Origin of the sequence: Enterobacter sp. PL1, assembly GCF_945957325.1 — a bacterium.
GTDB lineage: Bacteria > Pseudomonadota > Gammaproteobacteria > Enterobacterales > Enterobacteriaceae > Enterobacter > Enterobacter roggenkampii.
Map to the genome: position 1 here is coordinate 1 of NZ_CAMFKT010000010.1, position 56,990 is coordinate 56,990.

Below are 56,990 nucleotides of genomic sequence, written 5' to 3' on the forward strand. Positions count from 1 at the left end.
GCCGTTCCCAACAAAATAGCAGTCGTCTTTTTCATAACCTTTTTCCTTGAGATTAATCAGCAACTACGAAAAACCTCACGCATGATGGTGAGGTTTTATGAGCATGGTAGAGAATCTCAGGAAATGCCATATATTCTGGAAAATTCTTTTATAACAGTCCATTGCATGAAATTATTAATGAATATTAAGAATAGTCGAATACACGCGCGGTGCCAGCAATATCAATGCGAACCGCCGTGCCCGGGTTCCATCCTGGCTGGCTGACGGTCTTGAGGGTGACGGGCTGCGGCTGTCCGGTAAGCCCAAGGGTGAGCGTCGACAGGTGACCGGTAAAATCCACATCAAGAATGGAGATCGGGCTTTCATGTGAGGCGCATGCCACCACGCTCAGCTGCTCCGGGCGCAGCATCACTCTGCCCTGCCCTGTCGCCAGCGGGTTGTCTGTGGGCACCTTACCCAGGGCGCAGAGGGCGTAGCCCGCGGTGAGCTGCGCAGGCAGGATCAGCGCATCACCAAGAAACAGCGCCGTCTCTTCGTCAACGGGACGGGTGTAAACCTCATAAGGCGTCCCGACCTGCGTGAAGCGTCCGGAACGCATGACGGCAACCTGCGTGGCAAAGGAGAGCGCTTCGTTCTGATCGTGGGTAACCAGAATCGAGGCCACGCCCGCTTCGGCCAGCAGATCGGCCGTGGCCTTTCGCGTCATGGCGCGCAGGCCAGTATCCAGCGCCGAGAACGGTTCATCCAGCAGCATCAGTGAAGGACGCTGGGCCAGCGCACGGGCAAGGGCCACGCGCTGCTGCTGTCCGCCGGAAATCTCGTGAGGCCAGTGCGTGGCGAGCTGCCTGTCCAGCGAAACCATCTCCATCAGCGCCTCAACGCGCTGGCGTTTTTCGTGGCGGGTCCCGTCCAGCCCCCAGGCAATGTTGTCTGCCACGTTGAGGTGCGGGAACAGCGCGCCCTCCTGCGGCACAAAACCGATCCCGCGCTGGTGGGCAGGGACAAAACGGTTTTCATCAAACAGGGTTCTCCCCTGCATAACAATACGACCGGTGTCGGGCGTCTCAAACCCGGCAAGAATACGCAGCAGCGTGGTTTTACCTGACCCCGACGGCCCGACAATGGCCGTTCTGCTCCCCGGCGCAACGCTCAGGTTTAAGCTGTCGAGCACCTGCACATCAGCAAATGATTTAGAAATGGCGGTTAATTCAAGCATGTCATAGCCCTGCAATTTTCTTCGACTGCATATAGAGAATGGCGGTCAGCGGGAGGGAAATCAGGATCATCAGCATCGCGTAAGGCGCGGCGGCGACATAGTCAATTTCGCTGGTCAGCGCCCAGAACCCGGTAGAGAGCGTGCGCGTGCCCAGGGGAGAGAGTAACAGCGTGGCGGTCAACTCGTTGCTGACGCCGAGGAACACCAGCGCGGCCCCCGCCGCCGCACCCGGCGCGGCCAGCCGCATCGTGACGCTCCAGAGCGCCTTCGCGGGCGTGCTGCCAAGGCTGCGCGCCACGTTTTCCAGCTCAACCGGCGCCTGCGCAATTCCCGCCCGCAGGTTGATGAGCGCACGGGGCATAAACATCAGCAGGTAGGCAAGGAACAGGGTAATTTCCGTCTGGTAAATGGGACGGGCGTAATGAATGGTGACGGTGACCAGCGCCAGCGCCGTGACAATGCCCGGCAGCGAACTGGTGATATAGATGCACCCTTCCAGCATCCGGAAGATACGGTGCGGGTAGCGGATACCGAGCCACGCAATGGGGATCACGCACGTCGTCGTCAGCAGCGCGCCGCCCACGCCGAGCATCAGCGTCTGGCGCAGCGAGTGCCAGAGATCGGCGCTCATCCAGTTTTCCACCCCGCCGAGCCAAATCCAGCGACACAGAACAGCTAACGGCACGCCCAGCGCCAGGACGATCAGCACCATGAAAAACAGCTGCCCCAGCGCGGCAGCCGCAGGCTTCAGCGGCCAGCGTTTCTGCTCGCGCGCAGCCCCGGCGCCAATGCGCGCGTAGCGTGCTTTTCCACGCGTCACGCCTTCCAGCACCAGGATAGCGAGGCAGCACAAAGCCAGCACGCCCGCCAGCATGTTTGCTGCCGGGCCGCTGAAGGTAGACTGAAACTGGTCATAAATGGCCGTGGTGAAGGTATCAAAGCGGATCATCACGTACAGACCATATTCCGCCAGCAGGTGCAGCGCCACCAGCAGCGCGCCGCCGCAGATAGCCAGCTTGAGCTGGGGTAGCACCACGCGGAAAAAGACCTTCCACGGCGGGGTGCCGAGCGACGCGGCGACATCTTCGAGCGTCGGGTCAAGGCGGCGGAGCACCGCCGCAACCGGCATGTAAATAAAGGGATAGTAGGCAAGCACGGAGAGAAACACGCCCGCGGAGAGCCCGTGCATCGACGGAACCACGCTCACCCAGGCATAGCTTTGCACAAACGCGGGAATGGCCAGCGGGGCGACCGCCAGCGCGGACCAGATGCCCCGTCCGGCAAGCTGGGTGCGCTCTGTGAGCCAGGCAATCGCCACGCCCGTCACGATACACAGCGGAACCGCCAGGGCCGTCAGCCACAGCGTGTTGCTGAGCAACTCAGCCACACGCGGGCGAAACACCAGCGCCTTAATGGTTTCCCAGCCCGTCTCAATGCCAATGGCAATGATAAAACCCAAAGGCAGAAGCGCCAGTAATGAAAACAAGACAGCTAACGCAACCATCGGCAGTGCAGGACGCCTGCGGGCAGGCTCCTGCACTCTGTTTTTTCCGATGTCGAGACTCAGACCAGACATAAGACCTTCACTTCACTCTCAGGATCACAGCAGGCCGGCTTGCGTCATCAGCTCGATAACTTTTTTACTGTTGAGCGTTGAAGGTTCTACTTTCGGTGCATCAAGATCTTTCAGCGGGACCAGTTTCGGGTTTGAGGCCGCGTTCACGCCCACGGCGTATTCAAAGGCGTTGTTGGTACGCAGGCTTTCCTGACCTTCTTTGCCGGTAATGTATTTGATGAAGGCCTGCGCCTGCGCTTTGTGCTTGCTGGACGCCAGCACGCCACCGCCGGAGAGGCTCACAAACGCGCCCGGGTCCTGGTGCTTGAAGTAGTAGAGCTGGGTATTTTTGCTGTTTTCACCGGTTTTGGACTGATCGACAAAGCGGTAGTAGTGGTAAATCACCCCGCCATCAATCTGACCCGCATTGACCGCTTTCATCACGGTGCTGTTGCCTTTATAGGCCACGAAGTTGGCTTTCATCGCCTTGAGCCATTCCAGGGTGGCCTTCTCGCCCTTCAGGGCCAGCATCGCGCTCACGATAGCCTGGAAATCCGCGCCTGACGGTGATGCCGCCCAGCGGCCTTTCCACTCGGGTTTCGCCAGATCCATCAGCGACTTAGGCAGCTGCTGCTCGCTCAGCTTCGCCGGGTTATAGACGAACACCGTGCTGCGGGCAGCAATGCCGATCCAGCGGCCATGCGCCGGACGATACTCTGCCGGTACCTGCTTCAGGGTGTCTGAATCCAGCGGGGCAAACAGGTTGGCGTTATCCACCAGCACCATGGACGGCGAGTTTTCCGTCAGGAACACGTCTGCCGGCGATGCGCTGCCTTCCTGCACCAGCTGGTTACCCAGCTCGCTGTCATCACCATTACGCAAAGTGACTTTAATCCCGGTTTCTTTGGTAAAACCGTCAACCCACGACTTCACCAGGTTTTCATGCTGCGCGTTATAAACAACGATACCTTCGTTGTTATCGGCGGCAACCGACTGTGTGGAAAGGAAAAGGGATGAGGACAACAAGGCAAGCGAGAAGCAGGACAGCAGGCGAGAATTCATGAACATATCCTTAATAGGGCAACGTGATTAACGATAAATAGCACTGCGGGAAAGGATTAAACCATACAAAAACGCTAATGATAATTAGTATCAATCGAGTTTAGTCGTAAAAGTGTAAAATTTCTTATTAACAGATTTTGTAATGATAAAAACCCAAATTTAAATGCGAGATAATTTTTAGATTAAGAAAACCTTAAGCCTGCCAACAACAAAATTCATTAGCCTTCTATTTATTATGGCGCGAAGGTAAATCTGTTATTCGCGCGCCCGGCAGAAATAAAAAAGCCCCGATAGTGCGGGGGCTTTTTATGCTTATCCGGAGGTAGCTAAATTTATAAGGCTACTCATTTAAAAAGCCTCACATAGCCGCATGAGGGGCATATACAGGATAGGTGAAGAACAATAAATGCACGCAGTTCAGCCCAAAATGGAATAACGTTGCAACCCAGAGCCTGCCGCTCCACATCCACGCCAGGCCGTAAATAATGCCGGAGAGGCTGGCAAAAATAATCAGCAGTAAACCGCCGCTATAATGCATCAGCCCAAAGAGGACTGAGGCAATCAACAACGCGACAACAGGATGAACGATCCGGGACAAGCGCTGCTGCAGGTAGCCTCTGAACAGGGCTTCCTCGGCCAAAGAGACGAAGAAAATATTCGCAAGGGCAAATTGCGCGAACCATTCTGGCGCATGTGGCTCAATTCTCAGCCCGCCCAACGCCACAGCCAGAAGTAACAGCGCGGGTACCGCAAGTACCAATATTACCCAGCCGAGCTTGCCCATTTTATAGAGGGGTTTTGCTACGAATAGCGTTGGCATGCACGTAATTAAAAAGAACGGCACCACCGCCTTGTCCATATTAAAGTACATACTGAACGGTATGCTTTGCGGACCAACGACGACAGCATCCAGCACTTTGGGATTATGGAAGCCCGGGAGTACATGCATAACCAGGGTAACGGCGATGATCACACACAGGCCTTCAATCAGATAAGTATATTTATGAACCTTATTACGTAGCCATTCAACAGCAGACCAGCCAATAACGATTGACGCAATAACCAGCAGCGCCGGGGCGTCAAGAATGCTCTGTTTCCAGCCGAGAAATGCCGTTAATCCCAGCAGCAGGTAAGCCAGGCTTTTATTAAGGGAAAGTGCGGCAAGCGAAATTGCGAGTAGATACCACATAAATGTCCTTCATGACCGATAAATTTTAGGGTCGATGTCCCAAATATGTCCCACAACGGAAATCAGGAGGATGTGAGTGAGGCGTAACTCTATGAAATGAAATGGCACGCCCTGTAGGATTCGAACCTACGACCTACGGCTTAGAAGGCCGTTGCTCTATCCAACTGAGCTAAGGGCGCACTGAGAAGCGTGTACTTCGCGGTGGTGAAACGCGAAGAATTATACGGTCAATGGCAGGTGAGTCAATGCCTTTTCCGTTTTCAGGGCCAATTACCGCTAGCCGATTGTAAATACGGCTATTTTCTCAACATTCCTCCCTGTTTTACCGTAAAATTTAGCGCTGCGAAAAGGCTTAGTTGCATTTAAGTAACGCCTGCTGTTTTCCTGAACGTCAGCTCGTCACACTAGAGCCAGGTATCCCGGCCGCCTGGAGGCTGACAGACAACAGGACAATGGAGTGACAGCGCAAAACCTGATCGATACGCCCCCCCGGTTACAGTACCTCTCTCAGGACATCGTCGGCATTAAGCTTGAGCCTATCGTCGCCCTCGCCTCTTTGCGTCAGGTTGGCGTCGAGGTCCTTAGCGTCCTGGCCGATACGCGGCACAGTGAGGATTTTTTTTGCGATCGGTCCGCTGGCTGGTCGCTAACGCTGCTTGAGGCGCAGCTTGCTGCGTTAAAAAATACGCCGCACGGTCATAACCTTTTTATTAATCTGCCGATAACCGTCCTGACAGAGCCTGCGTCCTTCCAGCGGCTCATCAGACTCCCCTGCGTGCCGCTCAATATTGAGCTTGTCGACCTTGCGGCTTTTTTGGCGCTGTCCGTCGCGCAGAAGCAGCGCGTGGTTCAGAATCTGCAGCAGCTGAGCAGACAGGGGCACGCTATCTGGCTGGATGACATTGATGATGTCTTAGTGCAGTCGTTTTTATCCTGTCGACTTCCGTTAAGCGGCATAAAAATAGATAAGGAAGCATTCTGGCGTTTACGCGACACCCCTGCGCTGAGGCAACTGGTTTCCCTTTGCTTTCAGCTTGCCGGGAAAGTGCTTATCGAAGGTATTGAGACTGAACGCGATCGTACCTGGGCACTGCAGGCAGGCGCAGACTTCGGCCAGGGATATTACTGGCCGTCCTGGACATGGCCGGAGGATTAAAACGCCATTTCCAGGAGGGAGACCATGCGAATGACAGTGCGCCGTTACCGGCGGCGGCGTACAGGAAGTGATGCACTGGGATTTACGCGCTCACCTTTTGCTCCCCCCTTTTTCGACCGGCTCGAATTTTTGAGCCAGTCCATCAGCCAGCCCCGCAAAACAGACGCCCCGTTTATTCTCCTGGTGACGGAGGATCATTTCCTGCGCACCGGTTTTCTCAACGGGCAGTTTCCCCTGAGCAGCTGCTGCGATTACGCCACGCTGGACGACGCCCTTGTCGCACAGACGCAATGGCCCTCCGCCCGTCTGGTCGTGGATATTGAAAGCCGGTCAACGGGGCTTCTGGAGAAACTGGATCAGTTGAGAAGGCATAGCCTGTTTCCTCCGTTCCTGACGCCCTGGCTGTTAGTCCGGGCCGATAATTACGACACCCGCCTTTTCTGCAAAGCGGCAGGTCCCTTTCATGTGCTCGAGCGCCAGCTGAACGCCGCGGCACTCCAGCACAGCCTGCTGGATGCCCGCCCGCCACAGGGCTCCGACAAAGACTGGTTCAACCGCAATGAATGGCCGATCCTGCAGGAACTCTCCCGGGGCAAGACGTTACGTCAGATTGCCCTTATGCAGAATCGTCCCTATAGCCGCATTATCTATCGTCTTAGCTGCATCCTGGTGAAGCTGGGGCTGAGTCATCGACAGGAATTGTTGCATCTTCTTAATAACCTCTCAGACTGCACGTTTTCACTCACGTCCTAACCTCTTATTTCCTAAAGCGCTTTAAGAATTTACTTACCATTCGCGTTTCAAAAATGTTAATTTTTAACAATAAAGTCGAAATTATAACTATTCCTAATTTATGGGCGAGAACCTTGTGATATGCCACAAATTGAACGAACGGCAGCACTTTCCTCCATCCGTTAAGTGAATGCAGACAGCGTTAACAAGATGATAATGATGTAAAAACAAGCAGCTTAGCGACTGCGCCCTGGAGGGAAAAGCGAAGCAGATAGCATGTTCTCCTGTGCAGGAGTTGCGGAGCTGAAGGTCAACCTTCACGCTTTCAGATGAAGGTCTGACGGCCTGCGAGGGCAATTGTTCACCTCATCAGACCGGGCGAGTCCCCCAAAATGATGCGTATTTTTGTTAACAATTGATCAACATACAGAGATATCTGTTATTTTTTGTTATTACATAAAGATGAAAATATGCGGTAAATGGGATAACAGGATATTTCCGCTAAATTTAAAAAAATAGCGATTCAGATCCAGAAGATAATACAAACCAATATCCTGTGATTAATTTACAGGGTTTTCGGAAAAAACTTACCCTGTATAATAAGAAGCGTACCAAATCTGAATAAGAAAAACCTTTTTGCCAACACCAGCCAAATGAGATGACCGCGCTGAGGCATAGTTCTTTTCATTACGTAAACAAGGATGCTTTCGCTCTTTCCAGGGAAATACTACGGTATAGGGATCTGCACATTATATCCTTCCGGCATTTCGAGAGTTTTACCAAACTCTGCATAACGCTTTTAACAATCTGAGGCATTAAAAATGAAACCGGCATCCGTTATCATTATGGACGAACATCCTATCGTCAGAATGTCGATAGAAGTCCTGCTACAGAAAAATAAGAATATCACAGTCAAGCTCAAGTCTGGCGATAGCCATGAAGTCCTTGACTGTATCCGTAATCACCCTATCGATCTGGTGATCCTTGACATTGAACTCACGGGCACGGATGCTTTCGCTTTACTTAAGAGAATCAGAAACTTAAACAAAGACATTAAGATTCTGTTCCTCTCATCTAAATCAGAGTTATTTTACGCGGGTCGCGCCATTCGCGCCGGGGCAAATGGCTTCGTCAGTAAACGTAAAGATTTGGGTGAGATCTACAACGCCGTAGAAATGATCCTGATGGGCTATTCCTTTTTCCCATCGGAAACGCTGAACTTTATAAATCATTTGGGTTCAGGGAAAGGGATGGCAGTCGATATGCCATTATCAAATCGCGAGGTCACGGTATTACGCTATCTGGCGAATGGATTATCCAATAAGGAAATTGCTGAACAGCTACTATTAAGCAACAAAACCATTAGCGCGCATAAATCCAATATTTATTCCAAGCTGGGCGTGCAAAGCATCGTGGAATTAATTGATTACGCCAAAGCGCACGAGCTGCTTTAACCTGAATTCACTCCCTGCAGCTTATCTGAGCTGCAGGGAGTGCGGTCAGTGCTAATTATAGTTAATCATAAAGGTGGCATCCGCATCGGCTCGTCCGGGCTGAGGGTTATCTGCAGTGGCAATATAATTGGCATAAAACGACAATGTTGCATTCCCCTGCGCATCAACCGAGACCGGCTGGCTGGCCTGCTGGAGAGCCAGACGCGTTTTATCCGCATCCCTGATCTCTACCGCGACACGGCTCGCTGTACTGGCGTCGTTCAGCGCCAGCAAACCGTTATTGCTCCCGTCGGCTTTACCCGAAAACGTTATCGACGCGGCGCCCGGCGGACAGCCGGTCAGCTTCAGCGTAAACGGCATGGGCTGCGTGCGGCTCCCGGTGGTGCTGAGCTGTTTCGTGGGCCAGGTGCCCAGCGTGACGGTCTTGTCGCTGTCGCTGCCTTCCGCGACGCAGGTAAAATCGACAATATTGCCGTAGAGCCGAATGTTAATTTCGCCCAACGCGGTGTCCGCCTGAGCCTGTGTGCAAAGCGCAAAGAGCGCCACGGTGAGAAAACGGATCCCGTTTCGCATATCGGCTCCTTAGTCGTAATCCACGCGCAAATACCCGCGCGAGGTGAAACGCCCTTCCGCTGGCTTGTTGCCCGTCACGCTCACCGGCCAGACGCGGATCCCCACCTTTGCCTGCGCGCTGTCGTCGAGGCGGAACGGAATTTTGCTTGTCAGGTTGTTAGGCGTTAGCGGCGCACCGCTCTCGTTGGCAATGATGAACCCGACGTCCGGGTTATCCGACACCAGCACATTATCAGAGACTTTCTCCGCCTCTACGCGCATCGTCAGCATGGCGTTTGCCTCCACGTTGGTGCATTTGATCGCAATGGTTTTGCTTTGCGATGAGACGCCCTCCGGTTTGTTACCTACGCCCGCCTTGCTGAACAGGGAGGCGCCAATGTCGCCGAAATCAAACTCCACCACGTTCCCGGCGTTGATAGCGCAGCTTTGCGGCACCTGAATGGTACCGCTGTAGCTGATGGTATAGACCGGCGTGGTGAGCGGATCCGAGGAGGTGGTGGTGACGTAAACGCGGAACATGGTGGCGCGCGGGATCACGACCATATTAATAAAACGTCGGGTTACCTTAAGGCGGAAGACAAGGCTGGAGTCCTGAACGCCAAACGGCCTGTTTTTGGAGACGTTAGGATGGCTCCCCATCTGGATATAGTTTTTTGGCGGATAAAACACGCCAGCATAGCTGTCCGTGATTTTCATGGCCCCGTCCAGATAGTCGTTCAGCTTCAGATACTGATAGCCATCGCTCGTTCCCGTTACCTGATAATCGGTCACATAGCTACGCTTGGTGGTATTCCCGACCGTGCCCTTCGGGCAGACGGCATTGACCCCTACCCACTGCGACTTCTCGCTGAGCGTCACGACCTGTCCAATCTGGTTATTCGAGCTATTGAATTTGTCCGTCAGGTCGTAATGCACTTCCGTCGGCACGCCTTTTTCATTGACGCACACGGTGGCGAATGCGTTTGCCGCAGGCAGTAGCGCCAGAAGCGACAAGCCTAAGATGTGGGTTTTATTCACAGCGAATCCCCTTCATTGTGATTGCCTGTTGCAGGCTCTTTTCAGGCAAGCTGTAAGGCGCGCGACACTGGGACTGCGCCCCTTCGCCCCACTGGATCAGCAGTTCGCCCTCCAGCGGCAGCCCGCTCAGGTAAATCTGCCCGTCATCCCCTACCATGCTGGTGACACCGCTCCGGGTCTCACGGACCACCGCGCCGAACGGCACGGGCTGGTTGCCGCGCGCTACCGTCAGCAGGGCGCGCACGCCAATGCGGGTATCAAAGCTGGCGCGCACCAGCGCGCCTTTGGTCGGCACCACGCTGCTCACGTTGTTTTCGATGTCGGTGTTGTTGCTCATGGTGTTGGTATCCAGCGCCACGCGGTTGTAGCGGTAGACGGTGGCATACGGCATCACCGCATAGCCTCGCCAGTCGGTTCTCACGCCGGTCTGGTTTTCCACGCTGACGCCGGATGCCCCCGGCGCTTTGATCAGCACGTTGGTGTCGCCCAGCGGCTGGCTGAAGGTCACGCCGTCGGCATGACCGACGACCCCGCCGGAGAGCTGCCAGTTGAGATCGTGCTGATCGTCGCTGTAGTTGTAACCCACGCCCAACGTGCCGTAGGTCGCCTGCCAGTTGGCGCTGGCGCTTCCGCTTGACCCGTTGGTGCTGGTGTGTCCCTGAGTCACGCTGTAGTTCAGGTTGCGGTCCTCCAGCAGCGTGCCGCTGACGCCGGTTTGCCAGCTTGTGTCGCCATCGCTGTTCCGGCTGGCGGATGCCGTGGCGTAGGCACGGTCAATCGCGCTGTCCCGGCGATAGCCCTGACGGGTAAAGATACTGAACGGCACGGAGACGTTAAACGACGCGATCCGGTCGGTGCCGTCGATCCCGACGGATTTGTTCCACGACCACGAAACGGAGTAGTTGATCCCCTTCATGCCCCCCGCATACCCCAGCTGGTACCAGAGGTTCGACTCGTCGGTACCCCAGTAGGTCTGCTCGCTGCCGGAGATATAGACCGAGCCGTAATCCCCCAGCGACTGAGAAACGTTAAGCTGGAAGCGGCCTTTTTTATTCCACGTCAGGTTGTGATAGCTCTGCACGTCCGGCACATCGTTATCGTCCTGGCTGTCGGCATACTGATAGCCTTCCATTGAGCGCCATGCCACATCGTCCAGGGTGTAAAACCCTTTTGTGGAGTAGCGGTAGCCCAGCAGCTGGAAGTTGGTGCCGAAACCGTTAAGGGATTTCGCATAGAGGAAGCGCAGGGACTGTCCTTCATGCTTGCTGTCGTCCGCGAGCTGGCTGCGGGCGTGGGTGATATCGAGCGAAACCGCGCCCCAGTCGCCCAGGTTTTTTCCGGCCCCGACGGCGACCGCGGTATAGCGTGACGCCAGCTGCGTCCCGCCGTAGAGCGTAAAGCCGTTGGCAAGTCCGGTAATCAGGGTGCCCTGGGTGAAGAACGGCGTATCCTGATCGCTGTTACCGCTGCGGTAATCCCCCGCGACGAGGTCATACTTCCAGCGCCCTTCACGCTGCAGAAGCGGCACGGTAGAGTACGGCACGGTATAGCGCTGCTGGGTACCGTCTTTCTCTTCTACCGTCACTTCCAGGTCACCGCTTGAGGAGGTGGGGTTGAGATCGGTAATCGCAAATGCGCCCGGCTGCACATAGCTTTGATAGATCACGTAGCCATTCTGACGCACCACCACTTTGGCGGGCGTCCGGGCGATCCCGCGTACGGTGGGCGCGTAGCCCTGCAGGCTGTCCGGGTACATGCTGTCAGACGAGAAGAGCCGTCCGCCGCGGAACCCCATGCTGTCGAAGACGTCATTACCGGTATTGCTGTCGCCCAGGACCAGTTCGCTTTTCAGCGGGATCACGGTGCGCTGCGCCCAGGTGCCAATATTCTGCCACTCGCTGTGCCGCTGCCCGTTGGTCTGCGTGTATCGCCATGCGCCGTTGTTGCGCAGGCGCCAGGCGCCGTAGTTCAGCCCGCTCTGCAGGTTGAGGTAATAGCTGTCGTCTTCGCTGCCCCGGTTGCCCGTAAAGCTGTAGTTCAGCAGCGCGGCGGGGATGCCTTCATCCCACTGTTCCGGCGGAATGTAGCCCCGGGCGCTGTTCTGCAATGCCACCTGCGGCAGGCTGACGTTCAGGCGCTGTGAGGCAAAGTTGAATACCGTTTCGCTGCCGGGAATGGCCGTGGTCAACGGGACGCAGGCCTCACCCTGAACCTGAGCCAGCTCGGGAAACGCCGCAACGTTGACGCCAAAGCGGTCCAGCATCGCGCGCGTAATACACGGCGATAGCCCGCCCGCCACCGGCGGCGTGTTCTCCGCCTGCTCAAAACGCACGTCCTGAGTCCCGATAAATTCATCGTTACGCCAGATATCCACGCGATAAACGCCGGGTGCCTGCTGGTGTCCTTGTTCAAAACGCGACAAATCCGCCACGCTGGCGGTGTCGTCGGACAGGAAGGCCGGGTTGAAATAGCTTTCGCTCCAGCCAGCCTGCGGCCAGAGCGCAGCCATCAGCGCCAGTGCAACCGGGCAGTAACGTCCCTGATGGTTTTTCATCGCCCTGACTCTGCTCACAGGTTGACGCTACGCGCCGGCGTGATGGCACCGTAGTCATTCACGCTCTGCCAGGAGAGCGTGCCGCCGGCACCGGCTGGCAGCACCTGCTGTGCCGCGCTTTTCGGCGCTACCATCAGGTTATCCAGCGTCTTCCCGCCCAGCTTCAGATTGACGAGGGTGATGTAATACGGAGACGCGTTGCTGACTTTGAGATGGTTACCCGCGCGCTCAAACCGCAGCTGGGAAAGCGCCTCTTCCGGCTGCATTGCCAGGTTGTTCGGGCGCACAAACAGCTTGATGCGCGAGAGAATAGCCAGCTGCAGCACGTTATTGTTTTCCGTTTTGGCTTTGTTCACTGACGGGATCGCTTTCACGTTCATGTAAAACAGCGATTCGCGGTCGGCAGGCAGCGCAGGCCCGGCGTAAATAATGCGCAGCGTGTTTTCACTGTCCGGCTCGCTAACAAACAGGGGCGGCGTGACGGCAAACGTTTTTTCTTTTTGCCCGTTCGCATTTTCGATCCACGCGTTAATTAAATAGCGCTCCTGTTTATTGCTGTTGGTGATCGCCAGCGACGTTTGCTTCGCGTCGGCCGGGTAAATAACGCGGGTGGCTCCCAGCGCAATACCGCCGGATGCATTCGCGCAGGCAGAAACCATCATTAAAATAAACGATAAAAAAAGTCCTGGTCTAATTAGGGTATTCATCACAACCGTACCTTTAATAATGTGTTCGCAGGTGTTAGGGATAAATCAACGTAAACCAGACATCCGACTGAATTTTGCCTGGCTCGAGGTGTTCGGAAATAGCCCGATAGCGGGCGCTAAAATGGAACGCCAGCTCGCGGGTATCGATCGGCAGCCAGCTGATGGCCGTGGCATTTGGGATAATCTGACGCTGCTGCTCGTCAAAGAGCGCCAGCCCAACGCCGCTGCTGACGGGCGTTTCACCTGGTCGCGATGTCGCCAGAAAGACCTGAGGATCTTCTGCGGGTGTGGCCCCCTGAAACTGGATCCCCACGGTGCGCGAAACATCAACGCTGCAGTCCAGCAGCCGTACGGTGAAAGGCACATTCACCGTGGAAAAACTGCCCACGCCGGAAAATGAATTGGTTCGGTACTGCCCCATATCGATGCGCATATTCTGGCTGTCGGGCGCCACGGCGCAGCCGCCGTTCACCAGTTCACCTCTGAGATGAACCTTGCCGCCTTCGATCACCACGGTATGCGCCGATGCCGGGCAAGCCATCGCAAGGGTTAACAGCAGTAGTGTTCCTGTCCTTGTCATCCTTTGTTCCTGGCAATAGCGTATGACGGGCCTCGTCCCTGAGGCCTGAACATCCCTGTGCGGAGGAATTATTCGTATTTCATTACGAAGGTGGCGTCAGCGTTCGCCTGGCCTGGCTCGGTAGTCGCAGCCGTGGATTTATAACGCGCGGTGAACTTCAGGGTGTTGGTCCCTTCGATCAGCGTCTGCGCAGCAGAGAAGGTCGCACCGTCTGGCGTCAGAACGCTGGATTTGCTGTCGAGGATCTCGATACCCACGCCTTTCGCGGTATTGTCGTTGCTGCCGGAGGTGACGGCCAGCAGGGTTTTGTCGGTTGGGTCGATCTGACCGGTGAACGCAACAGCGGCAGTTTTGGCCACCAGCGGATCGCAATCGTTCAGTTCAATGTTGAACGGAATATTAGAGGTGGTGTCGCCCACTTTGGTGAATTTCGCGGTACGATACTGACCCAGATTAACGGTCTGCTCGGAAGAATCAGTATTTACTGAACAAGCCGCATTAACCAGCTCACCTTTAAAATGTACGGTACCGCCATTTACGGAAACCGGCGCAGCAGGATCCGCTGCATTTGCGGCACCCGCAACCAGGGCCAAAGTTGCAATAACAGTAGAAGCAATGTTGCTGAGTTTCATGTCTATTCCTTTAAAATGTAAATAACCCTTCCCGCGAAAAATCGGGAATAAGAAATACGTTCAATTGAGTAATTGAAAGCTTATTTCGGAGGAGACAAAGTAGCTCAGTAGGTGATTTTTAAATATGTCAAAACGCTGCCATTTTACCAGGTCACATCCTAATCCCGCCTAAGAAATTGACCATCCCTTAAGAAGGGTTTTTGCGTCTTGCGGATAAAAACGCGCAAAGGGTGACTGACAGCGGGGCTCGCTTCTGACAAAATACACGCATCCCCCCTTTCGAACGTTACAGACGGAATCTTCTCTCTGATGGCAGCAAAGATTATTGACGGTAAAACGATTGCGCAGCAGGTGCGCTCTGAGGTCGCGGAAAAAGTGAAGGCGCGTAAAGCGGCCGGAAAACGCGCCCCCGGGCTGGCCGTTGTGCTGGTTGGCAGTAACCCGGCATCGCAGATTTATGTCGGCAGCAAGCGCAAAGCGTGTGAAGAGGTGGGGTTCGTCTCCCGCTCTTACGATTTGCCGGAAACCACCAGCGAAGCAGAACTGCTGGAACTTATTGACACTCTGAATGCCGATAAAGAGATCGACGGTATTCTGGTTCAGCTGCCGCTGCCCGCCGGTATCGACAACGTGAAGGTGCTGGAGCGTATTGCACCGGATAAAGACGTGGACGGCTTCCATCCTTACAACGTTGGCCGCCTGTGCCAGCGCGCGCCGCGCCTGCGTCCGTGCACGCCGCGCGGTATCGTGACGCTGCTGGAGCGTTATAACATCGATACTTACGGCCTGAACGCCGTGGTCATCGGCGCGTCCAACATCGTGGGCCGCCCGATGAGCATGGAGCTGCTGCTGGCTGGCTGCACCACCACCGTTACCCACCGCTTCACCAAAAACCTGCGTCACCACGTTGAGAACGCCGATCTGCTGATCGTCGCGGTCGGTAAGCCGGGCTTTATTCCAGGTGAATGGATTAAAGAGGGCGCAATTGTCGTGGACGTCGGGATTAACCGTCTGGAAAACGGCAAAGTGGTCGGCGACGTGGTGTATGAAGATGCCGCCGCGCGCGCCTCTTACATTACCCCCGTACCGGGCGGCGTAGGCCCGATGACCGTCGCAACGCTGATTCAGAATACCCTGCAGGCGTGCGAAGAATATCACGACGTAGAGGACGCGTAAGATGGCCACATTTTCATTAGGCAAACACCCGCACGTTGAGCTGTGCGATCTGCTCAAGCTGGAAGGCTGGAGCGAAAGCGGCGCGCAGGCGAAAATTGCCATTGCCGACGGGCTTGTCAAAGTGGACGGTGCGGTGGAAACCCGCAAGCGCTGCAAGATTGTCGCGGGCCAGACCGTGAGCTTTGAAGGCCAGAGCGTGACCGTGACGGCGTAAGCCGTTTGATGCCCGGTGGCGCTGCGCTTACCGGGCCTACGTACTGTCTCCGTTTGTAGGCCGGGTAAGGCGAAGCCGCCACCCGGCAATTTCTATCTCTATCCCCTCACACCCATCACGGTTATTTATCGATCCACTTCAAATAATCAGTATTTCGTCTGTTGAAAAGTGAAAATTCAGTTGCGCGTTTTTCACGCTTTGCCCACGATAAGTAGAACGTTCTACTAAAACGTTCTACTTACAATAACAGCGCCAAAAAAGCGCTACTCGGGGGAAATCAGCATGAGTCTGATATCAGGGTTTGTTAAATCGCTGTCTAAGTTATCGATGATTGGTCGCGCCTTAATGCTGCCAATTTCACTGCTTCCCGCTGCGGGCCTGCTGCTGGCCTTCGGCGATAAGTTCCATCTGCCGCTGATGATGAACGCGGGCGGGGTTATCTTTGATAACCTGCCGATGCTGTTTGCCATTGGCTCTGCCGTGGGCCTGGCGTCAGAATCCGGCATTGCGGCGCTGTCCGCGGCGGTGTCGGTGTTTGTCACCAATATCACCATCAGCACCGTGCTGAGCATCACGCCGGAAATGGCCTCTCAGGGCGGGAAATACGCCATGGTGGTGGGCATTCCGACGCTGCAGATGGGCGTCTTCGGCGGCCTGATCTGCGGTATTCTCGCGGCCTGGTGCTATAACCGCTTCCACACCATGCAGCTTCCGGAATTCCTGGGCTTCTTCTCCGGCAAGCGCTTCGTGGCGATTGCAACGGCGTTCCTCTCGTTCCTGATGGGGCTGCTGCTGCCGTACGTGTGGCAGCATATCCAGGCCGGTATCGACGCCCTCTCCGTGGTCGTTAACGGCGACAACCAGGCGGCCTCGACCTTTATCTTCGGTCTGGTGGAGCGCGCGCTGATCCCGCTCGGTCTGCACCATATCTGGTATCCGTCGTTCTGGTATTCGTTTGGGGATTACACCACCCAGGCAGGCCAGGTGATCCACGGCGACCAGACCATCTGGTTCAAGATGCTGGAAGAAGGGGTGAAATCCTTCAGCAGCGACACCTACCAGAACGCCGGTAAGTTCATGCAGGGTGAATTCCCGCTGATGCTGTTCGCGCTGCCTGCGGCGTGCCTGGCGATGTATCACGAAGCCCATACGAAGAATAAGAAAATCGCGGCCGGTATTCTGTTCTCCGCGGCGCTGACCTGCTTCCTGACGGGGATCACCGAACCGGTCGAATTTACCTTTATCTTCGTGGCGCCGATTCTGTACGTCTTTAACGCCATCATGGCGGGTCTGGCCTACATGACCATGTACCTGCTGCATGCGCACATCGCCAAGTCGTTCTCTGCGGGCTTTATCGACTATCTGTCATTCGGGATCCTGCCGTCGTTTAACGGCTACCAGACCCACTTCCTGAGCGCCATTATCATCGGCATTCCAATGGGCCTGATTTATTACTTCACGTTCCGCTTTGTGATCCGTCGTTTCGACGTGAAAACGCCGGGCCGCACCGAAGTAACCGCCAATGCGGATGAAAAATCGGATTCTGAACTCGCGACCGAGATCATCACCCTGCTGGGCGGCGCGCATAACATTGACTCCGTCGGCGCCTGTATCACCCGCCTGCGTCTGGAAGTGGCAAAAAGCGACGCGGTAGATAAAGACGGTCTTAACGGACTCGGCGCGCGCGGCGTGGTGTTTGTCGGCGACAACGGTATTCAGGTGATTTTCGGTGCCAGAGCACAGTTTATCGCCCAGACCATGTCCACCATGATCGGCAAATAATAAGATGCCTGAACGACACGTCTCCTGTACGCTGGGAGGCGTGTTTTATCTGGCTGATAATCGGTAAATTTCAGGGAGCGGTTTTGAAGAAAGTCAGCATTATTGATGTTGCAAAGCACGCGGGCGTGTCGGTTTCCACCGTCTCGCTGGTGCTGCGCCAGAAAGGGAAAATCTCAGAGGCAACGATCGAGAAGGTCAACGCTGCCATCAATACCCTGGGCTATGTTCATAACGTTGCCGCTGCCAACCTCCGCGCCAATACCTCCAACCTGATTGGCCTGATCCTTCGCGACTTTAGCGACAGCTTCTCCATCAAGGTGATGGCGAGCATTGTTCAGGATCTTGAAAAACAGGGGTATATGGTTTTTCTCGGTCAGCCCCAGAACGACCATGACCAGCTTGAGCGCTGCCTGCTGTCGTTTAAGCAGCAGGGCGTCGCCGGGGTGATCTATCTGGCCTCGGATACCCGCACCTCTACCCTGCCGGAAAAGATTCGCCACTGCCCGCTGCCGCTGGTGGTGGTCTCGCAGTCGCTGCTGGATGAAAAATGCAATCTGGTGATGCGCGATAACCGACAGGCGGCCAGTCTGGCGGTGCGTTATCTCATCGAGCGCGGTCATCGTAATATCGCCTACATAGGCGGACGAGAAGGCTGCCTTATCCGCGAGCAGCGCCTGCTCGGCTTTCGCAGCGCGATGGCGCAAAACGGGCTGGTCTGGCGCGATGAATACTCGCCGGCCTGCAGCGATGACACGCTGGCAGCGGGTTTTGCCACCCGCCAGCTGCTGGAAAAAAACAATACCATCACCGCCCTGCTCTGCCACTCGCCGGATGCCATGATCGGCTCCATCTCCGGTATTCATCAGGTCGGGCGTACGGTGGGTAAAGATGTGTTTCTGACGCAGCAGGTCGCTCTGGTCGGTTTCGAAGATATGCTCCACGTGAACCTCACCTCGCCCTCGTTTACCTACGTCTCGTCCGCCAGCGAAGAGACGGGGCGTCAGGCGGCCGGGCTGATTATTCGCACGCTGAAGGAGCCGACGCTGCAAACCCAGCGTATTACGCTCTCCGGGCAGCTTATCGCACGCGAGTCGGCGTAAAATCAGAATTTCGCACAGGTTTTTTAGCGCGGAATGACTGCTATATTTCCATGATTTGCCATGGATAATCACAATGCCTACCGTTATTACGCACGCTGCTGTTCCGCTTTGCCTGGGCTTAGGCCTGGGGACAAAAGTTATCCCACCCCGCCTGCTGTTTGCCGGTATTGTCCTCGCCATGCTGCCGGACGCCGACGTGCTGGCGTTTAAGTTCGGCGTCGCGTACGGCAACGTTTTCGGCCATCGCGGCTTTACCCACTCCCTGCTTTTTGCCTTCGTGGTGCCGATACTTTGCGTACTGACTGGACGACGATGGTTCCGGGCCAGCCTGACGCGGTGCTGGCTGTTTTTAACCGTGTCACTGCTGTCGCACAGCCTGCTGGATTCGATTACCACAGGCGGGAAAGGCGTCGGCTGGCTGTGGCCGTGGTCGGATGAACGCTTCTTTGCGCCGTGGCAGGTGATTAAAGTCGCGCCGTTTGCGCTCTCACGCTATACCACGCCGTACGGGCATCAGGTGATTATTTCAGAACTGCTGTGGGTGTGGCTGCTGGGGGGTCGTGCTGATGGGGTTGCTGTGGTGGAAAAGAAGGTAAAAAAAAGCCGGGTGGCGGCTGCGCCTTACCCGGCCTACTTTTGCCCGTAGGCCCGGTAAGCGTTAGCGTCACCGGGCGTTACAGACTTACTTACGGCGCCAGGTCGTTCCCTGCGGGCCGTCTTCCAGAATGATGCCCATCTCGGTCAGACGGTTACGCGCCGCATCGGCCGCCGCCCAGTCTTTCGCCTGACGCGCTTCCAGACGCGCTTTGATCAACGCTTCAATTTCCGCCACTTCACCGTCGTCCGCCTGCGCACCGCTCTGCAGGAACGCGTCCGGCTCCTGCTCCAGCAGGCCGAGCACGGCAGAGAGCTTACGCAGATGTGACGCCAGCGCATTCGCGGCCGCCATATCCTCGGACTTCAGGCGGTTCACTTCGCGCGCCATGTCGAACAGCACGGAGTAGGCTTCCGGGGTATTGAAGTCGTCGTTCATCACCTCAACGAAGCGCGCTTCGAAGGCTTCGCCGCCTGCCGCCGGAACAGACTTGTCGGTTCCGCGCAGCGCGGTGTACAGACGCTCCAGCGCCGAACGCGCCTGCTTCAGGTTCTCTTCGCTGTAGTTCAGCTGGCTGCGATAGTGGCCGGACATCAGGAAGTAGCGCACGGTTTCCGCGTCGTAATACTTCAGCACATCGCGCACGGTAAAGAAGTTACCCAGCGATTTCGACATCTTCTCGCGGTCAACCATTACCATCCCGGAGTGCATCCAGTAGTTCACGTACTCGCCGCCGTGGGCGCAGGTGGACTGCGCGATTTCGTTTTCGTGGTGCGGGAACATCAGGTCTGAACCGCCGCCGTGAATGTCGAAGTGCTTGCCCAGCTGTTTGCAGTTCATCGCAGAACATTCAATGTGCCAGCCCGGACGGCCGTCGCCCCACGGGGATGGCCAGCTTGGTTCACCCTCTTTAGACATCTTCCACAGCACGAAGTCCATCGGGTTGCGCTTCACATCAACCACGTCAACGCGGGCACCGGCCTGGAGCTGATCCAGATCCTGACGGGAAAGCGCACCGTAGGTTGGGTCCGTCGGCACGGAGAACATCACGTCGCCGTTGTCGGCAACGTACGCATGTCCGCGGGCGATCAGCTTCTCGGTGATGTCGATGATTTCGTGAATATGGTGGGTCGCGCGCGGCTCGCTGTCCGGACGCAGAATATTCAGGGCGTCGAAGTCTTTGTGCATCTCAGCGATCATGCGATCCACCAGCGCGACAAAGCTTTCGCCGTTTTCATTCGCGCGCTTGATGATCTTATCGTCGATGTCGGTGATGTTGCGCACGTATTTCAGCTTGTACCCGAGAAAACGCAGGTAGCGTGACACCACGTCGAAGGCGACAAAGGTACGGCCATGGCCAATGTGACAGAGATCGTAAACCGTAATACCACACACGTACATGCCGACTTCCCCGGCATGGATAGGTTTAAATTCCTCTTTTTGGCGCGTCATTGTATTAAAGATTTTTAACATCGAAGATTCCATGTAAACACGTGTGTGGTTGAAAACCGGCTATTCTACCCGTAATTCAAACCCGAAGCAGCACACAATGCAAGGTGATCGCATCCTGTGGTTATGCTATAACAAGCCCCTATAGATGACCCGAAGGCGGGTCGACGTACCACAATAACGGAACAGGATGCAAAAATGGTTACTTTCCACACTAATCATGGCGATATCGTAATCAAAACCTTTGATGACAAAGCGCCTGAAACAGTTAAAAACTTCCTGGACTACTGCCGCGAAGGTTTCTACAACAACACCATTTTCCACCGCGTGATCAACGGTTTCATGATCCAGGGCGGCGGTTTCGAACCTGGCATGAACCAGAAAGCCACTAAAGAGCCGATCAAGAACGAAGCGAACAACGGCCTGAAAAACACCCGCGGCACGCTGGCGATGGCACGTACTCAGGCGCCTCACTCTGCTACTGCACAGTTCTTCATTAACGTGGCGGACAACGACTTCCTGAACTTCTCCGGCGAAAGCCTGCAGGGTTGGGGCTACTGCGTATTCGCAGAAGTGGTTGAAGGTATGGACGTGGTTGACAAGATCAAAGCCGTCTCTACTGGCCGCAGCGGTATGCACCAGGACGTTCCAAAAGAAGACGTTGTGATTACCAGCGTGACCGTCAGCGAGTAATTGGTGGCGACACTCTTTATTGCAGATCTTCATCTGCAAACAGAAGAACCGGCGATAACCGCCGGTTTTCTGCGTTTTTTACGCGGTGAAGCGAAAAGCGCCGATGCGCTGTACATCCTGGGCGACCTCTTTGAAGCCTGGATTGGCGACGACGATCCTAACCCGCTGCACCGTGAAATGGCCGCCGCCATTCACGCGCTGGTGGATTCGGGCGTCCCCTGCTACTTCATTCACGGCAACCGTGATTTCCTGATCGGCAAGCGCTACGCCCGTGAAAGCGGCATGACGCTGCTGCCGGAAGAACAGGTGCTCGACCTCTACGGCCGCAAGGTGCTGATCATGCACGGCGACACGCTCTGCACCGACGATACCGGCTACCTGGCGTTTCGCGCCAAAGTCCACACCCCGTGGATCCAGAAGGTGTTCCTTGCCCTGCCGCTCTTTATCCGCAACCGCATCGCCGCCAGAATGCGCGCAGGCAGTAAAGCCGCCAACAGCAGCAAATCCATGACCATCATGGACGTCAATCCGCAGGCGGTCGTGCGGGTGATGGAAAAGCATGACGTTCAGTGGCTGATCCACGGTCATACCCATCGTCCTGACGTGCATTCCCTCATCGCCAACGGCCAGCCCGCACACCGCGTGGTATTGGGTGCCTGGCACACCGAAGGTTCTATGGTCAAAGTCACGCCTGAGGGCGTGGAGCTGATCGCGTTTCCGTTTTAACCCCCTCCACATCATTCTATTTTTTTGAACAATATCGGCAAATTGTTTCGATTTTAATCCGCCCGTGGTCGGCCTATTATTTATCACATCAGGGCAACACGCCCTATCCCAGACAAAACACTTAAGGAATACGACCATGAAATCCATCAAAACTTTCGTTGCAGTTGCGGCTCTCTCCCTGGTTTCTTTCGGTTCTTTCGCGCAGAGCGTGAGCGCAACCGCCTCTACCCTTGACCGCGCAGAAGCGAAAATCGCTGCACAGGCTGCTGAACAGGGCGCGTCTTATAAAATCACCAGCGCGAAGGTCGACAATCGCGTGTATATGACCGCTGAACTGACGAAATAATGATTGCCCCTCGACGAAAACAGACCGCCAGAATGCGGTCTGTTTTGTTATGAATTGATGGCAACAACGGCTCAAGATTTAACCGCGCAACCGTTTTCCTTGCCCGTATAACATGCTATTCTCTGTGCCCTCGAAAGCAGTGTGTTTCGCACCACAGGAGTTTTAAGACGCATGTCTTCCCGCAATAATCCGGCGCGTGTCGCCATCGTGATGGGGTCCAAAAGCGACTGGGCTACCATGCAGTTCGCCGCCGAAATCTTTGACATCCTGAATGTTCCGCACCACGTTGAAGTGGTCTCTGCACACCGTACGCCGGACAAACTGTTCAGCTTCGCCGAAAGCGCCGAAGAGAACGGTTATGAGGTGATCATTGCCGGTGCGGGCGGCGCAGCACATCTGCCGGGCATGATTGCCGCCAAAACCCTGGTGCCGGTTCTGGGCGTACCGGTTCAGAGCGCCGCGTTAAGCGGTGTGGACAGCCTCTACTCCATCGTTCAGATGCCGCGCGGTATTCCTGTCGGCACGCTGGCGATTGGCAAAGCGGGTGCCGCAAACGCCGCCCTGCTGGCCGCGCAGATCCTGGCGACGCACGATAAAGACTTACATGAGCGTCTGGCGGCGTGGCGTAAAGCCCAGACCGACGAAGTGCTGGACAACCCGGACCCGCGGGGTGCGGCATGAAGCAGGTTTGCGTTCTCGGTAACGGCCAGTTAGGCCGCATGCTGCGTCAGGCCGGTGAGCCGCTGGGTATTACCGTCTGGCCCGTCGGGCTGGACGCCGAGCCAGAAGCCGTCCCATTCCACCAGAGCGTGATCACCGCCGAGATTGAACGCTGGCCGGAGACCGCTCTGACCCGCGAGCTGGCGCGTCATAACGCCTTCGTTAACCGCGACGTGTTCCCGATCGTTGCCGACCGCCTGACGCAAAAGCAGCTGTTCGACAAGCTCGGCCTCGCGACCGCGCCGTGGCAGCTCCTGTCCGATAAAAGCGAGTGGAACGACGTCTTCGCCATGCTGGGCGAGCTGGCGATCGTGAAGCGCCGCGTGGGTGGCTACGACGGCCGCGGCCAGTGGCGCCTGCGCGCAGGCGACACCGCCGAGCTGCCGAATGACTGCTACGGCGAGTGCATCGTTGAGCAGGGCATTAACTTCAGCGGTGAAGTCTCGCTGGTTGGCGCGCGCGGGCATGACGGCCGCACGGTGTTTTATCCGCTGACGCATAACCTGCATCAGGACGGCATTCTGCGCACCAGCGTCGCCTTCCCGCACGCCAATGCCGACCAGCAGGCGCAGGCGGAAGAGATGCTCTCTGCCATCATGCACGAACTCGGTTATGTCGGCGTCATGGCGATGGAGTGCTTTATCACCCCGTCCGGTCTGCTGATCAACGAGCTGGCACCGCGCGTGCACAACAGCGGCCACTGGACGCAAAACGGCGCCTCCATCAGCCAGTTTGAGCTGCACCTGCGCGCCATTACCGACCTGCCGCTGCCGCAGCCGGTGGTGAACAGCCCGTCGGTGATGATCAACCTGATCGGCACCGATCTGAACTACGACTGGCTGAAGCTGCCGCTGGTGCATTTGCACTGGTATGACAAAGAGGTCCGCGAGGGTCGTAAAGTCGGCCATCTGAACCTGAACGACAGCGACACGGGCCGTCTGAGCGCCACGCTGGAAGCCATGATCCCGCTCCTGCCGCCGGAATACGCGAGCGGTATTGTCTGGGCACAATCTAAGCTTAAATAGTTCTCCCTCCGCCGGGGAGTTGACCTCCTCTTTCCCCGGCGTACAATTCCCGCTCATTGCTGCTTAGCTTTCTTCTGGAATAACCATGAACGATGGAACGGACTATCGCGCGATCCTCGCGTCCGATACCCCTTTAATCGACGTTCGCGCGCCGATCGAATTTGCCCAGGGCGCGATGCCAGCGGCAGTCAACCTGCCTTTAATGAACGATGACGAGCGCGCCGCCGTCGGCACCTGTTATAAACGTCAGGGACCGGACGCCGCGCTGGCGCTCGGCCATCGCCTGGTGAGCGGCGACACGCGTGAGGCCCGCATCAACGCCTGGCGCGTAGCCAGCCTTGCCCATCCTGAGGGCTTTCTCTGCTGCGCGCGCGGCGGCCAGCGCTCGCATATCTCGCAGGCCTGGCTGAAAGAGGCGGGTATCGACTACCCGCTGATCCGCGGTGGCTATAAGGCCCTGCGCCAGACAGCAATTCAGGTGACCATTGAGCAGTCGCAAAAGCCGATGGTGCTTATCGGCGGCTGTACCGGGAACGGTAAAACCCTGCTGGTGAAGCAGCACGCGCAGGGTATCGATCTGGAAGGGCTCGCGCACCATCGCGGCTCGTCATTTGGCCGCACGCTCACGCCGCAGCTTTCTCAGGCCAGCTTTGAAAATCACCTTGCGGTTGAGCTATTGAAAAAAGACGCCGCGCGCTGGGTGCTGGAAGATGAGGGCCGAATGATTGGCTCCAACCACCTGCCGGCCTGCCTGCGCGACCGCATGGTTGAAGCCCCTATCGTGGTGGTCGAGGATCCGTTTGACATTCGTCTTGAACGCCTGCGCGAAGAGTATTTCGACCATATGTGGGCGGATTTTTCTGCCGCCTACGGCGAGGAAGCGGGCTGGAAAGAATACAGCGAGTACCTGCATCACGGCCTGTTCGCCATACGCCGCCGTCTTGGGCTGCAGCGCTTTGCGGAATTTACCGCGCTGTTAGACTCCGCGCTGCTGGAACAGCAACGCTCTGGCCGCACTGACGCGCACTTCAGCTGGCTTGTACCGCTCCTGAACGACTATTACGACCCGATGTACGGCTATCAGCTGGAGAAAAAGGCGGAAAAGATTGTGTATCGCGGGACGTACGAAGAAATTGCTGAGTGGCTTGATCGCTGAAAAATAAAGCCGGGTGGCGGCTACGCCTTACCCGGCCTACGCGTACTGTTGTAGCCCCGGTAAGCGCAGCGCCACCGGGGAACAGACGGCTTAGAAGTCGTAACGCAGACGCACCAGGTTCATGTCGCCCAGGTTGTCGGTGCTGGAGGTGAACACGTGTTCGTAATCCACGCGGAAACCGTAATCCAGCTGGAAGCTGATACCCACGCCGTTGTCGATGCGCTGGTAGTTACGGCCGTTCACGTACTCAATGCGATCACCCATGAAGTAAGGCTGGATGGATTTCACCGCGTACTGACCGACTGGGAACTTGTACCCTGCGAAGTACTCAATACCCCACGCGTCGCCCGCAAAGTAGTCGTTAACAGACACTTTTTTGGTGGTCAGGAAGTTCTGGTACCAGCCGCCGCCTGCGGAGAAGGTCCAGTTGTCCGGGGTCCAGCTCAGCGCGGTACCGAGGATATTCTGGTCGTAGGTTTTGCTGTCGCCGTTGTCCGGGTTACGCATGTCGGCGCGGGTGTAGTTCCACGCGGCGCCCCAGGTCAGGTCGGTAGTCAGGTGGTAATCCAGACCCAGCGAGCCGCCGCCTTTACGCTTGTAGCGCAGGCCGTTGCCCGGCAGGAATTCGCTGTCTTCAAACAGGTAGGATGCGTAAATGTCAGCATCGCCCACGGTTTTCTTATATTTCAGCATCTGGCGTGAACGGTAAGAACCGTCGTAGTCGCCATTGATCCCGTTACCCGGTGCCTGAGCGATCATGTCGTAGTCCCAGATATCGGTTTTCGCGCCAACCACATCATAGTAAACGCTGTTCTGTTGACCGAAGGTCAGCGTACCCCAGGTGTCGCTCTTCAGACCGGTATAGAGCATACGACGCGTGGTGTCGTGTGCGCCTTCGGCGTAGTGGTGATCCCAGTTAAACTGCGCAGGAATATTCACACCCAGCTCGTAGTAGCTGATCCAGCTGATGTCATCAAACAGGTAGTAATCTGCCGCGAAACGGAAGCGGGTGCCGCCGTCAAAGCCGTTACGCTTGTAACTGTTTTTCCCGTCGTCGCCGGTCATGTTCTGGAACTGAGGACGAATACTGCCGCCAACGGTGAAGTTCAGGCGGCTCAGCGGGTTACCCGCCTGAGGATCCTGCTTAAGAACGGTGATTTCCGCCTGAGAAGCGAAGGTCGTTAATGCCACTGCCGCGCCAATCGTTGCCGCCAGCGCTGATTTTTTTATAGTCATTATTTTTCCTTAATAGACACGCTGCTAAATATTTAGCGGGTGAATATTAACTGGAAATAATCGGGCTGTGTGGACGGGTTTTTAATGTTTTGTGCTACTAAATGAGTGGGTATTATCACTTTGTGCTATTTAAATACTACGCACCGGCATAAAAATCCGGTGCGTAATTATCACTCTACTAAATCAACTCGCAAACTGACGGAACAGGGCTTTGCCCTTTAGCAGCCGCGTGCCGAGCCAGCCTCCGCAGAGGGAAAGCAGCACAGCGCCGCACAGAGGCAGAGTCAACCAAAGACGCCAGTCAGGCTCCCACGGGAAGTCGAAGACCTTTGTCTGCAGCACCGCCAGCGCCGTCTCTGCGCCAATGGCGGCCACCAGACCGGCCACCAGCCCCAGCAGCGCAAACTCGCTCCAGAGCGTCATTCGCAGCAGCCGCTTACCGGCCCCCAGCGTGCGGTAAACCACCAGTTCCTGATGGCGCTGGCGCATGCCCACCTGCACCTGGGCCAACAGCAACAGCACGCCGCAGATCGTCACCAGCACCACCATGACCTCCAGCGCGCGGCTCACCTGCTCCAGCACCTGCCCCACCTGTTTGAGGATCGCGCCGATATCCAGCAGGCTGACCGTCGGAAACTCCCGGTTGAGCTGGGTCAGCATGCCGTTGCCGTTTTCCCAGCGGAAGCTGGTCAGCCAGCTCTGCGGCTGCCCGTCCAGCGCCCCCGGCGGGAAGATAAAGAAGAAGTTGGGCCGCAGGCTTTCCCAGTCCACTTTACGCAGGCTGGTAACTTTCGCGGTGAAATCCTGGGTATCGCCGGTGAAGGTCACGCTGTCTCCCAGCTTCACGTTCAGGCGCGTCGCCAGCCCCTCCTCCATCGACACCTCCCCCGCTTTTGGCGGCCAGGTGCCGGCGGTTATCGGGTTGTGATCAGGGCGTTTATCCTGCCATGTCAGATTCAGCTCGCGGTTAAGCGACTCGTCCTTATTCCCCTCCGTTGGCTGGCCGTTGATCTGCGTCAGACGCGCGCGAACGATGGGATAGAACGATTCGGGGATGATGTTATGCTCCGACAGGAAGCCCTTCAGCGGCGTAACCTGCTCAGGGGCGATATTGATCAGGAAATAGTTCGGGCTTTCCGGCGGAAGCTGCTGCTGCCAGCGGTCGAGCAGATCGCCGCGCAGCACCAGCAGCAGCGCCAGCAGCATAAACGACAGCGAGAACGCCGACAGCTGGCTGAGCGTAGACCAGGGCTGGTGCAGCAGACGGTTGACCGCCAGGCGCACGGGCAGGGATTTTACCGTCACCCTTTTCAGGAGGTTGAGCAGTATCCAGCCCAGCACGCCGCACAGCAGCGCCAGCACAACCGCCCCGGCCAGCACCGCCCACAGCAGCGTGCTGCCGCCCATCAGCCACGCCAGCAGCCCCACCGCCACCGCAATAATCACCGGAAGGTAGAACTTCAGCGGCCAGACGTTCGCCACCACATCGTTGCGAAGCACGCGCAGCGGCTGCGTGGCGAGCAGCAGGCGGTAGGGCCGGAGCCCCACCAGCACCGAGATCACCGTCATCGCGCCCATCGCCCACAGCCACGGCCAGAGGCTGGCCGGCGGCAAGGCGGCCGGAAGCACCGGCTTCAGCATCACCATCAGCAGCTTTTCAAACAGCATCCCGATTATTCCGCCGGTCAGCGCCGACAGGACCAGCAGCATCAGCCACTGGCCGACGATCAGCTTGCGCAGCTGCGCCCGGCCCGCCCCGAGGGTTTTGAGGATCGCCACCAGGTCGTAGCGGCTGCGGCAGTAGTGCCCCATCGCCACGGCCACCGCCGCCACCGCCAGCAGCAGGGTCAACAGGGCCGACAGCAGCAGGAACTGCTGAGAGCGCTCCAGAGATTTACCGAGCGCCCCCTCGTCCTGCTCCAGCCCGTACCAGCGGTGTTCCGGTTTGAGCTGCGGCAGAAGCCATTTTTCATACGCGTCAAGCTGGGCGGGCGTGCCGCCAAATTTATAGCGCCAGGTAACGCGGCTGCCCGGCTGTACCGCATGGGTGGCCGCGACATCCGCGGTGTTCATCAGCAGGCGCGGCGCAAGCTGGAACGGGTTAAAACCGCCGTCGGGCTCCTGCACCACTTCCCCGGCGATTTTCAGCGTGGCGTCGCCGACGTCGATACTGTCGCCGGGTTTGAGGTTCAGCAGCGCCATCAGACGCGATGCCAGCAGCACCGTACCGGGCGTCGGCTTTAACCCCGGCGGACTGGTCTGTAAGTCACCGTACATCGGGTAGATATCATCGACGGCCTTGACGCTCGCCAGCTGCGGCATGTCGCCCGCGAAGGTCATGGTCTGGAAGGTGAGCTGCTCTCCCACCTTCAGCCCTTCTTTGCGCGCTGCTTCAATCCAGCCCGGCGGCACGGGGCGGGAGCTTTCCAGCGCCCTGTCCCCCGCCATAAACTCCCGGCTCTGCTGGCTGAGCCCTTTTTCCATGCGGTCGCTGACGCTGCCGAGCGCCAGCACGCAGGCCACCGCCAGGCTGAGCGCCAGCCAGACAATCAGCAGCGAGGGCGACCGCCACTCGCGCCAGAACCAGCGGGTAATCATGCTTCCTCCTGCAGAACACCGTTCACCAGCCGCAGGCGACGGTCGCAGCGCGCCGCGAGCTGCGGATCGTGGGTGACGAGGATCAACGTGGTGCCGTGCTCGCGGTTGAGCGAAAACAGCAGGTCGGCAATCCTGTCGCCGGTTTTACGGTCAAGGTTGCCGGTAGGCTCATCGGCAAACAGCACCTCAGGGCGGCCGTTAAACGCGCGGGCCAGCGCCACGCGCTGCTGCTCACCGCCGGAAAGCTGGGCGGGAAGATGGTCGAGACGTTTCCCCAGACCGAGCTGTTCCAGCAGCGCCTTCGCATGCGCGCGGCTTTCACGGCTGTTTTCACCGCGCAACAGCGCCGGAAGCTCGACGTTTTCCAGGGCGTTCAGGGTTGGGATCAGCATAAAGGACTGAAAGACAAAACCAACGTGACGCGCGCGCAGCGCGGCCCGCGCCTCTTCATCAAGCTGATGCAGCGGCTGCCCGACAAGGTGGACCTCGCCGCTGCTGCCGTCGTCCAGACCGGCTAAAATCGCCAGCAGCGTGGACTTGCCGGAACCGGATTCGCCAATCAGCGCGATGGTTTCAGCGCGTTTGACAACGAGTTCAACTCCAGTAAGGATGGAAAGCTCGTGTTCCCCCTGACCGACGGACTTCTTAAGATGATGAACTTCAACACTGTTTTCCGCTGGCATTTGCCCTTCCTGTTTTTGATTCTGATGACCTTCCGCGCGGCGGCAGCGGACACGTTACTGGTTCTCGGCGACAGCCTGAGCGCAGGCTATCGCATGGCGGCTGGCGCGGCCTGGCCCGCTCTGCTCAATGACAAATGGCAGAGCAAAACGCCTGTAATCAACGCCAGCATCAGCGGCGATACCTCACAGCAAGGTTTATCGCGCCTGCCTGCGCTGCTCAAACAGCATCAGCCGCGCTGGGTGCTGGTTGAGCTCGGCGGTAATGATGGCCTGCGCGGTTTCCAGCCACAGCAAACGGAGGATACGCTGCGCACCATTTTGCAGGAGATCAAGGCGGCAAACGCCCAGCCGCTGCTGATGCAAATTCGCCTGCCCGCCAACTACGGTCGTCGGTATAATGAGGCCTTTAGCGCGATCTACCCCAAGCTTGCCAAAGAGTTTGATATTCCGCTGCTGCCATTTTTCATGGAAGAGGTCTATCTCAAACCCCAGTGGATGCAAGACGACGGGATCCACCCCAATCGCGATGCGCAGCCGTTTATTGCCGACTGGATGGCAACGCGGCTGGCTCCTTTAGTTAAACATGACTCCTGATTAAGCGGAGATCCTGACAGGTAAAGTTATGCAAAAATCGGTCTTAATTACAGGATGTTCCAGTGGAATCGGTCTGGAAAGCGCGCTCGAATTGAAGCGCCAGGGGTTTCGGGTTCTGGCGGCCTGTCGCAAACCTGACGATGTCGAACGCATGAACGGGCTGGGCTTTACCGGCGTGCTGCTGGATATGGACTCGCCGGAGAGCGTTGACCGCGCCGCCGATGAGGTGATCGCCCTGACCGGTAATCGTCTTTACGGCCTGTTTAATAATGCCGGTTACGGCGTGTATGGCCCGCTGGATACCCTCTCCCGCGAAACGCTGGAGAAGCAGTTTTCGACCAACTTTTTCGGCGTACATCAGCTCACCATGCGTCTGCTCCCCGCGATGCTGCCGCACGGTGAAGGGCGCATCGTGATGACGTCGTCGGTGATGGGGCTGATTTCCACCCCGGGCCGCGGCGCCTACGCCGCCAGTAAATATGCGCTGGAGGCCTGGTCCGACGCCCTGCGCATGGAGCTACGCCACAGCGGCATTAAGGTCAGCCTGATTGAACCTGGCCCGATCCGCACCCGCTTTACCGAAAACGTTAACCAGACGCAGGCGGATAAACCGGTTGAGAACCCCGGCATCGCCGCACGTTTTACCCTCGGGCCCGAGGCGGTGGTGGCCAAAGTGCGCCATGCTTTTGAGAGTGAACATCCCAAAATGCGCTATCCGGTGACGCTGGTCACCCACGCCGTCGGCTGGTTAAAACGCCTGCTGCCGGGCCGGATAATGGACAAAATTTTACACGGTTGAGTTGAAGCGCTGACGCGCATCCCCATGTAAAGAACAAACCGACAAAAGAGAAAGCCGCATGTCCGTACAGAATATCGTCAATATCACAGAAGCTAACCTGCAACAGACTCTTGAACAGTCGATGACCAAACCGGTCCTGTTCTACTTCTGGTCTGAACGTAGCCAACACTGTCTGCAGCTGACGCCGGTGCTGGAAAGCCTTGCCGCCCAGTACAACGGTCAGTTCATTCTCGCGAAGCTGGACTGTGACGCCGAGCCGATGGTCGCGTCTCAGTTTGGTCTGCGCGCCATTCCTACCGTCTATCTGTTCCAGAACGGCCAGCCTGTTGATGGCTTCCAGGGGCCGCAGCCGGAAGAGGCTATCCGCGCCCTGCTGGATAAGGTGCTGCCGCGCGAAGAAGAGCTGAAAGCGCAGGAAGGCATGGCGCTGATGCAGGAAGGCAAATACGACGAGGCGCTGCCGCTGCTGAAAGAGGCGTGGCAGCTGTCAAAACAGAACAGCCAGATTGGCCTGCTGCTGGCGGAGACGCAGATCGCCCTGCACCGCTCAGAAGACGCGGAGGCCGTACTCAAGACGGTTCCGCTGCAGGATCAGGACACCCGCTATCAGGGGCTGGTTGCACAGATTGAGCTGCTGAAGCAGGCGGCGGATACCCCGGAAATTCAGCAGCTGCAGCAGCAGGTTGCCGACAATCCGGCGGATGCCGCGCTGGCAAGCCAGCTGGCGCTGCAGCTGCATCAGGTGGGGCGTAACGAAGAGGCGCTTGAGCTGCTCTTCAGCCATCTGCAAAAAGATTTAGCCGCCGCAGACGGTCAGGCGCGCAAGATGTTCCAGGAGATCCTGGCCGCGCTGGGCACCGGCGACGCGCTGGCGTCGAAGTATCGTCGTCAGCTTTACGCGCTGTTGTATTGATGCACTTTGCCCGGTGACGGCTTCGCCTTACCGGGCCTACAAAGACGATGTTACCCCGTCTTTTTCAACTGCGTCACCACCAGCTGGTGGCGCGCGTTGTAGAACTTCCGATAGGTCAGGTAGCAGGCAATGATGGTGGACAGGCTTGCCGTGGAAAGCAGCATAAACGTCACCATGATCTGATACTTAATCGCTTTTACCGGATCGATACCGGCAAAAATCAGCCCCGACATCATGCCCGGCAGGCTCACCAGCCCCACCGTTTTGGCGGAATCTACCGTAGGGATCAGCGATGAGCGAATGCTCTCGCGAATCAGCCGCGCCGAGGCCACTTTTGGCGTTGCCCCCAGGCTTAGTTTCTCCTGCAGCTGCTGCTGTTCGCTGCTGAAACGCTGGCCGAGGTTGTTATAACAGAGCCCAACGGCCACCATCGCGTTCCCCGCAATCATCCCCGAGATAGGGATGACCTGCATCGGCGTAAACTCAATCGAGCCGGAGAGCACCAGCACCGCCAGCGTGAGCGCCGTTCCGGTGGTAATCGCAATAAACGATGAAACAAACGCCTTATCAATGTATTTACTGCGCTTTTGCGCATTCCACGCCGCGTTAAAGCAGATAAACAGCACCATCAGCAGCGTCAGCACCGCGTGGTTAACGTTGAAGATATACTTCAGCACATAGCCGACGATGATGAGCTGAATCACCGCGCGGCAGATACTCCACACGATATCTTTTTCCAGCCCCAGCTTTTCCCGGTAGCTGACCACAATCGCAATCAGCACCAGCACCATCGAAAAGGCCAGCGATTCGTTCGTAATGTTATGCTCACCCACGGTTTGCCTCCTGCATTTTCCCGCCGTGCGGCTGGAGCGTAATTACGTCATCCGCATGGGTTATTTCGTTAGCGTCGTGCGTCACCCACAGCACGGCAATGTTCTGCTCCCGGGCGTAACGATGAATAATCTCGTTAACGTTGCGCTTGTTGACGTCATCGAGCGCGCTGGTGATTTCGTCCAGCAACAACACCTTCGGTAAAAACTGCAGGTTGCGGATCAGCGAGACCCGCTGCTTTTCTCCGCCCGACAGCGCGTTGATGGATTTGCTCAGCGTCTCCTGCGCCAGGCCAAAGCGGGCCAGATCCTGGATAAACTTTTCCGGCTCCGGCGTTTTATTGCGGATTTGCCACGGAAAAATCAGGTTGTCATAGACCGTATCGCCAAAAAGCACGGGCGTTTGCACGCAGTACGAGACCTGCTGGCGATAGCTTTCCGGGGAAAGCGAGGCGATATCCTCGCCTTCAAACAGAATGGCTCCCTCCGTCGGGCTGAGGAGTGACGCCACAATCTTCAGCAGCGTGCTTTTCCCACAGCCTGAGGGACCCGTGATTAACTTAAACTCGCCCGGCGACAGGCTAAACCCGACGTGCTGCAGGATCGTGTTTTCCCCGACTCGAAATCCGACATCCCTGAGCAGTAATACGTTTTTTTTATCGTTCATTGCGCTTCCGTTGACCGCTTTTTGTCATAACCGTCTGTAGCATAATCCTTTCGCCCGCGCAGCGCGAATAGCCTCACGCTGAAGCAAGTGTTAAGCTTTTTGTTTGCAAATTGTCACCACCATCACTACAGGAAGTATGCAGCATGGCACATATTTTTTATGAGTTTCCCTCCCTGAAGCCTGGTGTTCCTGATGTCGAAACATTAATGGACGTCATCAAATCGTCGGAACGCACGCGTTTTGTGATGGGTGAAGAGGTGGTGGACTTTGTTAAGAAGGCGCTCATCGTGAACACCACGATCGGCAGCTTCAAAAATTGCTATTTCGCCTTCGACAACGGAACACACTTCCTTGAATTTGACGGTGAAGGCAAATCAAAACGCTTCAATGAGGTGCCGGACTGGTTCGTCTCTCCGGAGGAATTTTCGCGCACCCAGTGGCTTATCAACCACAATCTTGCGGATGTGAAAGCCACCCAGTTCATTGACGTCCTGATGTCCTACCCGCTGAAAGCGCGCCGCGCGCACTGCAATTTGTTATTCGGGCTGGAGCTGGAAAAAGTCAACGCGGTTCCGGCCACGGCGTCAGCGGCAGGTAAAATCGGCAATAAAAACGGTAAAACCACCAAGCCCCGCGTCACCGCTCTGGGATCGTTCGAGCTGTTCAGCCAGTTCTTTGCGCGCATGAAAACCGCCGTGCAGGCCGATGAGTTCCCTACTCTGCAGATCCTGACGGGCATGGATAACCTGGCAAAAGCGCCACATAATTTAAAGCAGGGCATCAGAACCTGGTTTAAAGCCATCGCGGGCGACCTTCCACCGAATAACAAACGCGTTGAAGCGGGGAATGCCGTTCTGTTCTGCGCCCCCCTTCGCGAACAGATCCAGCGTATCGAAGCGCGGGGGCTGGAGCATTACTACCAGGGATTATCCAAAGCCATTGCCGAAGCGGGTGATGGCTTCATCTCTGACTTTACCTATACTTACGAGCAATAAATACACACTTTCACTCATCACGGCATGCAAAACAGGAGGTTTTTATGCTTATCGTTGTTCCCGTCCTTATTTTCGTTGCGCTGGTTATCGTGGGCGCTGGCGTCAAAATTGTCCCTCAGGGTTATCAGTGGACCGTCGAGCGTTTCGGCCGATACACCAATACGCTCCAGCCAGGCTTAAGCCTGATTGTCCCGTTCATGGACAGAATTGGACGCAAGATCAACATGATGGAGCAGGTTCTGGATATTCCGTCCCAGGAAGTGATCTCCAAGGATAACGCCAACGTCACCATCGACGCCGTGTGCTTTATTCAGGTGATTGATGCGCCAAAAGCGGCCTATGAGGTCAGCAACCTGGAGCTGGCGATCGTCAACCTGACGATGACCAACATCCGTACCGTACTCGGCTCGATGGAGCTGGACGAGATGCTTTCCCAGCGCGACAGCATTAACACCCGCCTGCTGCACATTGTCGATGAGGCCACCAACCCGTGGGGGATCAAAGTTACCCGCATCGAGATCCGCGACGTGCGCCCGCCGGCGGAGCTGATTGCCTCCATGAACGCCCAGATGAAAGCCGAGCGAACCAAGCGCGCCTACATTCTGGAAGCCGAAGGGGTGCGCCAGGCGGAGATCCTCAAAGCGGAAGGGGAAAAACAGTCGCAGATCCTGAAAGCGGAAGGCGACCGTCAGTCCGCGTTCTTACAGGCGGAAGCGCGTGAACGTTCCGCCGAAGCGGAAGCCCGCGCGACCCAGATGGTGTCCGAGGCAATTGCCGCCGGTGATATTCAGGCCGTGAACTACTTCGTTGCGCAAAAATATACCGACGCGCTGAAAGAGATCGGCTCGGCGAACAACAGCAAAGTGGTGATGATGCCGCTGGATGCCAGCAGCCTGATGGGCTCTATCGCGGGGATCGCCGAACTGATCAAGGACAGCGGAAACGAGCGTAAAAAATGATTGAGCTCATCGTTGCACATCCTCATGCCTTCTGGCTAAGTCTCGGTGGCTTATTGCTGGCAGCGGAGATGCTGGGCGGCAACGGCTACCTGCTCTGGAGCGGTGTTGCCGCCGTCATTACCGGTCTTCTGGTCTGGATCCTTCCCCTGGACTGGGCGTGGCAGGGGGCGCTGTTTGCCGCGCTGACGCTGGTGGCCGCCTGGCTGTGGTGGCGCTGGCTTAACCGGCGGGTTAACGAGCAGAAACCGGTGGACGCCCACCTTAACCAGCGCGGACAGCAGATTGTCGGCAAGCGTTTTACCCTCGACACCGCGCTGGTGAACGGACGCGGGCACATGCGCGTAGGCGACAGCTCGTGGCCGGTGGTGGCCGACGATGACCTCAGCGCCGGCACGCGGGTTGAAGTCATTGCGGTGGAAGGTATTACCCTGCGGGTAAAAGCCTGTTAAGCGTGGGTTTTGCGGTGGCAGCAGCCGGCAAGATTATCAATAATCGGGCAGTCGGCGCTGTCATCCCCCGGACAGGAGTCCGCGAGCTGCAGCAGCTGTTCGCGCATCGCCTGCAGTTCGACGATGTGGCGTTCAATTTCGGCTACCTTTTCCAGGGTGCGTTTTTTCACGTCGGCGCTGTGACGCTTAGGATCGTTGAACAGGTTAACCAGCTCGCCGCACTCTTCCAGATTAAACCCGACCTGTCTTGCCTGGCGCAGCAGCGTCAGCTCATCCAGATGCAGCTGCGTGTAGCTGCGGTAGCCGTTTTCACTGCGCAGCGGCGGCGTCACCAGCCCCTTCTCTTCATAAAAGCGGATCGCTTTGCTGGTTAAGCCGGTTTTTTTTGCCACGTCACTGATATTCACATTTCCCCCTTGACCTTCCCCTTGATGGAAGGTTTAACCTTCATAACAGTTAGCGAAAAGCGTTACTCCGGTCAACAACTGACCAATATATTATACGGGAGTTTTGTTATGTCTCACACTATCGACCTGACGCTGGACGGCCTCTCCTGCGGCCACTGCGTCAAACGCGTTAAAGAAAGCCTGGAACAGCGTCCTGACGTTGAAAGCGCTGAAGTGACTATCGACCATGCCGCCGTGACCGGCAGCGCCAGCGCGGACGCGCTGATTGATACCATTAAACAGGCCGGTTACGGGGCGGAGTTAAGCCACCCAAAGGCTAAACCGCTGGCAGAGTCATCATCCCCGTCGGAAGCACTGACAGCGGCCACTCCTGAGCTTCCGGCAGCGGATGATATTGATGACAGCCAACAGCTGCTGATCAACGGCATGAGCTGCGCCAGCTGCGTCTCCCGGGTACAAAACGCCCTGCAGGCGGTCCCGGGCGTCGCGCAGGCACGGGTGAATCTTGCGGAGCGTACTGCGCTGGTGATGGGCAGCGCCTCCGCCGCAGAGTTAGTGCAGGCCGTTGAAAAAGCGGGCTACGGCGCGGAGGCCATCGAAGATGATGCCGAACGCCGCGAGCGCCAGCAGGAAACGGCTATCGCCGCCATGAAGCGCTTCCGCTGGCAGGCCATCGTTGCCCTGCTGGTGGGTATTCCGGTGATGGTGTGGGGCATGATGGGTGACAACATGATGGTCACCGACGGCAACCGCACCGTGTGGCTGGTGATTGGTCTGATTACCCTTGCGGTGATGGTGTTTGCAGGCGGGCATTTCTATACCAGCGCCTGGAAGAGCCTGAAAAACCGTACCGCGACGATGGATACCCTGGTCGCCCTCGGGACCGGCGCGGCGTGGCTCTATTCCATGAGCGTGAACGTCTGGCCCCAGTGGTTTCCGATGGAAGCGCGGCATCTCTATTATGAAGCGAGCGCAATGATTATCGGCCTGATTAACTTAGGCCATATGCTGGAAGCCCGCGCCCGTCAGCGTTCCTCGAAAGCGCTGGAACGCTTGCTCGATTTAACCCCGCCGACGGCCCGCGTGGTCACGGACGAGGGGGAAAAGAGCGTCCCGCTGGCCGAGGTTCAGCCCGGCATGACGCTGCGTCTGACCACCGGCGACCGCGTTCCCGTTGACGGCAAGATAACCCAGGGCGAAGCCTGGCTGGATGAAGCGATGCTGACCGGCGAGCCCATCCCCCAGCAGAAATCTGACGGCGACGCCGTGCATGCCGGTACGGTCGTGCAGGACGGCAGCGTGCTGTTCACCGCCAGCGCCGTCGGCAGCCACACCACGCTATCGCGTATTATCCGCATGGTACGCCAGGCGCAGAGCAGCAAGCCGGAGATTGGCCAGCTTGCTGACAAAATCTCGGCCATTTTTGTGCCGGTGGTGGTCGGCATTGCCCTGCTAAGCGCGGCGATCTGGTACTTCTTCGGCCCCGCGCCGCAGATTGTGTATACCCTGGTGATCGCCACCACGGTGCTGATCATCGCCTGTCCTTGCGCCCTTGGTCTGGCGACGCCGATGTCGATTATCTCCGGCGTAGGGCGCGCGGCCGAATTTGGCGTGCTGGTGCGGGACGCGGACGCGCTGCAGCGGGCCAGCACCCTCGACACGCTGGTGTTTGATAAAACCGGCACGCTGACGGAAGGCAAACCGCAGGTGGTCGCCGTCACGACCGCAGGCATTGCCGAAGAGGAGGCGCTGCGTCTCGCCGCCGCGCTGGAGCAAGGCTCAAGCCATCCGCTGGCGCGCGCTATTCTCGATAAAGCCAATGCGTCTGCCCTGCCGCAGGTGAGCAACTTCCGCACCCTGCGCGGGCTCGGCGTGAGCGGTGAGGCAGAAGGCCATGCGCTGCTGCTGGGCAACCAGGCGCTGCTCAATGAAAACGGTATTGATACCGCTGCGCTGGAAAACGAGCTGAAGGCGCGGGCGTCTCAGGGCGCCACCCCGGTTCTGCTGGCGGTGGACGGCAAAGCCGCCGCGCTGCTGGCCGTGCGCGATCCGCTTCGCCAGGACAGCGTGGACGCCTTACAGCGCCTGCACCGTGCGGGCTACCGTCTGGTGATGCTGACCGGGGATAACCCGACCACCGCCAACGCCATCGCGAAAGAAGCCGGTATTGATGAGGTGATTGCGGGCGTACTGCCGGACGGCAAAGCGGACGCCATTAAAAACCTGCAACGCCAGGGCCGTCAGGTGGCAATGGTCGGCGACGGCATCAACGATGCCCCGGCGCTGGCCCAGGCGGATGTGGGGATCGCGATGGGCGGCGGCAGCGACGTGGCCATCGAAACCGCCGCCATTACGCTGATGCGCCACAGCCTGATGGGCGTGGCCGATGCGCTGGCCATTTCGAAAGCCACGCTGCGCAACATGAAGCAGAACCTGCTGGGGGCGTTCGTCTATAACACCCTCGGGATCCCAATCGCGGCCGGTATTTTGTGGCCGCTGACCGGTACGCTGCTGAACCCGGTGGTCGCGGGCGCGGCGATGGCGCTCTCCTCCATCACCGTGGTCAGCAACGCCAACCGGCTGTTGCGCTTTAAACCGAAGGATTGAACCTTGTACCCGTACGCGCTAGCATGAACCTTTCCGTTTATGGAGCGCGTATGGGTCTGTTTCATCGTATAAAAACATCGTTTCGCGCCCTTTTCCCTCGCCGTTACGCCTGGCCCGGTCTGGATATCTCGCTTCCCGGCGGGCAACACCTGCACCTGGTCGGCAGTATCCATATGGGCACGCAGGGTATGTCACCTCTGCCGCCCGGTCTGATAAAGCGCCTGAAGCGCGCCGACGCGCTGGTCGTCGAGGCGGACATCTCGGGCCATGAGTCACCGTTTGCCGGGCTTGAAAGCGATCTCCCGCTGGCGGAACGTCTGAATGAGGCCCAGCTCGCGGAACTGACGCGCGTCGCCGAGGAAACCGGCGTATCGCTCTCCATGATTGACACCCTGCCGCTGTGGCAAATCGCAATGGTATTACAGGCCACGCAGGCCCAGCGTCTGGGGCTGCGGGGTGATTACGGCATTGATTACCAGCTGCTGAACGTGGCGCGGGCGCGCCGTATGCCGATCATCGAACTGGAAGGTACGGACAGCCAGATTGCGCTCCTGCGAGAGCTTCCCGACGACGGTCTGATGCTGCTGGATGATACCCTCACCCACTGGCACACCAACGCACGCCTGCTGCAGACCATGATTGGCTGGTGGCTGGATGCACCGCCCGCGGACGGCAGGCTGGCGCTACCGTCGACGTTCAGTGAATCGCTGTATGATGTGCTGATGAATGCGCGTAACAAAGCCTGGCGAGAGACGCTGCATGCTCTGCCAGCGGGGGAATACGTGGTGGCGGTTGGGGCGTTACATTTATACGGCGAAGGGAATTTGCCGTCGTTGCTGAAATAAAAAAATGGCCAATATCTCTATTGGCCCGTCAAAGAGGAATTTCATCGTTTTTATTATACCGAAGTGACCTTCGGCTGAGCCGATTGTCGCTCAAAGTGACCATCACTGCCAACACTATTGCGCAAGATGGTGCTATTTTTTAGACAAACGTCAGGCGTATGCTGGCTGCATGAATTGTCTGTCGTAAGAAGGATAGCTATGACTCCCGCCGTTAAATTACTCGAAAAAAACAACATTTCTTTCCGGATCCACACCTACGATCACGATCCGAATGAAACCAACTTTGGTGATGAAGTGGTGCGTAAGCTGGGGCTGAACGCGGACCAGGTCTATAAAACGCTGCTGGTGGCGGTTAACGGCGATATGAAGCACCTCGCCGTGGCGGTGACTCCCGTGGCGGGACAGCTGGATCTGAAGAAGGTCGCCAAAGCGCTGGGGGCGAAGAAGGTGGATATGGCGGATCCGATGGTGGCGCAGCGCACCACGGGCTACCTGGTGGGCGGCATCAGCCCGCTCGGGCAGAAAAAACGCCTGCCGACGCTGATCGATGCCCCTTCACAGGAATTTGAGACCATCTATATTTCCGGCGGCAAGCGCGGGCTGGATATTGAGCTGGCCGCGGGCGACCTGGCGAAAATGCTGGACGCGAAGTTTGCGGATATTGCGCGACGGGATTGAGAAAATTGCCCGGTGGCGCTGCGCTTACCGGGCCTACGATTCGAATGTAGGCCGGGTAAGGCGAAGCCGCCACCCGGCAACACAACCGCACTACTGCCAGCTCACCTCGCCTTTCGGCTCATACGCATTCACGTCAATCGGCGAATTCTGCTCGATATACTGCTTCAGCACTTCTGCATCGATAAAGCCGGTATTCACGTAGCCCGGTTTATTATCAATATGCGGATAGCCGTCGCCGCCGGTGGCGTTAAAGCTTAACGTCGCCAGACGGTAGGTTTTCGCCGGGTCAACCGGTTCGCCTTTGATCTTCAGGTCGTTAAGCTTGCCGTCTTTCGCTACGAAGCTCACGTTGGCAAACTGCGGATAGGCCCCGGAATCCGGCTTCATCTGCGCCACGGCGGTCAGGTAGTCAATGACCTCTTTCCCGCTCATGTCGGCATAAACCACCACGTTACCGAACGGCTGCACCTTCAGAACGTCTTTATAGGTGATGTTTCCGCCTTCGATGGAATCACGAATGCCGCCGCCGCTCATCACGCCAAAATCAGCCCCGGTGCGCGCCATTTGCGCCGCCAGCACCAGGTGGCCCATGTTGGTCTGCACGAAGCGAACTTTGCTGCGGTCCCCCTCCAGACGACCGTTCAGCGTACCGATTTTCACGTCCAGCTGCGCCTTGCCTTTGTTCTGGAACGGCGTCAGCAGGGAGAGCATCTGCTGGTTTTCTGGAATCTCTGGGGTGTAAAGTACGCGCTCGCTTTTCCCGTCCGGGTAAGTGACTTTCTTCTTCAGGTTGACCGGAATGAGCTGATAGTGCACCAGCTTCATCTCGCCGTTACGGAACTCGAAGTCCGCCCGGCCTACGTATTTGCCCCACTCGTGCGCCTGCACAATCCAGATACCGTTCTGACGGTCTGGCGCACACGGCGTGCCCGGCACGTAGTCCACCTGCTTTTTATTCTCGGATGCCATGCAGACCGGATCCTGTGAGTGACCACCCACAATCATCGCCAGCGAGCCCGCCGGCAGGCTGCGCGCCATCTCCACGTCGCCCGGCGCATTGGAGCCGTGCTCACCGTTGTCGTAGTGCCCCATGTGCGTGGTGGCAAAAATCACGTCCGGCTTTTCGTTTTGCTGCAGCTCCTGAATCACCAGCTTTGCTTCGTCTGCCGGTTTGCGGAATTCGATATCGGTGAAGAACTCAGGGTTGCCAATTTTCGCCGTGTCGTCGGTGGTTAGGCCGATGACCGCGATCTTCAGATCCTGACGCTTAAACAGCGCCCACGGCTTGAACAGGCGTTCGCCGGTGCTTTTCTGGTAAATGTTGGCGGAGAGGAACGGGAATTTGGCCCACTTCTCCTGCTGACGCAGGACGCTCAGCGGATTATCAAACTCATGGTTACCGACGGCCATCGCGTCGTAGCCAATCAGGTTCATGCCGCGAAAGTCGGGCTCGGCGTCCTGCAGGTCGGATTCCGGCACGCCGGTATTGATATCGCCTCCCGACAGCAGCAGCACGCTGCCGCCCTGGGCTGCCACCTCTTTACGAATGCCGTCCACCAGCGTTTTTTGCGCCGACAGGCCATATTCGCCGTATTCACTGCGCCAGAAATGACCGTGGTGATCGTTGGTATGCAGAATGGTGATTTTATAGGTTTTGTCTTTTTCATACGCCTGCACGGGCAGGCTTACCAGCCCCCACGCCGCGATGAGCGCCAGCGCGACGCCCCGCTTCATTAACTTCATCTTCTCTCTCCCTGACCAATAGACAAAGGCAGAAATTACAGTGACTAATAAGAATAGACAAATAAGTTTTCAGAATTGCGACTTTCTTCAAATGTCCCGGGCGGGTATGTTAGTCGGATAATAATTACACCCTGCATCGCTAATAACTCAAGACGTGGTAATTCTCTCTATGGCAATCAGTGAATCAACTCAGCCCGTTCCGGGCGCGCAGACGTCGCGCACCTCCTTTAAAGTCTTAGGCGCAATCAGTCTCTCGCACCTGCTCAACGACATGATCCAGTCGTTGATTCTGGCTATTTATCCTCTGCTGCAGTCCGAGTTTTCACTCACCTTCGTGCAGATCGGGATGATCACCCTGACCTTCCAGCTGGCTTCCTCGCTGCTGCAGCCGGTGGTGGGCTACTGGACGGACAAATACCCGATGCCGTGGTCGCTGCCCATAGGCATGTGCTTCACCCTAAGCGGGCTGGTGCTGCTGGCCATGGCGGGGAGTTTTGAGGCGGTACTGGTTGCCGCCGCGCTGGTAGGCACCGGCTCGTCCGTTTTCCATCCGGAGTCTTCCCGCGTGGCGCGTATGGCGTCCGGCGGTCGTCACGGGCTGGCGCAGTCACTTTTCCAGGTGGGCGGTAACTTTGGTAGCTCTCTCGGCCCGCTGCTGGCGGCAGTGATTATCGCCCCGTACGGCAAAGGCAACGTGGCCTGGTTTGTGCTGGCCGCGCTGCTGGCGATTATCGTGCTGGCGCAGATCAGCCGCTGGTATGCCGCTCAGCATCGGGTGAATAAAGGAAAACCTAAAGCGAAGGTTATCAACCCCCTGCCGCGCAATAAGGTTATCCTCGCGGTTGCCGTCCTGCTGGTGCTGATTTTCTCGAAATACTTCTATATGGCGAGCATCAGCAGCTATTACACCTTTTATCTGATGCAAAAATTCGGATTATCGGTACAAAACGCGCAGATCCACCTGTTTGCCTTCCTGTTCGCGGTGGCCGCAGGGACGGTAATTGGCGGGCCGGTGGGCGATAAGATTGGCCGTAAATATGTCATTTGGGGCTCTATCCTCGGCGTAGCGCCTTTTACCCTCATTTTGCCGTACGCCAGCCTTGAATGGACGGGGATTTTGACCGTGATTATTGGTTTTATTCTCGCCTCCGCGTTTTCCGCCATTCTGGTTTATGCCCAGGAGCTGCTGCCTGGACGTATCGGTATGGTTTCCGGACTGTTTTTCGGTTTCGCCTTCGGCATGGGCGGGCTGGGTGCAGCGGTGTTAGGGATGGTTGCGGATCACACCAGCATCTTCCTGGTTTATAAAATCTGCGCTTTCCTGCCACTTCTTGGCATGTTGACCATATTCCTGCCTGATAACCGCCATAAAGCGTGAATTACGGGTAGCTAAACTTATGCTTTAGCTACCTGATACCCTTATACCATAAGGGTTTCCTCTTCATCCCCGCGCTGAATTTATCAAAATGCGCTTTTTTACGTGCATATTGCTGTTTTATTCAAACTTCAACAATTATTCATAAACATAAGGGTAAAAATTGTCATAAACTATTACTTGGTTTTTTGGTATTCACGCCAAAAATGGAACACTCACCACGAAAGGAGACGGAATGCACCACGCCACACCGCTTATCACCACCATTGTTGGTGGACTTGTGCTCGCTTTTATTCTCGGCATGATTGCCAATAAGCTGCGTATTTCTCCTCTTGTCGGCTATCTGCTGGCAGGCGTGCTGGCGGGACCGTTTACGCCAGGTTTTGTTGCGGATACCAAACTGGCCCCTGAGCTGGCGGAATTGGGCGTGATTCTGCTGATGTTCGGCGTCGGCCTGCACTTCTCCCTGAAGGATTTGATGGCGGTAAAGTCGATTGCCATACCGGGAGCGATCGCCCAGATAGGGGTGGCGACGCTGCTTGGGATGGCGCTTTCGGCCGTGCTGGGCTGGTCGCTGATGACCGGTATCGTATTTGGGCTGTGTCTTTCAACCGCCAGTACCGTGGTGCTGCTGCGCGCGCTTGAGGAGAGACAGCTGATAGACAGCCAGCGCGGACAGATCGCGATAGGCTGGCTGATTGTGGAAGATCTGGTGATGGTTCTGACGCTGGTGCTGCTGCCCGCCGTCGCCGGCATGATGGAAAAAGACAATATCGGCTTCGCCTCGCTGGCGCTGGATATGAGCATCACCATCGGGAAGGTGGTGGCGTTTATTGCCATCATGATGCTGGTCGGTCGCCGTCTGGTGCCGTGGATCATGTCCCGCAGTGCGGCGACCGGATCCCGCGAGCTGTTTACCCTCTCCGTGCTGGCGCTGGCGCTCGGTATCGCCTTTGGCGCCGTTGAGCTGTTTGATGTCTCCTTCGCGCTGGGCGCGTTCTTTGCCGGGATGGTGCTGAACGAATCCGAGCTGAGCCACCGCGCCGCACATGACACCCTGCCGCTGCGCGACGCCTTTGCCGTGCTGTTCTTCGTCTCCGTCGGGATGCTGTTTGACCCGCTTATTCTGATCCAGCAGCCGCTGGCCGTGCTGGGCACGCTGGCGATCATTATCTTTGGTAAGTCGCTTGCCGCCTTCTTCCTGGTGCGGATGTTCGGCCACTCTCCGCGGACGGCGCTGACCATTGCCGCCAGCCTGGCGCAGATTGGCGAGTTCGCCTTTATTCTGGCCGGTCTGGGCATGGCCCTGAATCTGCTGCCGCAGGCCGGACAAAACCTGGTGCTGGCGGGGGCGATCCTGTCAATTATGCTGAACCCGGTACTGTTTGCCCTGCTGGAAAAATACCTCGATAAAACCGAAACGCTGGAAGAGCAGACGCTGGAAGAGGCCATCGAAGAAGAGAAGCAGATCCCGGTCGATATTTGCAATCATGCCCTGCTGGTCGGCTTTGGCCGCGTCGGCAGCCTGCTTGGCGAGAAGCTGATGGCGCAGGGCATTCCGCTGGTGGTAATTGAAACGTCACGCACCCGCGTTGACGAGCTGCGCGAGCGCGGTATTCGTGCGGTGCTGGGCAATGCGGCGAACGAAGAGATCATGGAGCTGGCGCATCTGGACTGCGCCCGCTGGCTGCTGCTGACCATTCCCAACGGCTATGAGGCGGGTGAGATTGTCGCCTCCGCGCGCGCGAAGTGTCCAAACATTGAGATTATCGCCCGGGCGCACTACGACGACGAGGTAGATTACATTACCGAGCGCGGTGCGGATAAGGTGGTGATGGGCGAGCGCGAGATTGCTAACACCATGCTGACGCTGCTGGAAAAACCGCCGGTTGAAGTGGCGGTGACGGGTTAAGTTTTGTGCGGCCTGATGCCCTCACCTACAGGGAGAGGGAACAAACACTAAAAACGGCAACCACAGGTTGCCGTTTTGCTTTTACCTGTCCCAATACGCCTCTTCGAGGCTGTCTTCCCGTTCCGGCAGGCCACGCGTTAAGCGCGGTGAGTGCTGGTTCAGCACCTGATAGCTTACGCGGTTGGCGTACTTGCATACCTGCGCCAGCGACGAATAGGTCAGCCAGCTGAACTTGTGCTTGCTGGAATTTGGCACGTTGGTTTTGTGGTAGGCGTTAGCGGTGATGTCGTGCAGCAGCGCGGCCAGCGCGCCGTCGCCCGCGCCGTTGGTATTCATGATCTTCTCCGGCCCGCCCATATACGGGGCGATGTGCGAGTAGATACGCAGCGGATTAACACAGTCTTTAAAACGCATGCCGCGGCTGAACTCGTACTGGTTGAACTCGGCAATCGCGCCGGGCAGCAGCGGGTGCTGGGTTTTGCGTTTGCTCTCTTCTTCGGTGAAGCCAGCCATATACAGCCCAACCGGACCCGCGGTGCAGAGCACCAGATCCACCCAGTCCAGCGCTTTGTCAGACGCCAGCAGCGGATCGCTTTCACCGGTCAGCGCTTCGGCCTCCTCTTCGTTCATCGCCAGAATCGAGACGTGCTCTTTCAGGAAGGTCTGCCACCACTCCGGGTTATCGGCAATCACGAATTTGGTGCCCAGCGTCAGAACGACGGGCACGTCGTACTTCTTCGCGTACTCAATCGCCTTCATGGTCGCTTCCGGCATCGGCTCGCCCGGCTTGCAGCGCACCAGGTAGGAGGTCAGCACCAGCGCCGAGGCGCCCGCAATCACCTCTTCCGGAATACTCTCGGCGCGCAGCTTGTTCATATGCCCCGGGCTGATGGCAAAGGTCCGCTCGCCGGATTCGCCGATCAGCGTAAAGCAGCGGCCAATCGGGCCGTCGACGCCCTGCAGGTAGTTCAAATCGGTGCGGCTGGAGGTGTTGCACAGATAGCGGTAGGCGTAGCCGCCGATTTCAATGTTGCTGCACATCACGCCGAGCAGCACCGAGCGGTCGTCCGCCAGCACGGAGTAGTTGTGCATGGTGTTGCCGATGGTGCCGCCGGCAAACTGATGGGTAATCAGGTTTTCGCGCACCAGCTCCTGGTACAGCGCTTCGGCAACGTCGTCCTCAATCACCAGCGAGTGACCGGCGCTCAGACCGTAACGGGCGACAAACGCATCATCCACTTTCGCTTCAATGTCCACCAGCGTCTGGTCGATACCGACGACCCACGCCGCGCTGGTTTCATTTTCTGGCTGGATTTGCTGCAGGAGCGGATCGCGGGCATCCACGGGGAAGTAGTGTTTGGATTTGCGTTTACCGGGAAATTTCATGGTCTGAACTGTACGAAGAATATGGGCCGGGAATGGTAGCACAAACCCGGCCCGGAGTGCGATCAGCGACCGTTCGTTACCAGCGAGACCATCATGTCGATATGCTCAGGGGAGTCGTTAAGCGCCGGAATGTACTCGTACTTTTCGCCGCCAGCCTCCAGGAAAAATTCCCGGTTTTGCACCGCGATCTCCTCCAGCGTCTCCAGACAGTCTGCCGAGAAGCCCGGCGACATCACCTGAATGTGCTTCACGCCCTTCTCACCCAGCATTTTGAGGGTTTCATCGGTATACGGCGTCAGCCACGGCTCGCGGCCGAAGCGCGACTGGAAAGTCATCATCACCTTCTCCGGCGGCAGGCCGAGGGCGGAAACCAGCTCGCGGGTGGTATCGCGGCAGCGCTGCGGGTAATCATCCCCTTCATTGGCGAAACGCTGCGGGATGCCGTGATAGGAGAGCAGCAGCAGATCCGGCTCGCCGTGTTTTTCAAACGACGCGCGCGCGCTGTTGGCGAGCGCCTTGATGTACAGCTCGTTATCCGCGTAGTCGCGAATAAAGGTCACGCCCGGAATGCGGCGGCGGGTCGCCAGAATGCGCGCCAGCTCGTCCCAGACGGCGGCCACCGTCGAGCAGGAGTACTGCGGGTAGAGCGCCAGCACCACGATATGGTCCACGCCCTGCGCCAGCAGCGAGTCCACCGCGCTTTCCAGTGACGGTTTGCCGTAGCTCATGCCGAGCGCGACGGGCATATCCGGCAGGCGGGCGGCCAGCGCCTTCTCCTGACGACGGCTGTAGACCATCAGCGGCGAGCCCTCTTCCATCCACACGGACTGATAGAGTTTGGCGACGCGCGGAGAACGGATCGGCAGAATGACGCCACGCAGCAGCGGCCACCACAGCAGTCGCGGAAAATCCACGACGCGCGTGTCGCTTAAAAATTGTCGCAGGTAGCGTTTTACCGCGTCTGATGTAGGTGCTTCTGGAGTGCCCAGATTGGCAAGCAGGATGCCGGTTTTCGCCTGACTCATTCACGCCTCTTAACCATTTGAATGGTTGTCAATTGTAGCGGAAATGCGTTTAAACGAAACCCATTGCTGTAATAGGTAAGATGAGAATTTTTCTCACCCGGTGGCCCGGGTGAGAGAGATGCGATTAGCCGAGGATTTTTTCCAGCTCAGCACGCACGTCAGCCACGGCTTTGGTGCCGTCAACTTTGGCGTATTTGGTGTTACCCGCCTGCGCTTCTTTGGTGTAGTAGCCGATCAGCGGCGCAGTCATCTGATGGTATTCCACCAGGCGCTTGCGCACGGTCTCTTCCTGATCGTCTTTACGGGTGGTCAGCTCTTCGCCGGTCACGTCGTCTTTGCCTTCAACCTTAGGTGGGTTGAATTTGATGTGGTAAACGCGGCCAGAGGCAGCGTGTACGCGACGGCCAACGATACGGTCAACGATCAGCTCGTCCGGTACGTCGAACTCCAGAACGTAGTCCACGTTGATGCCCGCTTCCTTCATGGCGTCAGCCTGAGGAATGGTGCGTGGGAAGCCGTCCAGCAGGAAACCGTTACGGCAGTCTTCCTGAGCAATGCGCTCTTTGACCAGAGCAATGACCAGCTCGTCGGTCACCAGCTTGCCTGCGTCCATGATGTCTTTCGCCTGTTTACCCAGCTCGGAGCCAGATTTAACAGCGGCGCGCAGCATATCACCGGTGGAGATTTGCGGAATACCGTATTTCTCCATGATGAACTGAGCCTGAGTTCCTTTACCCGCGCCCGGAGCGCCAAGCAGAATAATACGCATTGCGAAAATCCCCTCAAAAGTCGTTTCAATTTTTCAAAAGCGCTAAACAATACCACCAGAACGGGCATCGCTCAAGGAAGGCAGGAAGGCTGAAACGGTTAATGGGGGGAGATAATTTGGGATAGTGCGGTCTGGTGCCCTCACCCTGGCCCTCTCCCTCGGGGAGAGGGAGAAGACCAGGAGAGGCGTGGTCAATTACGCCAGCAGCAGCGCATTCACACGTTTAATGAAGAGGTTAGGATCGTCCAGCGTGCCGCGTTCGGCCAGCAGGGACTGATCCAGCAGGAGTTCAACCCACTCGGCAAAGCGGGCGTCGTCCTGGGTATCCGCCGCGCGTTTCACCAGCGGATGATCCGGATTAAGCTCAAAGATATATTTCACTTCCGGCACTGCCTGGCCCGCCGCGGCGAATAGCTTCGCCATCTGGGTGCTCATTTCGTCGGCATCGGTGGTGACAATGGCCGGAGTGTCGGTCAGACGGTGAGTGAAACGCACCTCTTTCACGCGGTCGCCCAGCAGGGTTTTCACGCGCTCAACGAACGGCTCCAGCGCCTTCTCGGCTTCTTTCGCGCTTTCGTCCACTTCATCCGCCAGCTTGTCGATGGATTCGTCCGCTTTAGCAACGGACTGGAACGCCTTCCCGTCGAACTCGGTCAGGTAGTTCATCATCCACTCGTCGATGCGGTCGGAAAGCAGCAGCACTTCGATGCCTTTCTTACGCAGCAGCTCCAGGTGCGGGCTGCTCTTCGCCGCGGCGTAGCTGTCGGCGGTGATGTAGTAGATCTTCTCCTGCCCTTCCTTCATACGGGAGATGTACTCTTCCAGCGACACGGTCTGCGCGGAGGAGTCGGTGTGCGTAGAAGCAAAGCGCAGCAGTTTGGCGATGGTTTCAACGTTCGCCATGTCTTCAGCCGGGCCTTCTTTCAGCACCAGACCGAACTGTTTCCAGAAGGTCTGATATTTTTCCGCATCGTCTTTCGCCAGTTTTTCCAGCATCTGCAGCGCACGTTTGGTCAGGGCGTTGCGCAGGTTACGGGTGACGGTGCTGTCCTGCAGAATTTCGCGGGAGACGTTCAGCGGCAGATCGTTGGAATCGATCAGACCGCGCACAAAGCGCAGGTAGTTCGGCATGAACTGCTCGGCGTCGTCCATGATGAACACGCGCTGCACGTACAGCTTCAGGCCGTGCTTGTGATCGCGGTTCCACATGTCCCACGGCGCCTGTGCCGGGATGTACAGCAGGCTGGTGTACTCCTGCTTACCTTCCACACGGTTGTGGCTCCAGGTCAGCGGGTCGGTAAAGTCGTGGGCGATGTGCTTGTAGAATTCGTTGTACTCGTCGTCTTTAATCTCAGACTTGTTGCGCGTCCACAGCGCCTGCGCCTTGTTGATTTTCTCCCAGGAAACCACGGTTTCACCGTCTTTCTCTTCCTGTTTTTCAATCTCGACCGGCAGCGCGATGTGATCGGAGTACTTGCTGATGATGGAGCGCACGCGCCAGTCGTTCAGGAAATCATCTTCCCCTTCACGCAGGTGCAGGGTGATTTCGGTGCCGCGGTCCGCTTTGGTGATGTCATCAACGGTGTATTCGCCTTCCCCTTTGGATTCCCACAGCACGCCGTTCTCGGCGCTGTCGCCCGCCGCACGGGTGCGCACGGTGACTTTGTCCGCCACGATGAACGCCGAGTAGAAACCGACGCCGAACTGGCCGATCAGCTGGCTGTCTTTCGCCTGGTCAGAGCCCATGGACTCCAGGAACGCCTTGGTGCCGGATTTCGCGATGGTCCCGAGGTGGTCGATCACCTCGTCGCGGTTCATCCCGATGCCGTTATCGGCGATGGTCAGGGTGCGGTTCTCTTTATTAAACGAGACGCGCACGCGCAGCTCGCCGTCGCCTTCGTACAGATCCGGGTTAGACAGCGCGCGGAAGCGCAGCTTGTCCGCCGCATCCGAGGCGTTGGAAATCAGCTCACGCAGGAAAATTTCTTTGTTGGAATACAGGGAATGGATCATCAGGTGCAGAAGCTGTTTTACTTCTGACTGGAAACCACGGGTTTCTTGTCCTTTCATCTATGTCGACCTCAACAATGCCATTTAATGGGGTTTTAAAACGTTGAGGGAGAGATGGGGATACAGGGGGTAATTTTCAAGCGGAGGCGGCGCGCGCAGCCTCCGTTTGGTCAGAAAATAATCTTGTGACGTCCGGCCAGAGAGTGCGACAGCGTGGTGCCGTCGACCATCTCCAGCTCGCCGCCGACCGGCACGCCGTGGGCGATGCGGCTGGCGTCAACGCCATACTGCGAGCACAGTTCGGCGATGTAGTTGGCGGTTGCCTCCCCTTCCACCGTGGGGTTGGTGGCGAGGATCACCTCTTTGATGGTTTCGGACTCGAGACGCTGTTCAAGGCGGTCAAGACCGATATCGTCCGGGCCGATGCCGTCCAGCGGGGAGAGATGCCCCATCAGCACGAAGTAGCGCCCGGAAAACTGCCCGGTTTGTTCGATGGCGTAGATGTCCGCCGGACTCTCCACTACGCAAATCTGACCGTTTTCCTGACGACGCGGGTTCGTACAGATGTTACACACGTCCTGCTCGGTAAAGGTGCGGCAATCCGCACAGTGACCAATTTCTGACATGGCGCGGGTCAGAGCCTGCGCCAGGCGCATCCCGCCGCTGCGGTCGCGCTGCAATAGCGTAAACGCCATGCGCTGCGCCGACTTCGGGCCAACGCCCGGCAGACAGCGCAGTGCTTCCATTAACTGCGTGAGCAGCGGACTGGTTTGCATCAGAACGGCATCTTGAAGCCAGGCGGCAGCTGCATGCCGCTGGAAACGGAGGCCATTTTCTCTTTCTGGGTTTCGTCGATACGGCGAGCGGCATCGTTAAACGCGGCTGCAACCAGATCTTCCAGCATCTCTTTGTCGTCTTCGAGTAGGCTCGGGTCGATTTCCACGCGACGGCAGTTGTGCGCACCGTTGATGGTCACCTTGACCAGACCGGCACCGGACTCACCCGTGACTTCCAGCTGAGCGATCTCTTCCTGCATCTTCTGCATTTTTTCCTGCATCTGCTGAGCCTGCTTCATCAGGCCACCCAGACCGCCTTTTCCACCAAACATAGGCTTCTCTCTTCTTTCACGTTTAAGGATTACAACCGTAAGTCAGACTCACGATCAAATGGGGCGAATACTCTCTTCATCCAGATCGGCGTCGAAGAACCGGCGCAGGGTCTGAATGTTGTTATCCGCAATAATCGCCTCGCGCGCCTGCGCGAGCTTCTCTTCATAAATGGCCTGGCGCCACTCCAGCGGCGTTTTCACTGCCGGATTATCATCTTCAATGATAGTCAATTCAACCGGCGCCCCCTGTAATGTGGCGAGCGCCTCGGCCAGCGCCTTTTGCGCGCCAGGGGAATTGAGGTGTCGCTGGCCCGGACGCAGGTGCAGACGCACCTGATTGCCGTCCTGCTCTTTCCAGGCGTTCAGCGCGACCTGCTCCACCAGCTTCGGCAGCTGGAGCTTACTGACCTCGGCGGCCCAGGCGTCGCGCGCAATGGACTCTTCGGCAAGCTTCGCGGCCAGCTCCGGCGTTTTTTCATGCTCCAGCGCCTTTTTCAGCGCTTTCGGCGTGGCAACCTCTTCCTTCACCGTTTCGGTGATAGTGGTTGCCTTCCAGCGGTAAGCCTCTTCTTTCACCGGGGCTTTCTGCTCGAGTGCGGACGGCGCCGGACGCGACTGTACGCGCTCCGTTACCGAGGCCAGTCGTTCAAGCGCGGCGTTGTTCACCGGCCGCGCTCTTCCTGGCGCTGCCGGTTCACTCTTTTTTGGTTTGGTTACTCCCTGCGCACGCTGCAGCTGGCTGCGCGCGGCAAGCACCGAACTGGTGGCATCCGACAGCGGTACGTTCTGCGGCGGTGGCGGCGTCGGCTGCGGCGGCACCTGCTGCGGTGACATCACCGCCGTCGGCGCAACCGGGGCGAAAGACTGTCGGGGCACGTCCAGCTCCGGCAGCGGCATGCGCGGGTGGAACGCCAGCGCGCGCAGCAGCGTCATTTCAACGCCCATCCGCGGATCCGGCGCAAACGGTAGCTCTTTGCGACCAATCAGCAGCGTCTGGTAATAAAGCTGCACGTCGGCAGGCGGCACGGTGCGGGCAAGCTCACGCATCCGCTGTTCAATGGCGGCCATATCCGCACCAATGGCGGAGGGAGAAAGCTGCAGCATTGCCACCCGGTGCAGCAGGCTGAGCATCTCAACCAGCAGCCCTTCCCACTCAATACCGCGGGCAGCGGCCGCGTTCACCAGCGACATCACGCGTTCGCCGTTAGCGGCAATCATCGCTTCGATAAGCGACAGCGCCTGATCGTCATCCAGCGTGCCGAGCATGGTGCTGACCGCCTCGGTGGAGAGTTTGCCGTCACCGCTGGCAATCGCCTGATCGGTCAGACTGAGCGCATCGCGCAGGCTGCCGTCCGCCGCGCGGGCCAGCAACTGCAGGGCGCGCGGTTCGTGGACAATGTTCTCTTCATCGAGAATGTGCTCGAGCTGCGCGCGGATCTGCTCGACGTCCAGCGCCTTCAGGTGGAACTGCAGGCAGCGCGATAAAATCGTGACCGGCAGCTTTTGCGGATCGGTGGTCGCCAGCAGGAACTTCACGTGCGCGGGCGGCTCTTCCAGCGTCTTCAGCAGGGCGTTGAAGCTGTGGCGCGAGAGCATGTGCACTTCATCGATCAGGTAGACCTTGAAGCGGCCGCGCGCCGGGGCGTACTGGACGTTGTCCAGCAGGTCGCGGGTATCTTCAACTTTGGTGCGCGAGGCGGCGTCGATCTCGATCAGATCGACAAAACGCCCCTGTTCGATCTCCCGGCAGTTATCACACACGCCGCACGGCGTGGCGGTGATCCCGGTTTCGCAGTTGAGACCTTTTGCCAGCAAACGGGCAATAGAGGTCTTACCGACGCCGCGGGTGCCGGAAAAAAGATAGGCGTGATGGATGCGACCTAGCGACAAGCCGTTCGCCAGGGCCGTCAGCACATGTTCCTGACCGACAACGTCAGCAAAGGTTTGTGGTCGCCATTTACGGGCTAACACCTGATAACTCATGGGCAGGCTCTGCAACGCTGGAAGGTGAATTTATGGAGGGGAATGCTATCACAACCTCACCCATTGAGCGAGGTTGTGAAAACCGGGATTAGTGACCCGGGAAAGGCACCAGGCTGTAGCTGGTAATGCCCTGTTTTTCCAGGCGCTGTTCACCGCCGAGATCGAACAGGTTGATGATGAAGGCCGCGTCGGTCACTTCCCCACCCAGACGGCGGATCAGCTTCACGGTCGCTTCAATGGTGCCGCCGGTCGCCAGCAGATCGTCGACCACCAGCACTTTGTCGCCAGGCTTGATCGCGTCAACGTGGATCTCCAGCTGATCGGTGCCGTACTCCAGCTCGTAGCTTTCTGCGATGGTTTCACGCGGCAGTTTGCGCGGCTTACGCACCGGCACAAAACCCACGCCCATTGCCAGCGCAACCGGTGCGCCAAACAGGAAGCCACGGGCTTCGGTACCTACTACTTTGGTGATCCCGGCGTTTTTGTAACGCTCGACCAGCAGTTCAATGCTGAGTGCGTACGCTTTCGGGTCTTCCAGCAAGCTGGTGACATCACGGAAAAGAATGCCAGGCTTTGGGTAGTCCTGGATGCTTTTGATGCTGTTTTTCAGATATTCAAGCTGCTGTGCAGTTGCGGTCATCGGTTTGTGCCTAAATGAAACAGTGTTACTCACAGCGCGCAACGAGTCGGCCAAGGCAACAATTGTTTAACCTTTGACCAGGCGCACCTGTGCTCGAAAACGGTCGAATTTACTGGCTGCGCGTGATAATTGCAACAGCCATGATGAGGCTTCAGTGCTTTTGTTGCTTTTCATCAACCACGGAGATCCGCCACATAAAGATAAGCAGGCAGGAGAGAATGATCAGCAGCAGGATCCGCACCCACATGATTTTCACCAGCCATAATGAAATGGCGAAGGTAATGAGGATCACCGCGATCGCGCGCGGCTTCGCACCAGGCGGCATGGCACGGTGTTTTTGCCAGTGCCGCAGGTAGCCGCCAAACCATGAGCGGTAGAGCAGCCAGTGGTGAAAACGCGGCGACGAGCGGGCGAAGCACCAGGCCGCCAGCAGGATAAACGGCGTGGTCGGCAGCAGGGGTAATACTACACCCAGCGTGCCCAGCACTACCGCAAGCCAGCCAATGATGATTAAAATAGTACGCTGCATAATGCGAATCGTTATCAAACTGAACGGCTACTTTACCACTGGAGAGCGCCTTGAAAACAGCACTGCTTCTTGAGAGGCTGCAAAATCAGCTGATCGCTCTGCGGGCGCAGGCCACGCCGCTGATGGGGCACGCCACGCTGAAGCCGCGCTTTGACCGGCAGCTTTTTCGTACCCGCAGCACCGTCATTCAGGATTACCTGGCTGAAGCGCAGACGAACCTCGACGAGCTTCGCCATGCGGTTGAGAATGAACAACAGGAACAGGTGGCGTGGCTTGCAGAGCATCTCACCGAGCAGATCACCGCACTGCATCGCGAAATCGCCGCCTGGCCGCTGCGCGCCTGGGACAGCGCCTCGCCGGGGCTCGGCAAATGGCAACGCAAGCGTCTTGAGAACCAGGAGTTTGAGCGCCGGCTGTTTGAGATGAAGCGTGAACGCGAGGTGCGTCTGAACAACAGCGAAACGCTGGAAGAGCAGCAGCTATTGATGCGCGAGATTAGCGCGCTGGAAGGACGCATCGTCCGCTGCCGTCAGGCGCTGGATGACATTGAACGCGTCATAGAACGTTTGACCCGTTAACAGGAGCCACACCCATGTCACTGGAAAATGCACCCGATGAGGTCAAGCTGGCCGTCGATTTGATTATGCTGCTGGAGAATCATGAGATCCCCGCCGAGACGGTGCTTAAGGCGCTGGAGATTGTGCGGCGGGATTTTGAGGGGAAACTTCCCCCTCACCCTGCCCTCTCCCCAGAGGGGAGAGGGAAAATAGATTAAGCCGGAGTTGGGTCGTCGCCCTTAATGTCGCGCTTCACTTCCGTATGCTCATCACCTTTCTCGTTACGCAGGTGAACCTCAAGCTGGTTGAAGGCGATATTAATATCGTTTTCACGGCACAGACGATCGATAGAGCGGTTAAGCTCATCCACCGTGTAGCTGCGGTCACGCAGTTCACGCACGTATAAACGCAGCTCGTGATCCAGCGTACTCGGCCCAAAGGTGGTGAAGAAGACCGCCGGGGCCGGATCGTGCATCACTTTCGGATGCTCAGACGCCGCCTTCAGCAGCACCTCTTTCACCTTATCCAGATCCGATCCATAGGCCACGCCCAGTCGGATCACCACGCGCGTCACCGTATCGGAAAGCGACCAGTTGATCAGACGCTCGGTCACGAACGCTTTGTTTGGGATGATCACCTCTTTGCGATCGAAGTCGGTGATGGTGGTGGCACGAATGCGGATCTTGCTGACCGTTCCCGAGAACGTGCCGATGGTAACGGTATCACCGATACGTACCGGACGTTCGAACAGGATGATCAGGCCGGACACAAAGTTACCGAAGATCTCCTGCAGGCCAAAACCAAGACCGACCGAGAGGGCCGCCGCCAGCCACTGCAGTTTATCCCACGAGACGCCAAGCGAGCCAAAGACCGTCATCGCTCCGACAATGATGATGACGTAGTTGAGGATCGTGGTGATGGCGTAGGACGCCCCCTGGCGAAGATTCAAACGTGACAGGAGCAGCACTTCGAGCAGGCCAGGCAGGTTGCGGATCAGCGCCCAGGCGACCACCGACGACACCAGCGCAAACAGCAGGCTGCCCATGGTCACGCTTTTCATGACCGCCGCGCCGGCTTCGGTTCCGTTGTATTGCCAGAGGGTAATACTGTCGAGATAGGCGAAAACGGTAATAAGATCGGACCAGATCGCCCAGAACATCACCGCAAACAGGGCGATCATCACCAGCATGGTGATACGCAGCGTCTGCTGGTTAACCTGCTCCAACGCGATGGTCGGCTCTTCCTGCGGCTCAGCGCCTTCGGCCCCCTCTTTCACCTGATGCT

Annotated in this window: 54 protein-coding genes, 1 tRNA gene, 1 pseudogene and 1 other annotated feature (1 of these 57 running past the window's edge); of the genes and pseudogenes, 27 read left to right on the plus strand and 29 right to left on the minus strand. The window is 57.5% G+C overall.

What is annotated here, in order from left to right; genetic code table 11:
* Nucleotides 1-184: 184 nt before the first annotated feature.
* The 5 genes from N6P30_RS10925 to N6P30_RS10945 all read right to left on the minus strand — a co-directional run bounded on the left by N6P30_RS10925 (nt 185) and on the right by N6P30_RS10945 (nt 5,201).
* Nucleotides 185-1,216, minus strand: coding sequence for an ABC transporter ATP-binding protein (locus tag N6P30_RS10925; protein WP_023293110.1), 1,032 nt, complete (start codon nt 1,214-1,216; stop codon nt 185-187).
* Nucleotide 1,217: 1 nt separating this feature from the next.
* On the minus strand, nt 1,218-2,792 hold the full coding sequence (locus N6P30_RS10930; RefSeq protein WP_021241598.1) for an ABC transporter permease: 1,575 nt from the start codon (nt 2,790-2,792) through the stop codon (nt 1,218-1,220).
* A gap of 24 nt (nt 2,793-2,816) precedes the next feature.
* On the minus strand, nt 2,817-3,833 hold the full coding sequence (locus N6P30_RS10935) for an iron ABC transporter substrate-binding protein (RefSeq protein ID WP_023293111.1): 1,017 nt from the start codon (nt 3,831-3,833) through the stop codon (nt 2,817-2,819).
* A 358-nt stretch (nt 3,834-4,191) separates the two neighbouring features.
* On the minus strand, nt 4,192-5,022 hold the full coding sequence (locus N6P30_RS10940) for a CPBP family intramembrane glutamic endopeptidase (protein WP_023293112.1): 831 nt from the start codon (nt 5,020-5,022) through the stop codon (nt 4,192-4,194).
* A 102-nt stretch (nt 5,023-5,124) separates the two neighbouring features.
* Nucleotides 5,125-5,201 (minus strand) — tRNA-Arg (locus tag N6P30_RS10945).
* A 278-nt stretch (nt 5,202-5,479) separates the two neighbouring features.
* Between N6P30_RS10945 and N6P30_RS10950 the strand changes: the two genes are divergently transcribed.
* From N6P30_RS10950 to fimZ, 3 genes are all read left to right on the plus strand, one after another.
* Nucleotides 5,480-6,178, plus strand: a complete 699-nt coding sequence (locus tag N6P30_RS10950) for an EAL domain-containing protein (RefSeq protein ID WP_008499341.1) — start codon at nt 5,480-5,482, stop codon at nt 6,176-6,178.
* 24 nt (nt 6,179-6,202) lie between these two features.
* Complete coding sequence (locus N6P30_RS10955) at nt 6,203-6,931, plus strand: helix-turn-helix transcriptional regulator (protein ID WP_008499340.1); 729 nt, start codon at nt 6,203-6,205, stop codon at nt 6,929-6,931.
* 800 nt (nt 6,932-7,731) lie between these two features.
* Nucleotides 7,732-8,364 carry a fimbria biosynthesis transcriptional regulator FimZ gene (fimZ, locus tag N6P30_RS10960; protein WP_023293114.1) on the plus strand — a complete coding sequence of 211 codons (633 nt, stop codon included), beginning with the start codon at nt 7,732-7,734 and terminating at the stop codon, nt 8,362-8,364.
* A 51-nt stretch (nt 8,365-8,415) separates the two neighbouring features.
* On the opposite strand, the gene sfmF is transcribed toward fimZ, so the two are convergent.
* From sfmF to fimA, 6 genes are all read right to left on the minus strand, one after another.
* On the minus strand, nt 8,416-8,937 hold the full coding sequence (sfmF, locus tag N6P30_RS10965; RefSeq protein WP_008499338.1) for a fimbria assembly protein: 522 nt from the start codon (nt 8,935-8,937) through the stop codon (nt 8,416-8,418).
* 9 nt (nt 8,938-8,946) lie between these two features.
* Nucleotides 8,947-9,954 (minus strand): type 1 fimbria D-mannose specific adhesin FimH, encoded by a 1,008-nt coding sequence (gene fimH / locus N6P30_RS10970; protein ID WP_021241603.1) that lies wholly within the window; start codon nt 9,952-9,954, stop codon nt 8,947-8,949.
* On the minus strand, nt 9,947-12,508 hold the full coding sequence (locus tag N6P30_RS10975; RefSeq protein ID WP_023293115.1) for a fimbrial biogenesis usher protein: 2,562 nt from the start codon (nt 12,506-12,508) through the stop codon (nt 9,947-9,949). Before N6P30_RS10975 ends, fimH begins: the two co-directional genes overlap by 8 nt.
* Nucleotides 12,509-12,522: 14 nt before the next feature.
* A complete protein-coding gene (gene fimC / locus N6P30_RS10980; protein ID WP_058673597.1) occupies nt 12,523-13,215 on the minus strand; it encodes a type 1 fimbria chaperone FimC in 693 nt (230 codons plus the stop codon).
* A gap of 34 nt (nt 13,216-13,249) precedes the next feature.
* Nucleotides 13,250-13,795: a type 1 fimbrial protein subunit FimI gene (gene fimI, locus N6P30_RS10985; RefSeq protein WP_023293117.1), complete on the minus strand. Its 546-nt coding sequence runs from the start codon at nt 13,793-13,795 to the stop codon at nt 13,250-13,252.
* 68 nt (nt 13,796-13,863) lie between these two features.
* Nucleotides 13,864-14,427: a type 1 fimbrial major subunit FimA gene (gene fimA / locus N6P30_RS10990; RefSeq protein WP_008499333.1), complete on the minus strand. Its 564-nt coding sequence runs from the start codon at nt 14,425-14,427 to the stop codon at nt 13,864-13,866.
* 309 nt (nt 14,428-14,736) lie between these two features.
* Between fimA and folD the strand changes: the two genes are divergently transcribed.
* The 5 genes and pseudogenes from folD to N6P30_RS11015 all read left to right on the plus strand — a co-directional run bounded on the left by folD (nt 14,737) and on the right by N6P30_RS11015 (nt 19,295).
* Nucleotides 14,737-15,603 (plus strand): bifunctional methylenetetrahydrofolate dehydrogenase/methenyltetrahydrofolate cyclohydrolase FolD, encoded by an 867-nt coding sequence (folD, locus tag N6P30_RS10995; RefSeq protein ID WP_008499332.1) that lies wholly within the window; start codon nt 14,737-14,739, stop codon nt 15,601-15,603.
* Nucleotide 15,604: 1 nt separating this feature from the next.
* Nucleotides 15,605-15,817, plus strand: coding sequence for a ribosome-associated protein YbcJ (gene ybcJ, locus N6P30_RS11000; RefSeq protein WP_004143016.1), 213 nt, complete (start codon nt 15,605-15,607; stop codon nt 15,815-15,817).
* Between the two features lie 282 nt (nt 15,818-16,099).
* Entirely contained in the window at nt 16,100-17,599 is a 1,500-nt protein-coding gene (locus tag N6P30_RS11005) for a PTS transporter subunit EIIC (RefSeq protein WP_008499331.1), read from the plus strand.
* Between the two features lie 83 nt (nt 17,600-17,682).
* Nucleotides 17,683-18,699, plus strand: a complete 1,017-nt coding sequence (gene malI / locus N6P30_RS11010) for a Mal regulon transcriptional regulator MalI (protein ID WP_008499330.1) — start codon at nt 17,683-17,685, stop codon at nt 18,697-18,699.
* A gap of 73 nt (nt 18,700-18,772) precedes the next feature.
* A pseudogene (locus N6P30_RS11015) lies at nt 18,773-19,295 on the plus strand (metal-dependent hydrolase).
* Between the two features lie 86 nt (nt 19,296-19,381).
* Here the strand turns inward: N6P30_RS11015 and cysS are convergent.
* On the minus strand, nt 19,382-20,767 hold the full coding sequence (gene cysS, locus N6P30_RS11020; RefSeq protein ID WP_023293119.1) for a cysteine--tRNA ligase: 1,386 nt from the start codon (nt 20,765-20,767) through the stop codon (nt 19,382-19,384).
* Nucleotides 20,768-20,941: 174 nt separating this feature from the next.
* On the opposite strand from cysS, the gene ppiB reads away from it, so the two are divergent.
* From ppiB to mnmH, 6 genes are all read left to right on the plus strand, one after another.
* Nucleotides 20,942-21,436, plus strand: a complete 495-nt coding sequence (gene ppiB / locus N6P30_RS11025; protein ID WP_008499327.1) for a peptidylprolyl isomerase B — start codon at nt 20,942-20,944, stop codon at nt 21,434-21,436.
* Nucleotides 21,437-21,439: 3 nt separating this feature from the next.
* Nucleotides 21,440-22,162, plus strand: coding sequence for a UDP-2,3-diacylglucosamine diphosphatase (gene lpxH, locus N6P30_RS11030; RefSeq protein ID WP_023293120.1), 723 nt, complete (start codon nt 21,440-21,442; stop codon nt 22,160-22,162).
* Nucleotides 22,163-22,298: 136 nt separating this feature from the next.
* Nucleotides 22,299-22,508 (plus strand): YdgH/BhsA/McbA-like domain containing protein, encoded by a 210-nt coding sequence (locus N6P30_RS11035; RefSeq protein WP_008499325.1) that lies wholly within the window; start codon nt 22,299-22,301, stop codon nt 22,506-22,508.
* A 171-nt stretch (nt 22,509-22,679) separates the two neighbouring features.
* Entirely contained in the window at nt 22,680-23,189 is a 510-nt protein-coding gene (gene purE / locus N6P30_RS11040) for a 5-(carboxyamino)imidazole ribonucleotide mutase (protein ID WP_021241611.1), read from the plus strand.
* On the plus strand, nt 23,186-24,253 hold the full coding sequence (gene purK, locus N6P30_RS11045; protein WP_023293121.1) for a 5-(carboxyamino)imidazole ribonucleotide synthase: 1,068 nt from the start codon (nt 23,186-23,188) through the stop codon (nt 24,251-24,253). The genes purE and purK overlap by 4 nt, the downstream gene beginning before the upstream one ends.
* An 85-nt stretch (nt 24,254-24,338) precedes the next feature.
* A complete protein-coding gene (gene mnmH, locus N6P30_RS11050) occupies nt 24,339-25,409 on the plus strand; it encodes a tRNA 2-selenouridine(34) synthase MnmH (protein ID WP_023293122.1) in 1,071 nt (356 codons plus the stop codon).
* Between the two features lie 90 nt (nt 25,410-25,499).
* Here the strand turns inward: mnmH and N6P30_RS11055 are convergent, their stop codons facing one another.
* The 3 genes from N6P30_RS11055 to ybbA form a co-directional block, all read right to left on the minus strand.
* Nucleotides 25,500-26,645: a porin gene (locus N6P30_RS11055; protein WP_023293123.1), complete on the minus strand. Its 1,146-nt coding sequence runs from the start codon at nt 26,643-26,645 to the stop codon at nt 25,500-25,502.
* A gap of 183 nt (nt 26,646-26,828) precedes the next feature.
* A complete protein-coding gene (gene ybbP, locus N6P30_RS11060; RefSeq protein WP_023293124.1) occupies nt 26,829-29,243 on the minus strand; it encodes a putative ABC transporter permease subunit YbbP in 2,415 nt (804 codons plus the stop codon).
* Nucleotides 29,240-29,926, minus strand: coding sequence for a putative ABC transporter ATP-binding protein YbbA (gene ybbA / locus N6P30_RS11065; RefSeq protein ID WP_008499319.1), 687 nt, complete (start codon nt 29,924-29,926; stop codon nt 29,240-29,242). Before ybbA ends, ybbP begins: the two co-directional genes overlap by 4 nt.
* Between ybbA and tesA the strand changes: the two genes are divergently transcribed.
* From tesA to N6P30_RS11080, 3 genes are read left to right on the plus strand one after another with little or no spacing between them, the layout of a single operon-like run.
* Nucleotides 29,894-30,520: a multifunctional acyl-CoA thioesterase I/protease I/lysophospholipase L1 gene (tesA, locus tag N6P30_RS11070; RefSeq protein ID WP_122008371.1), complete on the plus strand. Its 627-nt coding sequence runs from the start codon at nt 29,894-29,896 to the stop codon at nt 30,518-30,520. The genes ybbA and tesA overlap by 33 nt on opposite strands.
* 28 nt (nt 30,521-30,548) lie before the next feature.
* Nucleotides 30,549-31,319: an SDR family oxidoreductase gene (locus N6P30_RS11075; RefSeq protein WP_008499317.1), complete on the plus strand. Its 771-nt coding sequence runs from the start codon at nt 30,549-30,551 to the stop codon at nt 31,317-31,319.
* A 58-nt stretch (nt 31,320-31,377) separates the two neighbouring features.
* On the plus strand, nt 31,378-32,232 hold the full coding sequence (locus tag N6P30_RS11080; protein ID WP_023293125.1) for a co-chaperone YbbN: 855 nt from the start codon (nt 31,378-31,380) through the stop codon (nt 32,230-32,232).
* Nucleotides 32,233-32,282: 50 nt separating this feature from the next.
* Here the strand turns inward: N6P30_RS11080 and fetB are convergent, their stop codons facing one another.
* Both fetB and fetA read right to left on the minus strand, forming a co-directional pair.
* Nucleotides 32,283-33,065 (minus strand): iron efflux ABC transporter permease subunit FetB, encoded by a 783-nt coding sequence (gene fetB / locus N6P30_RS11085; RefSeq protein WP_023293126.1) that lies wholly within the window; start codon nt 33,063-33,065, stop codon nt 32,283-32,285.
* Nucleotides 33,058-33,729 (minus strand): iron efflux ABC transporter ATP-binding subunit FetA, encoded by a 672-nt coding sequence (gene fetA / locus N6P30_RS11090; protein ID WP_023293127.1) that lies wholly within the window; start codon nt 33,727-33,729, stop codon nt 33,058-33,060. The genes fetB and fetA overlap by 8 nt, the downstream gene beginning before the upstream one ends.
* Before the next feature lie 143 nt (nt 33,730-33,872).
* Here fetA and N6P30_RS11095 point away from each other — a divergent pair, with 143 nt between their 5' ends.
* The 3 genes from N6P30_RS11095 to N6P30_RS11105 are packed head-to-tail and all read left to right on the plus strand — an operon-like array spanning nt 33,873 to nt 36,132.
* Nucleotides 33,873-34,724, plus strand: coding sequence for a hypothetical protein (locus N6P30_RS11095; RefSeq protein ID WP_023293128.1), 852 nt, complete (start codon nt 33,873-33,875; stop codon nt 34,722-34,724).
* A 44-nt stretch (nt 34,725-34,768) separates the two neighbouring features.
* The gene (locus tag N6P30_RS11100) at nt 34,769-35,683 is read left to right on the plus strand and encodes an SPFH domain-containing protein (protein WP_008499312.1); all 915 of its coding nucleotides are present in this window, start codon (nt 34,769-34,771) and stop codon (nt 35,681-35,683) included.
* Nucleotides 35,680-36,132, plus strand: a complete 453-nt coding sequence (locus N6P30_RS11105; RefSeq protein WP_008499311.1) for an NfeD family protein — start codon at nt 35,680-35,682, stop codon at nt 36,130-36,132. Before N6P30_RS11100 ends, N6P30_RS11105 begins: the two co-directional genes overlap by 4 nt.
* On the opposite strand, the gene cueR is transcribed toward N6P30_RS11105, so the two are convergent.
* Complete coding sequence (gene cueR, locus N6P30_RS11110) at nt 36,129-36,539, minus strand: Cu(I)-responsive transcriptional regulator (protein ID WP_021241620.1); 411 nt, start codon at nt 36,537-36,539, stop codon at nt 36,129-36,131. The genes N6P30_RS11105 and cueR overlap by 4 nt on opposite strands.
* Nucleotides 36,540-36,647: 108 nt before the next feature.
* Here cueR and copA point away from each other — a divergent pair, with 108 nt between their 5' ends.
* The 3 genes from copA to ybaK all read left to right on the plus strand — a co-directional run bounded on the left by copA (nt 36,648) and on the right by ybaK (nt 40,669).
* Nucleotides 36,648-39,146 carry a copper-exporting P-type ATPase CopA gene (gene copA, locus N6P30_RS11115; RefSeq protein ID WP_023293130.1) on the plus strand — a complete coding sequence of 833 codons (2,499 nt, stop codon included), beginning with the start codon at nt 36,648-36,650 and terminating at the stop codon, nt 39,144-39,146.
* A 50-nt stretch (nt 39,147-39,196) separates the two neighbouring features.
* Complete coding sequence (locus tag N6P30_RS11120) at nt 39,197-39,991, plus strand: TraB/GumN family protein (RefSeq protein WP_023293131.1); 795 nt, start codon at nt 39,197-39,199, stop codon at nt 39,989-39,991.
* A gap of 198 nt (nt 39,992-40,189) precedes the next feature.
* Complete coding sequence (ybaK, locus tag N6P30_RS11125) at nt 40,190-40,669, plus strand: Cys-tRNA(Pro)/Cys-tRNA(Cys) deacylase YbaK (protein WP_021241623.1); 480 nt, start codon at nt 40,190-40,192, stop codon at nt 40,667-40,669.
* A gap of 90 nt (nt 40,670-40,759) precedes the next feature.
* Here the strand turns inward: ybaK and ushA are convergent, their stop codons facing one another.
* Nucleotides 40,760-42,412: a bifunctional UDP-sugar hydrolase/5'-nucleotidase UshA gene (gene ushA, locus N6P30_RS11130; protein ID WP_023293132.1), complete on the minus strand. Its 1,653-nt coding sequence runs from the start codon at nt 42,410-42,412 to the stop codon at nt 40,760-40,762.
* A 169-nt stretch (nt 42,413-42,581) separates the two neighbouring features.
* Here ushA and N6P30_RS11135 point away from each other — a divergent pair, with 169 nt between their 5' ends.
* Nucleotides 42,582-43,790, plus strand: a complete 1,209-nt coding sequence (locus N6P30_RS11135; protein ID WP_023293133.1) for an MFS transporter — start codon at nt 42,582-42,584, stop codon at nt 43,788-43,790.
* A 232-nt stretch (nt 43,791-44,022) separates the two neighbouring features.
* Complete coding sequence (gene ybaL, locus N6P30_RS11140; protein ID WP_058673599.1) at nt 44,023-45,699, plus strand: YbaL family putative K(+) efflux transporter; 1,677 nt, start codon at nt 44,023-44,025, stop codon at nt 45,697-45,699.
* Nucleotides 45,700-45,780: 81 nt separating this feature from the next.
* Here ybaL and N6P30_RS11145 read toward each other — a convergent pair whose 3' ends face one another.
* The 9 genes from N6P30_RS11145 to N6P30_RS11185 form a co-directional block, all read right to left on the minus strand.
* Complete coding sequence (locus N6P30_RS11145) at nt 45,781-47,085, minus strand: inosine/guanosine kinase (protein ID WP_023293135.1); 1,305 nt, start codon at nt 47,083-47,085, stop codon at nt 45,781-45,783.
* Nucleotides 47,086-47,147: 62 nt separating this feature from the next.
* Nucleotides 47,148-48,110: a ferrochelatase gene (gene hemH / locus N6P30_RS11150; protein WP_008499301.1), complete on the minus strand. Its 963-nt coding sequence runs from the start codon at nt 48,108-48,110 to the stop codon at nt 47,148-47,150.
* Nucleotides 48,111-48,234: 124 nt separating this feature from the next.
* Entirely contained in the window at nt 48,235-48,879 is a 645-nt protein-coding gene (gene adk, locus N6P30_RS11155; protein WP_006809841.1) for an adenylate kinase, read from the minus strand.
* 195 nt (nt 48,880-49,074) lie between these two features.
* Nucleotides 49,075-50,949, minus strand: a complete 1,875-nt coding sequence (gene htpG / locus N6P30_RS11160) for a molecular chaperone HtpG (protein WP_023293136.1) — start codon at nt 50,947-50,949, stop codon at nt 49,075-49,077.
* Nucleotides 50,950-51,059: 110 nt separating this feature from the next.
* Nucleotides 51,060-51,665, minus strand: a complete 606-nt coding sequence (recR, locus tag N6P30_RS11165; RefSeq protein ID WP_008499298.1) for a recombination mediator RecR — start codon at nt 51,663-51,665, stop codon at nt 51,060-51,062.
* On the minus strand, nt 51,665-51,997 hold the full coding sequence (locus tag N6P30_RS11170; protein WP_003858972.1) for a YbaB/EbfC family nucleoid-associated protein: 333 nt from the start codon (nt 51,995-51,997) through the stop codon (nt 51,665-51,667). The genes recR and N6P30_RS11170 overlap by 1 nt, the downstream gene beginning before the upstream one ends.
* A gap of 54 nt (nt 51,998-52,051) precedes the next feature.
* On the minus strand, nt 52,052-53,980 hold the full coding sequence (gene dnaX, locus N6P30_RS11175; RefSeq protein WP_023293137.1) for a DNA polymerase III subunit gamma/tau: 1,929 nt from the start codon (nt 53,978-53,980) through the stop codon (nt 52,052-52,054).
* Nucleotides 52,658-52,722, minus strand: a sequence feature (DnaX frameshifting element). (Overlaps the previous gene by 65 nt.)
* An 88-nt stretch (nt 53,981-54,068) precedes the next feature.
* The gene (gene apt / locus N6P30_RS11180) at nt 54,069-54,620 is read right to left on the minus strand and encodes an adenine phosphoribosyltransferase (protein ID WP_000127359.1); all 552 of its coding nucleotides are present in this window, start codon (nt 54,618-54,620) and stop codon (nt 54,069-54,071) included.
* A gap of 151 nt (nt 54,621-54,771) precedes the next feature.
* Entirely contained in the window at nt 54,772-55,149 is a 378-nt protein-coding gene (locus N6P30_RS11185; RefSeq protein WP_023293138.1) for a DUF454 family protein, read from the minus strand.
* Nucleotides 55,150-55,199: 50 nt separating this feature from the next.
* Between N6P30_RS11185 and priC the strand changes: the two genes are divergently transcribed.
* A complete protein-coding gene (gene priC, locus N6P30_RS11190; protein ID WP_023293139.1) occupies nt 55,200-55,727 on the plus strand; it encodes a primosomal replication protein N'' in 528 nt (175 codons plus the stop codon).
* Between the two features lie 14 nt (nt 55,728-55,741).
* On the plus strand, nt 55,742-55,924 hold the full coding sequence (gene rsmS, locus N6P30_RS11195; RefSeq protein ID WP_008499294.1) for a pleiotropic regulatory protein RsmS: 183 nt from the start codon (nt 55,742-55,744) through the stop codon (nt 55,922-55,924).
* On the opposite strand, the gene mscK is transcribed toward rsmS, so the two are convergent.
* A protein-coding gene (gene mscK / locus N6P30_RS11200) for a mechanosensitive channel MscK (RefSeq protein ID WP_023293140.1) crosses the window boundary here: on the minus strand, nt 55,921-56,990 show its 3' end. Its footprint extends 2,278 nt past the window's final position; 1,070 of the gene's 3,348 nt are visible here — the last part of the coding sequence; its start codon lies beyond the right edge, outside the window — the gene reads right to left on this strand; its stop codon occupies nt 55,921-55,923. The genes rsmS and mscK overlap by 4 nt on opposite strands.

Bases quoted from the DNA above. Each gene is read 5' to 3' on its own strand.
- purK (WP_023293121.1), top strand. From the start codon at position 23,186: ATGAAGCAGGTTTGCGTTCTCGGTAACGGCCAGTTAGGCCGCATGCTG.
- fetA (WP_023293127.1), bottom strand. From the start codon at position 33,729: ATGAACGATAAAAAAAACGTATTACTGCTCAGGGATGTCGGATTTCGA.
- folD (WP_008499332.1), top strand. From the start codon at position 14,737: ATGGCAGCAAAGATTATTGACGGTAAAACGATTGCGCAGCAGGTGCGC.
- N6P30_RS11170 (WP_003858972.1), bottom strand. From the start codon at position 51,997: ATGTTTGGTGGAAAAGGCGGTCTGGGTGGCCTGATGAAGCAGGCTCAG.
- N6P30_RS11135 (WP_023293133.1), top strand. From the start codon at position 42,582: ATGGCAATCAGTGAATCAACTCAGCCCGTTCCGGGCGCGCAGACGTCG.
- htpG (WP_023293136.1), bottom strand. From the start codon at position 50,949: ATGAAAGGACAAGAAACCCGTGGTTTCCAGTCAGAAGTAAAACAGCTT.
- N6P30_RS10955 (WP_008499340.1), top strand. From the start codon at position 6,203: ATGCGAATGACAGTGCGCCGTTACCGGCGGCGGCGTACAGGAAGTGAT.
- sfmF (WP_008499338.1), bottom strand. From the start codon at position 8,937: ATGCGAAACGGGATCCGTTTTCTCACCGTGGCGCTCTTTGCGCTTTGC.
- ppiB (WP_008499327.1), top strand. From the start codon at position 20,942: ATGGTTACTTTCCACACTAATCATGGCGATATCGTAATCAAAACCTTT.
- N6P30_RS10935 (WP_023293111.1), bottom strand. From the start codon at position 3,833: ATGAATTCTCGCCTGCTGTCCTGCTTCTCGCTTGCCTTGTTGTCCTCA.
- adk (WP_006809841.1), bottom strand. From the start codon at position 48,879: ATGCGTATTATTCTGCTTGGCGCTCCGGGCGCGGGTAAAGGAACTCAG.
- apt (WP_000127359.1), bottom strand. From the start codon at position 54,620: ATGACCGCAACTGCACAGCAGCTTGAATATCTGAAAAACAGCATCAAA.
- N6P30_RS11035 (WP_008499325.1), top strand. From the start codon at position 22,299: ATGAAATCCATCAAAACTTTCGTTGCAGTTGCGGCTCTCTCCCTGGTT.
- ybaL (WP_058673599.1), top strand. From the start codon at position 44,023: ATGCACCACGCCACACCGCTTATCACCACCATTGTTGGTGGACTTGTG.
- N6P30_RS10940 (WP_023293112.1), bottom strand. From the start codon at position 5,022: ATGTGGTATCTACTCGCAATTTCGCTTGCCGCACTTTCCCTTAATAAA.
- hemH (WP_008499301.1), bottom strand. From the start codon at position 48,110: ATGAGTCAGGCGAAAACCGGCATCCTGCTTGCCAATCTGGGCACTCCA.
- fimZ (WP_023293114.1), top strand. From the start codon at position 7,732: ATGAAACCGGCATCCGTTATCATTATGGACGAACATCCTATCGTCAGA.
- N6P30_RS11080 (WP_023293125.1), top strand. From the start codon at position 31,378: ATGTCCGTACAGAATATCGTCAATATCACAGAAGCTAACCTGCAACAG.
- N6P30_RS11145 (WP_023293135.1), bottom strand. From the start codon at position 47,085: ATGAAATTTCCCGGTAAACGCAAATCCAAACACTACTTCCCCGTGGAT.
- N6P30_RS11120 (WP_023293131.1), top strand. From the start codon at position 39,197: ATGGGTCTGTTTCATCGTATAAAAACATCGTTTCGCGCCCTTTTCCCT.
- recR (WP_008499298.1), bottom strand. From the start codon at position 51,665: ATGCAAACCAGTCCGCTGCTCACGCAGTTAATGGAAGCACTGCGCTGT.
- ybbP (WP_023293124.1), bottom strand. From the start codon at position 29,243: ATGATTACCCGCTGGTTCTGGCGCGAGTGGCGGTCGCCCTCGCTGCTG.
- mnmH (WP_023293122.1), top strand. From the start codon at position 24,339: ATGAACGATGGAACGGACTATCGCGCGATCCTCGCGTCCGATACCCCT.
- N6P30_RS11185 (WP_023293138.1), bottom strand. From the start codon at position 55,149: ATGCAGCGTACTATTTTAATCATCATTGGCTGGCTTGCGGTAGTGCTG.
- purE (WP_021241611.1), top strand. From the start codon at position 22,680: ATGTCTTCCCGCAATAATCCGGCGCGTGTCGCCATCGTGATGGGGTCC.
- cysS (WP_023293119.1), bottom strand. From the start codon at position 20,767: ATGTTAAAAATCTTTAATACAATGACGCGCCAAAAAGAGGAATTTAAA.
- tesA (WP_122008371.1), top strand. From the start codon at position 29,894: ATGATGAACTTCAACACTGTTTTCCGCTGGCATTTGCCCTTCCTGTTT.
- ybbA (WP_008499319.1), bottom strand. From the start codon at position 29,926: ATGCCAGCGGAAAACAGTGTTGAAGTTCATCATCTTAAGAAGTCCGTC.
- N6P30_RS10925 (WP_023293110.1), bottom strand. From the start codon at position 1,216: ATGCTTGAATTAACCGCCATTTCTAAATCATTTGCTGATGTGCAGGTG.
- ushA (WP_023293132.1), bottom strand. From the start codon at position 42,412: ATGAAGTTAATGAAGCGGGGCGTCGCGCTGGCGCTCATCGCGGCGTGG.
- fimA (WP_008499333.1), bottom strand. From the start codon at position 14,427: ATGAAACTCAGCAACATTGCTTCTACTGTTATTGCAACTTTGGCCCTG.
- fimC (WP_058673597.1), bottom strand. From the start codon at position 13,215: ATGAATACCCTAATTAGACCAGGACTTTTTTTATCGTTTATTTTAATG.
- N6P30_RS11075 (WP_008499317.1), top strand. From the start codon at position 30,549: ATGCAAAAATCGGTCTTAATTACAGGATGTTCCAGTGGAATCGGTCTG.
- N6P30_RS10975 (WP_023293115.1), bottom strand. From the start codon at position 12,508: ATGAAAAACCATCAGGGACGTTACTGCCCGGTTGCACTGGCGCTGATG.
- N6P30_RS11100 (WP_008499312.1), top strand. From the start codon at position 34,769: ATGCTTATCGTTGTTCCCGTCCTTATTTTCGTTGCGCTGGTTATCGTG.
- N6P30_RS11005 (WP_008499331.1), top strand. From the start codon at position 16,100: ATGAGTCTGATATCAGGGTTTGTTAAATCGCTGTCTAAGTTATCGATG.
- ybcJ (WP_004143016.1), top strand. From the start codon at position 15,605: ATGGCCACATTTTCATTAGGCAAACACCCGCACGTTGAGCTGTGCGAT.
- dnaX (WP_023293137.1), bottom strand. From the start codon at position 53,980: ATGAGTTATCAGGTGTTAGCCCGTAAATGGCGACCACAAACCTTTGCT.
- rsmS (WP_008499294.1), top strand. From the start codon at position 55,742: ATGTCACTGGAAAATGCACCCGATGAGGTCAAGCTGGCCGTCGATTTG.
- ybaK (WP_021241623.1), top strand. From the start codon at position 40,190: ATGACTCCCGCCGTTAAATTACTCGAAAAAAACAACATTTCTTTCCGG.
- copA (WP_023293130.1), top strand. From the start codon at position 36,648: ATGTCTCACACTATCGACCTGACGCTGGACGGCCTCTCCTGCGGCCAC.
- N6P30_RS11105 (WP_008499311.1), top strand. From the start codon at position 35,680: ATGATTGAGCTCATCGTTGCACATCCTCATGCCTTCTGGCTAAGTCTC.
- N6P30_RS10930 (WP_021241598.1), bottom strand. From the start codon at position 2,792: ATGTCTGGTCTGAGTCTCGACATCGGAAAAAACAGAGTGCAGGAGCCT.
- N6P30_RS11095 (WP_023293128.1), top strand. From the start codon at position 33,873: ATGGCACATATTTTTTATGAGTTTCCCTCCCTGAAGCCTGGTGTTCCT.
- N6P30_RS11055 (WP_023293123.1), bottom strand. From the start codon at position 26,645: ATGACTATAAAAAAATCAGCGCTGGCGGCAACGATTGGCGCGGCAGTG.
- fimI (WP_023293117.1), bottom strand. From the start codon at position 13,795: ATGACAAGGACAGGAACACTACTGCTGTTAACCCTTGCGATGGCTTGC.